Source organism: Marinomonas posidonica, assembly GCF_043643765.1.
In the GTDB taxonomy this organism is placed as follows: Bacteria; Pseudomonadota; Gammaproteobacteria; order Pseudomonadales; family Marinomonadaceae; genus Marinomonas; species Marinomonas posidonica_A.
The window spans coordinates 57,672-115,342 of record NZ_JBHZSP010000009.1 but is presented as its reverse complement, the minus strand read 5'-3'; the positions used below and the strand labels follow the sequence as shown (position 1 = coordinate 115,342).

Genomic DNA, 57,671 nt, shown 5'->3' with positions numbered 1-57,671 from the left:
ATGCTTATGGTTTGTCAAAGCGTCGAGTGACGTTGAGTACTTCGGGTGTGGTACCTAAAATCTACGAGTTGATTAAGCGCACTGATGTGTCGTTGGCGATTTCATTGCATGCGCCAAATAATCCATTGCGAGATGAATTGGTGCCAATCAACCGTAAATACCCCATTGCTGAGTTATTGGAAGCTTGTCAGCACTATTTGGCCAACTTGCCAGATAAACGCCATATCACGATTGAATATACCTTGATGTCGGGTGTGAATGACAATGAAGAGCAGGCTCATGAATTGGCGGAATTGCTCAAGGATTTGGAGTGTAAGATCAATCTAATTCCATTTAATCCATTCCCGCATTCTGGTTACGAGAAGCCATCAAATAATCGTACACGCCGTTTCCAGAAGATTTTAGCGGATGCGGGTTATACGGTGACAGTACGAACCACTCGTGGTGATGATATTGATGCGGCCTGTGGTCAATTGGTGGGTGATTTTCATGACAAGACGCGCCGCAGCCAGAAATACATTGAGCTTAGAGAAGTGAGTCAGTAATAAGATAGACGATTAAAATAGCGGGCAAAAAGGATCTGCCTTTGCTAGTGAGATGAGAATAAGACAAGGATGTCTGTATGTTAAAAGTTAAATTGCTTTGGGTGGTTAGTCTGTTATGGCTAAGTGCTTGCTCCCATCATACCCCTTCTTTTCCAGTGGTGCCTTTAACGGATTCAAAACGTTTGTCTTTAGCACAAGCCCATTTACTGTTAGGTCAGTGGTCCCTTGCGAAAGAGCAGTTAGAGAATATTTCAACTGATGCCCATGGGCGTGAATATTGGCGTTTATTAAGCTTGTATTGGTTGAGTGTTGAAAACATAGAAAGGGCGTTAAAAGTGTCAAAAATGGGCTTGTCATATTACCCTAATGACGGCTTTTTGCTTAATAATTATGGTGTGATATTGGGAACGAAAAAAGAGTGGGGAAAAGCATGCTCTCTTTTTCAGCAGGCAAATGATTTTTCTTTTCCAAAGCGCCAATCTGTGCAAATAAATCTTTCTCGATGTGCTTTACGTCAGGAAGATGTAAAATTGGCTGAAAAGCACTTAGATCAAGCAAAAGAAATAGCAGAATTGCCTGTTATAGGTTTGCTGACTGAGCTCAATCTTGTTTTAATACAGGGTAATAATGACAAAGCTCGCATAATTTTTAATAATATCCAAACTTTTGAAAATGTTGCTCTAGGATGGGCACATTTTGACGAGTTCAAATGTTTATCCAAGTATATACATCGACACGTGGATGACGCGGCAAAGTACTCGTATGCGAGTGATTTTACATGCCTCAATGGCTCAAGGTATTGACATGACAACTGATAAACAAATTGACACTCCTTTTGAACAAGAAAAGCCAGTAGACGCTCTCGAAACAGACATTGGCCAAACAGACAAAACTCCAGAAGAAGAGCCACAAATCACCGCTACTGAAAACGTTACGACAACAGCAGATTTAGATTCCAGTGTTGAAGCGGCACTTCAAGAAGAACCAGTAGAAGACGCGCCTGTCGAGGAAGAACAGGCTCAGCAAGCATTCACTATGAATATCGGCCAAGCCTTAAGAGAAAAACGTTTGGCGTTAGGGTTTGATGAGAAACAGGTCGCGGCTGAATTAAAGCTTACTCAAGATCAAGTTAAAGCAATGGAAGAGAACAATTTCAGTTTCTTCCGCTCGATTACCTTCACACGAGGTTTCCTCAAAAGTTACAGTCGTCTTTTGGAACTGGATGCAAAAGACGTATTAAGTGCGTTTGATGAACAGCAACAAGTCTCTAAGCCGAGTATCGAACCGGTTGATACGGTTGTTCACAAACAATCTCATCTAGGTGACCCCATTGTTATTTTTGTGTCTGTGGTTATTGTCGCGGTATTGGTATTTTTTGTATTTTGGTGGCCGTCACAAAGTTCAGATGATGCGGCGACAAGCGATGCGGCTGCTGCTCAGGTAGAAAGTCCTGATGTGATTCAATCAGCGTCACCTGAGCCAGAACCGGAAGTGGTTGCAACAGAATCAGCTGAACCTGCAGAAGAGACTGACGTACAAGAGTCCACGATTGTTGATGATGCTCCAACGCCTGCGCAAGAGTCTCAAAGTTTATCTGATGATCAAGTCGTAACAGGCTTGTCTCCTGAAACCGTCGCTTTATTAGAAGAAGCCGGTGTTAGCCCAGAAGATGTGGTGAAGGCGAGCCAAGAGCCAGTCAAAGAGGTTGAAGATACACCAGCACAACCTTTTTATCTGGATGATGTGCAGATTACCTTTAGTGAAGACTGCTGGACCGAGATTCGTGATAGTACGGGCAAAATTCTATTCTCTGGTGTGAAAGCGGCCGGTAGTGAGTTGAATCTATCGGGAGAGGCTCCATATCGAATTGTGTTTGGTTACTCAAGAGGGGTTTCCTCTTTGAAGTACAAAGGCCAAGAGTTTGATTTTTCATCTTATGTTCGTAAAGATTTGGCTCGTTTTGAGCTCAAGTAGAGACATTTATGCATTTTGAATCACCTATTAAACGCCGTCAATCACGCCAAATTATGGTGGGTGATGTGCCGGTTGGCGGTGGTGCGCCAATCAGTGTTCAGAGTATGACCAATACGGAAACCTGTGATGTTGATGCCACCGTTGCTCAAATAAGAGCGATTGCGGATGCTGGTGCCGATATTGTTCGAGTATCTATTCCTTCTATGGATGCCGCTGAAGCCTTTAAGCGAATTCGTGAAGAAGTGTCTATTCCATTGGTCGCTGACATTCATTTTGATTATAAAATCGCTTTGAAAGTCGCTGAATATGGGGTGGATTGTTTGCGTATTAACCCGGGAAACATTGGTAACAAAGACCGAGTACGAGCGGTTGTTGATTGCGCACGTGATAAAAATATTCCGATCCGAATTGGGGTTAATGCAGGCTCTCTTGAAAAAGACTTGCAGAAAAAATACGGTGAACCGACGCCTGATGCGTTGGTTGAATCAGCCTTTCGTCAAATTCAATATTTTGATGAATTGGATTTTCACGAATACAAATTGAGTTTAAAAGCATCTGATATTTTCATGACGGTAGAGGCTTACCGTAAAATAGCGTCCCAAATTGATAATCCATTGCATTTAGGGATTACAGAGGCGGGTGGCTTACGCTCAGGTACAGTGAAATCGTCCATTGGCTTAGGTTTGTTATTGATGGATGGTATTGGCGATACCCTGCGTGTGTCGTTGGCGGCAGACCCAGTTCAAGAGATTAAAGTTGGTTGGGATATGCTGCGCAGCTTAAAATTGCGTAGCCGCGGTATTAACTTTATTGCTTGTCCAAGCTGTTCACGTCAGAATTTTGATGTGATTAAAACCATGAATGAATTGGAAGAGCGTTTAGAAGATGTCACCATTCCAATGGATGTTGCTGTGATCGGCTGTATTGTTAATGGTCCAGGTGAAGCAAAAGAAGCTGACATAGGTTTGACGGGTGGTACGCCAAATAATTTGATTTACCAAGATGGTAAACCTGACAGTAAAACCAAAAATGTTTCCCTTGTGGATGATTTAGAGAAGAAGATTCGTGAGAAAGCCGTTCTAAAAGAACAGGAAATGGCTAATATCATTGTGAAAAATTAAGGATCCATAGTGGCTCGTAAAATTCAAGCGATCAGAGGAATGAACGACATTTTACCTGATCAATCATCCGTCTGGCTCTACTTAGAGAAAACAGTTGCCGATGTGGTTAAATCCTACGGCTATCAACAAATTCGTTTCCCTATTGTTGAAAACACGGAATTATTTAAACGTGGTGTTGGTGAAACAACCGATATTGTTGAAAAAGAAATGTACACCTTTGACGACCGTAACGGTGAGTCACTCACTTTGCGCCCTGAAGGCACGGCCAGTTGTGTACGTGCAGCGGATCAAGCGGGATTATTGTTTAATCAGGTGCAGCGTCTTTGGTATACCGGCCCTATGTTCCGTTATGAACGTCCACAAAAAGGGCGTTATCGTCAGTTTCATCAAATTGGCGTTGAGTCTTTTGGAATGGCCAGTGCGGACATCGATGCAGAATTGATCGCGTTATCTGCAAAGCTGTGGAAACAGCTAGGCCTAATCGAGCATGTTGAACTGCAACTTAATACTATTGGTCTGGCATCTGAACGCGAAGCGTTTAAAGCTAACTTAGTGGAATATCTGACTGAATATAAAGATCAGTTGGATGAGGACAGTCAACGTCGTTTGACGACGAATCCTTTGCGCATATTGGATTCAAAGGATGCAAAGACGCAAGAAATACTGAAAAATGCTCCAAGCTTGGACGACTTTATCGGTGAAGAATCACGTGCCCACTTTGATCGTTTACAGGCGATTTTAACAGCCAATAACGTTCCCTTTGTGATTAATAATAGTTTAGTTCGAGGCTTAGATTATTATGGGAAAACGGTCTTTGAGTGGGTAACGACACATTTGGGGGCCCAAGCAACGATCTGTGCAGGTGGGCGATACGATGGTTTGGTCGAACAGTTGGGTGGTAAAGCCACGCCTGCAGTCGGTTTTGCAATGGGTGTTGAACGCTTAATTTTGTTACTGGAAACGCTTGATTTGGTTCCAGAAGTAGCGAAATACCAAACAGACGTTTTCATGATCAGCTTAGGTGAAGAAGCTGAGTTGGCGTCTACTGTGTTGGCTGAACAAATCCGTGAAGCAAATCCTGATAAGGTTGTATTGCGTCATTGTGGCGGCGGTAACTTTAAAAACCAAATGAAGAAAGCCGATCGTTCTGGCGCAGCAATGACGGTGATTATCGGGCAAGATGAAGTTGATCAAGGTATCTGTCAGGTGAAGCAGATGCGAACGGGTGAGCAGGTGTCTTGCTCAATTGACGAATTGCCACGTTATATAGCGTCGCTATAACCTTTTTTAAATTAAGTCTTATCCTGCTTTTGCAGGCTTTGTATGAGGAAGTAAGAAGTGTCTGAATTAAAGACGGAAGAAGAACAAATCGAAGCGTTTAAGGCTTGGTGGAAGAAGAATGGTACCGCCTTGGTTGTCGTAGTCGCGGTTGCGGTAGGTGGTTATTTCGGCTTTCAAGCTTGGAAGAATAGCCAAGAAGCGCATTTAAGCGAAGCTTCTGCTTTATACCAAAACCTAGTGGAAGCGGCCGCTAATTTGGACGATGAAAATAATCAGAAGACAGTGAGTTTTATCGCCAAACAGTTGTCTGAAGATTACAGTGATACCGGTTATGCCATGTTTGGCCAATTGTTTTTAGCGCGTGTAGATGCGGAGCAAGGTAATTATGATGACGCGGTTAGTGCATTAGAGTTGGCGATAAAAGAAACAGAAGACGCATCTTTTGTGGCCATTGCGAATTTGAGAATTGCTCGCTTGTTATTGCAAAAAGGCGATTTTGACGCGGCCATGAGTCGTGCTCAATTAGTGACCGAGCCTGAGTACCTTGCGCAGCAACAAGAAGTGATTGGTGATATTTATTTGCAGCAAGGAATGCGTGATGACGCTCGTACTGCTTATGAAAAAGCCAGTGAAGCACTTGGAGCAGGTGTCAATCATCCTCTGCTTGATATTAAACTTCAGGACTTAGTAAAAGGTTAATAATGAAAAAGTCTCTTTTTCTGCTGTTATTATCTGCCGTTATTATTCAAGGGTGTTCCAATGCTCGCCCTAATTTACCCGATTTGCCGAGTCTTTCAAATGAAGTCGATCTTCATAAAGATTGGCGAACTAGTGTGGATGGTAACTTTGGTGAAACCAGTGAGCGTTTCAGTCTAGTTGCTGAGAATGATAAGCTTTATTTTGTTACGGATCAGGGAACAATTTATACCTTGAACCAAGCGGATGGCGATGAAATAAAGGAAATTGAGACAGGCTATGCTCCTAGTTCAGGTGTGACATTACAAGGTGACTCAATTTATTTTGGCACTTATGATGCGCAGCTAGTGGCGGTGTCGTTAACGAATAAGTCGGTTCTTTGGGAAAAGAGTTTGAGTTCGGAAGTGTTATCGGAAGCGGCGTATGCTGCAGGTAAGATCGCTATTCAAACGGCAGACGGCTGGTTGAGTGTGCTAGAGGCCGATTCGGGTAATACATTGTGGCGCGCCAAACAAGACTTGCCTGCTTTGACGGTGCGCGGTACGAGCTCACCTGTCATTGCAAATGGTAAAGTCGTCGCGGGCTTTGCTGATGGTCAAGTAAAAGCGTTTTCTCTTCAATCGGGTGAAGAGCTTTGGTCGTATGCTGCTGGTAAGCCAGAAGGACGTTATGAAATTGAACGCTTAAGTGACGTGGATGGCCGCTTAGTAGTGAGAGATAATGTGGTTTATGCCGTCGCTTATAATGGCACCCTTGTGGCGTTGGCATTAGAAACAGGTCGACCACTTTGGCAACGTAATATTGCTAGTTCCGTTGGTGTGGCGGTGAATGGCGATTTATTGGTTGCTGTTGATATGAAAAGTAATGTGATTGCATTAAACGCTAAGAATGGCTCTGAAGTTTGGACGAATTCAGATTTATTGGATAGAGACCTAATTTCACCGGAGTTTTTTGGTGATTATGTGGCATTAATGGATCGCGCAGGTTATGTGCATTTAATCGATTTGGGAACGGGTGCTGTAATGGCTCGAGAGTTGGCCAATGAAAAAAATGTGGCATCAGGAAGTCGCATGCTGGCTCATAAAAAGCAGCTGTTCATATTAACACCAGACTCGGATGTGACTTCTCTTACGTATTGAGGTTAAGTTCGAACAATTGTGATTTTGTAAGGGGCTGCCATCGCTAAATTGGGATGGCGGCCACTTTCTATTTATAAAGGTAAAAAAATGATACCAGTAATTGCATTGGTAGGTAGACCCAATGTTGGCAAATCCACTTTATTTAATCAGCTGACACGTTCACGTGATGCGTTGGTGGCAGATTATCCAGGCTTAACCCGTGACCGTAAATACGGTGATGGCAAAGTCGGTGGTCATGAGTTTATTGTGATTGATACTGGTGGTATCAGTGGTGATGAGCAGGGCATTGATGAAAAAATGGCACGCCAGTCTTTATTAGCAATCGAAGAAGCGGACTCTGTGTTATTTCTAGTGGATGGCCGTCATGGTTTGAATCCTGCTGATGAAATGATCGCGAATCACCTTCGCCGTTCTAATAAGCCTGTTACCTTGGTCGTAAATAAGACGGATGGCATCAATGAAGACATCGCCTTAGCGGATTTTTATTCGTTAGGATTCGGTGAGTTACAACCTATTGCAGCAGCCCATGGTAAAGGGGTTCATGTGTTAATTGATCATGTGATGTTGCCGTTTGCTGAGCAAGTTGAAGAAGCACGAAATCAAATTGACTTGGACTCTCGTGGTATTCGTATAGGTGTGGTTGGCCGTCCAAATGTCGGTAAATCCACTTTGGTGAACCGTATGTTGGGTGAAGACCGTGTAGTCGTTTATGACATGCCGGGCACAACACGTGACAGTGTTTATATTCCTTATTTACGTCATGACAAAGAATATACCCTGATTGATACCGCGGGTATTCGTCGACGTAAGCACGTGAAGGAAGCAGTGGAAAAATTCTCCATTGTGAAGACACTTCAAGCTATCCAAGATGCCAATGTGGTTATTGTGGTTATTGATTCACATGAAGATTTGGTTGAGCAAGACCTTCATATGATCGGCTATGTTTTAGACGCGGGTCGTGGTGTTGTCATTGCCATTAATAAGTGGGATGGCCTGCAAAAAGATGAGCGCGAACACATTAAAAGTGAAGTTGAGCGTCGATTAGGCTTTGTGCCATACGCAAAAGTGCATTACATTTCGGCTTTACATGGTACGGCTGTGGGTGACTTGTATGACACCATAGAAACGACTTATGAGTCTTGCTACGCGAAATGGTCTACCAATCGTCTGACACGCATATTAGAAGATGCGGTATCTGAACATCAGCCACCTATGGTGAACAGTCGTCGTATAAAACTACGTTATGCACACCAAGGGGGATCGAACCCTCCGCGTATCGTTGTGCATGGGAATCAGGTGAATTCCTTGCCTGGCAGTTATAAGCGTTATTTGGAAAATAAGTTTCGCTCGGTTTTAAAAATAACAGGTACTCCTATTATTTTTGAATTCAAATCGTCTGATAATCCATTTGCGCCTAAGAAAAAATAGGCTCAATGTGGTTTTAAAAGTCCTCTGCTTTGTTCGCATCGCAGGGGATTTTTTTATATATAGCGGTTCACTATTTACTGCTTTATTCCCTTTTTTGTATAAATGAAATCATTAAAGGATGAATCTAGAAATAACAGTGTCATTTAAGTGTGCTACGTCGAATTTTCACTTTTTTTTCATTAGTATCTCAGCATCTATTGTGGGGTACATGATGTTATTTTTACGTGGTTTTCTTTATCTACTTTTAGTGTCGGTGGTTGCTCAGCTCATTTCTTTGGAAGGTTATGAAATGCTATCGGCTGCTGAATACAGTGAGCATTCAGTCACAGAGCATTTGCAAGATGTGATGTCTTTCTTAAGTTTTGTGTTGTTTTTATATGTGTCTCGTCACTCCGAGCCGATGAAGATTGCGACCACTTTGTTAGCCGCGCTGATGGCGATGATGTTTGTTCGAGAATCCGATTCTCTGCTTGATCACTATGTTTTTGATGGGGCTTGGCAAACGGTTGTTTTATTCATTCTTGGGTGTGTTGTTGTGTTCCTATGGGGGCAATTTAAAGCCATTTACCCTTCTATGAAGGAATACGCCAAACACGCTAGTTTTGGTACGTTTTTAGCTGGATTTGTGACCATCTTAGGGTTTTCTCGCTTGATGGGGCGAGGCTCATTTTGGGAAGCCGTTATGGGCGATGCGTATATGCGGGTGGTAAAAAATATCGTGGAGGAAGGTATTGAGACCCTTGGTTATACCTTGATTTTTATCTCTGCTATGGAGCTGGCGTTAGCTTGCCGTCGTCAACGAAGAAAAGCGTTAGCCCATTAAGAAGTGAGTATTAAGAACTTAAAATCCCCTAGGGCTCTAATTGAGCCCTAGGGGATTTTTTTATTTTGTTCTACTGGAAGCGCGTTTTTTATTCGGCTGATTGCCTGTTTTTGGTCTCGCACCAGGCTTGTTTTTGTTCGCCTTGTTACGGGCTTTTTCAGCGGCGGCATTTTTACTGATTGTTGGTCGGTTGGACGTATGGGATGCGCCCGTTTTTTGCCCTGGTTTGGCGTTTTTGGGTCTTCGTGGAACACGTTTGTCTTGCTCGGCTGGCGGTACAAGTTTGTTGTCGCCATGACCAATTAAGTCGGCGCGACCCATTTTAATTAGAGTGTCACGAAGTCCTTGCCAGTTACTTGAGTCGTGGTAACGGAGAAAGCCTTTTTGAACGCGTCGTTGTTCATAATCTTTCGGGGTATAAACGTCTTCACTTTTATAGGTCACTTGTTTTAACGGGTTCTTACCAGAGTGGTACATGGCCGTCGCTAGTGACATTGGTGACGGGTAAAAGGTTTGTACCTGATCTGGTTTAAAGTCGTTCGTTTTGAGCCAAACCGCTAGATTCATCATGTCTTCATCTGAGCTGCCTGGGTGAGCGGCAATGAAATAGGGAATCAGGTGCTGTTTCTTGCCAGCTTCTTTGGAGTATTTATCAAACATACGTTTGAAACGGTCATAGGTTCCCATGCCTGGCTTCATCATTTTTGACAGGGTGCCGGCCTCTGAGTGTTCAGGAGCAATTTTTAGCAGTCCACCCACATGATGTGTCACCAATTCCCGAACGTATTCAGGGTCTTCCACGGCTAAGTCATAACGTAGTCCAGAGGCAATCGAGACGGTGTGAATACCTTCGATAGCACGTGTCTTACGGTATAACTGAGTCGTCGGACTATGGTCTGTGTTTAAATTTGAACAAATGGTAGGGTAAACACAAGACAGTTTACGGCATGAAGCCTGAACCTCATCATCATTACAGTTTAAGGTGTACATGTTTGATGTTGGTCCACCTAGGTCGGAGATATGACCTGTGAAGCCTGGTACTTTGGCTTTGATGTCTTCGATTTCATTTAGAATGGATTCATGAGAGCGCGACTGAATCACTCGACCTTCATGCTCCGTAATGGAGCAAAAAGTACAGCCACCAAAACAGCCTCGCATAATATTAATGGAGGTTTTGATCATGTCGTAAGCCGGAATTCGAGCTTTTTTGTATTTTGGATGTGGCACCCGAGCATAAGGTAAGTCAAATACACCGTCCATTTCATCTGTTTCCAAAGGGATTGGCGGTGGGTTTACCCAGATTTCTTTTTTGCCATGCTTTTGAATTAAAGCCCTTGCGTTATGCGGGTTGGATTCTAAGTGCAAAATACGGGATGTATGTGCATACAGAACCGGATCTTTCGATACTTTTTCAAAAGAAGGCAGGCGGATATAGGTTGTTTCGGGATCCAGCTTTTCACCTCGACGAAGTGGTGCCGGAATGACGCGAATGGGCATCACATCCTGGTCTTCTTCGGTTTGGCATTTGCCTTCAGGAATGTATTCATAAGGGCTGTAGATCTTATCAATCTGACCAGGCCAATCAACTCGTGTTGAATCAATCTCAGTAAAGCCACCTGGAGGCGCATCTCTAACAATCGTTGTGCCACGTATGTTTTTGAGTTGATTTAAGGTTTTGCCCATGGCCAACTCATGGGTAACGTCTAGCATGGCGCGTTCAGCGTTGCCGTACAATAAAATGTCGGCTGTGGAATCAATCAATACTGAACGGCGAACTTCATTGCTCCAATAATCATATTGCGCAATACGACGCAAACTGGCTTCGATGCCGCCGATCATAACAGGGACATCATTGAAGGCTTCTTTGCAGCGTTGCGAGTACACAATGACCGCACGGTCTGGACGCTTCCCGCCTTCACCATAAGGTGTATAAGCATCATCATTTCGTACTTTAAGATCTGCTGTGTAGCGGTTAATCATGGAATCCATGTTGCCCGCAGTAACACCAAAATACAGGTTAGGGCGACCAAGGCGCATGAAGTCTTCAGTATTTCGCCAGTTAGGTTGGTCTATGATGCCAACTCGGTAACCTTTTGATTCTAATAAGCGACCCAGCACCGCCATGCCAAAGCTTGGGTGATCAACATAGGCATCTCCTGTGACAATGATGACATCACAGCTGTCCCATCCCAAGGCATCCATTTCTTCTCGAGTCGTGGGGAGGAAAGGAGATACGCCGTAGCATTCAGCCCAATAAGCTGGATATGAAAATAAATGCTGGGCGGTTTTATGTCGTTTGATCATGGTTTGCTCTTGCTAGGTGAATCGCTGGGCATTATGAGATTTTCATAATTTTGCCTTATATAAGGTGCGGCATTATCCCAGAAAACCACTCAGGTAAACAGCCTTTGCTGATAAGGAAGTTGAGTTAATTTTGATCAATGTGCCAAACGCTTTCTTCAAATGAAGTATAGCTACCGTCACGATAGTCTGGGTTGGTTTCCATGAGGTTTTCAGACGCCAGTTTTTTAATGCCAGTGCCCCAAAGTTGAATGATTTCTTCCTCTGCAACTGAGAATGGCGGGCCATTTTTATCGCCTTGATACTGCAGCGTTATGAGTAATACAAAAGCCTTTTTTGACAGCCTCTGTAGGGTGTGTTGAACGTATTTTCCTCTTAAATTTTTAGGCATCGCGATCATGGCAGCGCGATCATAACAAGCATCAAAGTCTTGTTCGTTAAAATCAAAAAAGTCACCTTCGATGAGTCTAATTGGTAGCTCATTGACCGTATGTATCTTGAGGTTGCCTTGTTGAATGGTTTCGTAGGTTAAATCGTTATCACCAATAAACTCAATAATGGCAAGGGAGGATAATTCCACTCCTGTTACCTGATAGCCTTGTTCCGCTAACCAGATCATGTCGTTGGTTTTACCACAAAGAGGAACAAGTACCTTGCTTCGTTTGGCGAGAATGGGCCAATAATCCATTAATTTGGGGTTAACGCCTTCTTGGTGAAAGCCAATACGACCTGTTTGCCAGCGCTCTAACCAAAAATCATTGGTAATCATGTAGACCTCTCAAACAAAAATGGTTGGCTTTTATTATAGGCCATTTTGTCGGTATTTTAATGTGTGAACTTACTAGGAAGTTTGTAAGTTCATGAGATAGATTTTCCTTGTTGGCAGACAAATTCCAGAAACGCCTGATTGGCTTGGGATAAGTAGCCATCTTTTCGCCAAGCAATGTTTAAATCTAACCAAATGGGAGGATCAAATGATCGGGTAATCAGTTGATCATCGTCTTCGATTACCATGGACAGCATAGTCGAAATACCAAACCCCTGTTTGGTGATGGACTTGATGAGGGGAATCAAATTCGTTTCAAATCCGATATTCGGTTTGAGCCCAGCTTTCTCAGCGAGTTTGTCAACAATGCGGCGGTGAAAAAAGCCTTCTTTGAACATCACCAGTTCTTCGTTAAAAAACGCCGCTGGAGTGACCTTGTTAAGTTCACTAAAAGGGTGGTCTTTAGCGACGACGACTCGCATTTCTTCTTCTAATAAATGTTCTGCCTGTAGGCTGGCAGGTAAGGTTTCAGCCACAATGACACTGAGGTCCAGTTCGCCTTTTTCCAACATCTTCTGCAATTGCCAAGTGCCACCTTCGATGACTTTAAGGGTAATACTGGGGTAACGGTTACGAAACGCCATTAGAATGGGAGGGAAATAATACGAACCAAGCATGCTCGGAATGCCAACTCGGACTTCTCCTTGAGTGAGCCCTTTTAATTCTGACATTTCTAAGATGGCTTCATCGGTCGCTTGAACAATTCTTTTTGCGTGCTGATAGAGCTTGTTGCCTTCGTCTGTCAAACAGACATTACGATCTGCTCGATGAATGAGAGTTAAGCCTAACTCTTGCTCCAGTTTTTTAATGGCCATACTCACCGCCGGTTGAGCGACTCCCAATTGCTGAGCCGCTTTGGTAAAGCTGGCGGTTTCTGCAATGCAGACAAGGTAACGAAGCGGTTTTATTTCCATCAGTAACTCTTATGGTTTCGATCAATTAGATATATTTTATTGATAAAATGTCTGGGCGTATAGTGACCTTTCTGTTGAATTTAGGTTAGGGAGAGGTGAGTGTGATTGACGTGGGGAGCCGTTTATTTTGGCGAGGTACGCTGGCGTTGGTGATTGGCTCTTTTATGGTTTTTGCCAATGTGTATGTTACTCAGCCTTTGTTGCCAATGATCGCAAAAACCTTTTCGATCAGCCCCTTGCAGGCCAGCGCCAGTTTTACCATTACGACGCTGACTTTGGGGATCTCATTATTATTTTATGGGCCGATTTCAGATGCTTTGGGGCGAAAAGGCATCATGGTTTTTACCATGGTGGGAATTACCTTAACGACGGCGTGTTTGTCTCAGGTTCAGCAATATGAACAGCTGCTTGCATTACGAGCCTTACAAGGCTTCTTCTTGGCCGGATTACCGGCCATCGCAGTGGCGTATTTAGGAGACGAATACACACCGGATGCTTTAATGGTAGCGGTCGGGTTGTACATTAGTGGTAATACCTTAGGGGGAATTGGTGGTCGCCTAATAGGAGGATTTACGGGTGAATGGCTTGGTTATTCTGCTACGTTTTCGGTGATGGCGGTCATCAGTCTGGTTTGTTTATTGGCTTTTTATTTTCTTTTACCTTCTTCACAGCATTTTGAATCGAAACCACTGCGTGTGGGCCTTATTTGGCAGAATATCAAAAGTCATTTGCATAATCGTCGGTTGTTAACCTGTTACCTGATTGGCGGTTTTAGCTTTTTTATTTTTATCAATCAATACAGTTACGTTACCTTTGTGTTGGAAGCTGAGCCTTATCACTTATCGCCTAAATTTGTAGGTTTACTGTTTTTGACCTATTTATCCGGCACCTTAGGTTCTGCTATTTCGGGTAAGCTGGCGAAACGCTACGCTCAGGCCAATATTTTAGTGCTGGGGACCTGTATTTTTATGATCGGCTCTTTGGTGACGCTGGGAGGTTCTATATGGATGATTTTGATCGGTTTGTTGATTAATAGTTTTGGCTTTTTCTTATGCCATTCAACAGCCAGTAGTTTTGTCAGTCGTCATGCTAAACACGCAAAAGCCAGTGCGTCCTCTTTGTATCTTGTGTTCTATTATTTGGGAGCAAGTCTGGGAGGCTTTTATCTAGACCCTTTCTGGCAATACAGTGGATGGAGCGGCGTCATCGTAGGTTCCTGGATCATTTTAGCCTTTGTGGCATTGGCGGGTGTGAGCTTGGTTCGTTTTAAACCATCATCACTGAGTCATAAAATGAACTGATGGTCTTACAAGCTTAGCGTTGGGTTCAGGGAGTAAACTGAATCATTGCTATTTGAGATAGGGAATTGGTTTTTTAGGTATTCATAGAAGCGACGTTGATGAATTGTTAAGCTGTTTCTTATCTTAATAATAAAAATGATGAGGCCATAGGATGCAGGAAATTCAGCTCACAAATGAAAGCATAGAAGCCCCCATTCGTGTTTTTGAAAAAGCACTGAATGGTTCGCATAAATTAGGCATCATTCGACTTAATAAGCCTGCTTCTTTGAATGCGTTGAGTTTGCAAATGGTTGAATTGATGTCCCAGCAATTACAGGTCTGGAAAGATGACGAAGCCATTGCGGCTGTGTGGTTAGAAGGTGAAGGAGAGCGAGCATTTTGTGCTGGCGGGAATGTGGTGGAGGTTTATGAATCTGTTGTTGCAGAGAGACCAAATCCAGCCATCGTAGAAGACTATTTCAAGAAAGAATATGCATTGGATTTTGGCCTCCATACTTACCCCAAACCTGTTATTTGTTGGGGGCAAGGAATTGTAATGGGCGGTGGCATGGGCTTATTTATGGCGGCCGATGTTCGAGTAGTGACGGAGACGAGTCGCTTGGCTATGCCTGAGATCGCCATTGGCTTATTTCCTGATGTTGGAGCAAGTTATTTTCTTAACCAAATAGACGTTACTTGGGCTCGCTTTATCGCCCTGACCGGATGTCATTTGAGTTGCTTGGATGCAATGACATTAGAGATGGCCAACGTACTCGTCTCACAAGAGTCAAAAAATGCCGTATTGGAGAGTCTTGATAAGGTGCATTGGGATGTTCGAGATAAGGCGCGTTCGTTAGTAAGCCTTAAGCAGGTTATCTCACCTTTGTCTCAACAGCTAAGCCCCTTAAATCATGTCGATAATCATGTGAAAGAACATACCAGCGAAATAGCACCGTTAATGGTTGGCTCTATTGAGGAAATAGATCAAAAAATTAGACAGTGGCAACCTGAGACGGCTTGGTTGAAAAAAGCCAAGCAAAGCTTTCTTTCTGGTAGCGCGTTATCGGCTCATGTCATTCTTCGTCAGTTAGAAGCACACCGACAGTCAAGTTTGCATCAGGTATTCGAGTCTGAGTTAAAGCTCATCACCGCTTTGTGTCACAAAGGAGACTTTGCTGAAGGTGTGAGAGCCTTATTGGTAGATAAAGATAAGTCACCAACGTGGCGATTTAGTAGTGTAACCTCCGTGAACCTAGAGGATGTGGAGCAATTTTTACCTTTCAATCATTAGAGTGTCATAGGATTGTCTTAATTTAAGTATAGCGTTTATGGCTTGTCTTTTAAGTTAACCGTTAAAGCGGTAGGGCAGCTCCATATGCGCTATTTATTTATATCACGACGAAATCTACATGCGAAATACTATAAAACCTTATTGAAGCACCTTGATTTGGATGGCCAGTTTTACCAAATGGGAAAGCCAAGTTGGCAAGCATTATTGTTTTTAGTGCCGGCATTTCGGATGAATTTAAAGCCTATAATTAAAGAGCAGATAGAAAGAAAGCAAGCTTGTAACCGTATTTGGCAGAGCCCTTTACTAATGTATTTTTACACAAGAATGCAGCTGACTATAGAGCGCTTGAAATATGCAAAGTATCTGGCTTTATTGACGCATAAAAAACCAGAATATTTAGTGATTTGGAATGGAAAAAAATTGCCTAATGTTACGGTTGTCATGGCTGCTAAAGCTTTGGGTATTAAGGTGTTTTATTTTGAGAATGGGTTGTTACCAAACACCGTCAGCCTTGATCCAAAGGGAGTTAATTTTGCTTCTTCATTGAGTCGAGATCCAGAGTTTTATCGAAACTTTGACCCAGAAAATCGGTATGTTTTTACCGCTCCTGATATTGTTCCTAGAGCCAGCATAAAAAAACGCAACTGTTTTGAAGCGATTGAATTGCCAGAACGCTTTGTTTTTGTTCCATTTCAGGTGCCGCATGATACTCAAATCGTCTGTTATTCAAGATGGATTAAATCCATGGAAAGTTTATATGAACAGGTTATATCAGCGGTGAAAGCCTTAGGCGACCCAGAATTAAAGGTGGTTTTTAAGGAGCACCCTACATGGCATAAGCATTATGACGCTTTGTATGCAAAAGACCCGATCGCTGTATTTGCAAATGGAAATGCTACCCCTGAATTAATGTCTAAGTCGCAGGCGGTTATTACCATTAACTCAACGGTAGGTATGGAGTCTCTTTTGCTTGGTAAGCCTGTCATTACTTTGGGGGATGCTTGCTACAACATTGATGGTTTAGTGCAGTATGCTAACAATCAGCATGAATTAACTGAGTGTTTAGATAACGTATTACAAGGTTGGCAGATGAGTACAAGGTTATGTGATAAATTTTTTGCCTATTTAAAATACGTTTATTGTGTTCCGCGAGTAGCGAAAGATGATCCAGAGCATATTCATGCGGTTTCACAGCGCTTATTAGGGAAAGATTTATTCAGTCTAGATGTGATCAAATTCAACGCGGCACAACCACAACAGCGAGCTATTCCGACCACTCAAAATGACTTTGTTTGATGCATTTTTGAGTATAAAAAAAGCCCTGCAATGCAGGGCTTAAACGAGAGTGTGACAACAATAAGGTCACTAACCGCGATTAAACGGCATTCTGACTTAATAGGAAAACCTACCAAGATGCAGTTGGTGCCTGCCATCTACTCTGTTAATTAGATGGCAGGTATAAATTACACTGCGTCTCTATTTAACGACGCATTTTCAATAACTTCATTTAAGTGCAACCAAGTCTCGACGACGGTATCCGGGTTAAGAGAAACACTTTCGATCCCCTGAGCGACCAACCAGTCAGCGAAATCCGCATGATCCGATGGTCCTTGACCGCAAATACCCACGTACTTTCCTTGCTCTCGACAAGCGGAAATGGCCATCTTCAAGAGTTTTTTAACCGCTGGATTACGTTCGTCGAATTTGTCGGCAATCAAACCTGAGTCACGATCCAGTCCAAGTGTTAATTGGGTCAAATCATTAGAGCCGATAGAGAAGCCATCAAAGTATTCAAGGAATTCCTGAGCTAAGAGTGCGTTAGACGGTAGTTCACACATCATGATGACTTTGAGGCCGTTTTCACCACGAGCCAAGCCTTGTTCCGCAAGCAATTCTGTGACTTGCTGAGCTTCTTCTAACGTACGTACAAATGGAATCATAATCTGTACATTGGTCAGCCCCATGTCGTTACGAACTCGACGAATGGCTTCACATTCCATAGCAAAACAATCACGGAATGAGTCGTCAATGTAACGAGCAGCACCACGGAAACCTAGCATTGGATTTTCTTCATCTGGTTCGAACAATGGGCCTCCAACGAGATTGTGATACTCATTGGACTTAAAGTCAGAAAGACGAACAATGACGGGTTTCTGAGAAAAAGAGCACGCCAGAGTTGCTACGCCTTCTACCAGTTTGTCGACGTAAAACTCGACTGGACCTTGGTAACCAGCGATACGATGATCGATCTCTTCTTTTAAAGGAGCGTCCATGTCTGCGTAATTCAGTAAGGCTTTTGGGTGAATGCCAATCATACGGTTGATGATGAATTCGAGACGTGCCAAACCAATGCCGGCATTTGGTAGCATCGCGAAATCGAAAGCACGATTTGGATTGCCAACGTTCATCATGACTTTGACGGGCAAATCTGGCATGTTGCCTACTTCAGAGGTAATGACATCGAACTGCAACGCTCCCTGATAGACAAAGCCCATATCGCCTTGCGCACAAGAAACGGTTACTTGCTGGTCATTTTTCAATACTTCCGTCGCATCACCACAACCCACCACAGCTGGAATGCCCAATTCACGAGCAATAATGGCCGCGTGACAGGTTCGACCACCCCGATTGGTGACAATCGCAGAGGCGCGCTTCATGATGGGTTCCCAATCAGGGTCTGTAATGTCTGTGACGAGCACATCGCCTGGTTGAATACGATCCATCTCAGTAATGGATGACAGTACCTTTACCGCACCTGTGCCAATTTTATGTCCAATGGCACGCCCAGTAATCATTACGTTAGAGGTTTCTTTTAAACTGTATCGTTCCATGCTTTGAGCACTGGTTTGGCTGCGCACCGTTTCAGGTCGAGCTTGAACTATGTAGAGTTTTCCATCGAGGCCATCTTTGGCCCACTCTATGTCCATCGGGCGCTGGTAATGTTTTTCGATAATGCAGGCTTGTCGTGCCAAATCTTCTATTTCGTCATTGCTCAAAGCAAAGCGGTTTTGATCGTCGAGAGCAACAGGAACAACCTTAACAAACTCGTCGCTACCGGCTTCTGCGTACTCCATTTTTTGTGCTTTGCTGCCAAGGCTTTTACGCACAACGGCAGGGCGGTTGGATTCGAGGGTGGGTTTGTGAACATAGTATTCATCAGGGTTAACGGTACCTTGTACTACCATTTCACCTAAACCGTATGCGGCGGTAATGAAAACCACTTCATCGAAACCGGATTCAGTATCCAAGGTAAATAAGACTCCAGATGCGCCAATGTCACTGCGAACCATTTTTTGAATGCCTGCAGATAAAGCAACGCCTTGATGTTCAAAACCTTGGTGTACGCGGTATGAAATCGCACGATCATTAAATAAAGACGCGAAAACGCGTTTGATGGACGCTTTAATGTCCGCTAAACCTACTACGTTAAGGTAGGTTTCCTGTTGACCCGCAAAGGACGCATCAGGCAAATCTTCCGCGGTGGCTGAAGAACGAACGGCAAAGGAAGTACCTTCGGCATTGTCTTCACACAAAACCGCAAAAGCGTGTTCAATTTCTTGGTTGAACTCGTCAGAGAAAGACGCGTCTTCAATCCACTGGCGAATTTTGACGCCAGTCTCGGCAAGAGCATGCACATCATCTACATCCAAACTGTCTAAAGTCTGGTGGATTTTGTCTTCTAAGCCCGTCTCAACCAAAAAGCTTTGATAGGCATAAGCAGTGGTTGCGAAACCATTTGGTACTTGGATACCAAGGTCTGTCAGGTTAGAAATCATTTCTCCCAAGGAGGCATTTTTCCCGCCTACTTGACCGACATCTTCTAAACGAAGATCTTTAAACCACTTAATAAATTTGCTCACAAGAGACTCCGATGGTTGAGTGTTTTTATTATTGAATCAATAAAAATCATTTGCGGGCGCAATGTAAAGAGCTACCCGCCAAGTAAGAGTGTTTGTCGACAAAGTCATTCCAAGACTTGTCAAAGCCTTAACTCTGGGTCCATTGTATGTAGCTGGGATGCGTTGAATAAAATCGATTATTCGATGTAGTTTTATTTCAATCGAAAAAACGGATGTCGTTAGATAACAACAAAATGAGTAAAAATGACATGAAAGTGTATTTTGTTTCCGATGGAACGGCGATTACCGCCGAAGTGTTTGGTTCTGCTATGTTGTCTTTTTTTGATGTCGACATATTGACCAAAAGTGTGCCTTTTTTGAGCACTAAGGACCAAGCTAATGGTCTAAAACAACAAATTGATTTAGAGGTTGAGCAGGGGGCATCGGTATTGGTTTTTTATACCATTTCAGACCAAGCTATCAGTGACATAGTGCAGTCTTGTCAGTGCCATTGTTACAATGTGTTTGGTGATATGTTGTCGCCCATTGAGCAGGCCTTAGGGGTCAAAGCTCAACCTTCGGCACAAAAAGCCCATGGTATGAAAGCGGGTGTTTATGATGGTCGGATAGACGCGATTAACTATGCTTTGGCGAATGATGATGGGGCATCCATCAAAAATTTCGATCAAGCGGATATCATTTTGCTTGGTGTTTCTCGTTCGGGCAAAACGCCGACGAGTTTATATCTGGCCATGCAGTACGGAATTCGAGCGGCAAACTACCCGATAACGGAAGATGATTTTTCCTCTGCTGGCTTACCTAAAGTATTAAAACTTCACAAGAAAAAGCTGTTTGGGCTGACCATTGATCCGCAGAGATTGCATGAAATTCGTACTGGTCGTATGGCGCAAAGTAAATACGCTTCTTTCAGACAATGTCGCTATGAAATTGAGGAAGTAGAGTCTTTGTATCGTCAGGAGCGCATCCCCTTCTTAAACTCTACGACCCTGTCGGTGGAAGAAATTTCCACCAAAGTGATGGCCGAAATGAATTTAGAGCGTCATCGCCAATGAAATTAGAGTCGAAATAGATCGAATTATTCGATCTATTCATTGAATTTGCTGAATAATTAAACAGAAAAAAGTCATATTTTTTATTTATAGCCATTTTGACCTAACAAAAATAGAGTTATTGTTCGATAAAACAAGGCTTTCTTTTACGTTTTGTTGTCGAATTACAAAATAACCTTTCTACAGTGTGCAGATAATAGAGAGAACAAGGCTTTTATAGAGAGTATTCCCTGAGAATACTCTATAATGTGGGTAACTTATGTGGGCTTATAAAGGGCATGTTGTCAAAGCCAAAACCACATTCTCAATCGTAAGATGTTCATATTGGTGATTTATAACAGGATGTCTTACTAAAAAAACCAAGGATAAATATACATTGAGTAAAAAAATTAACGATCCACACTCGCAGCGCGAAGCATCAAAGTACGATAACCCGGTGCCTAGTCGTGAATACATCTTAGAATTTCTCGCCACACAAAATACCGCTTTAAGTCACCCACAACTGTGCGACTTATTTTCTCTTAAAGGGGAAGATGAGATAGAAGCATTGCGTCGTCGTTTAATTGCCATGTGTCGCGACAGTCAGCTGACCAGTAATGCCAATAATGAATATAAGCCACTGTTAGAAAGTGACTTCATCGAAGGGTACGTACAAGGTAATAAAGAAGGTCATGGCTTCTTATTGCGTGCCAGCGATGACGACATCTTTTTGTCCGCTCGTCAGATGATGAACGTAATGGAGGGTGATAAAGCCAAGGTTCGTTTGTCTGGTCGCAGTGTAAAAGGCCGTTTAGATGGTGTTGTCGTTGAAGTATTGGAACGAAAGCATACCCAGTTAGTCGGACGTTACTATGAAGAGAGCCAGACGGCTTTTGTGACGCCTGAAAATCCAAGAATCGCACAAGACATTCTGATTGGTAAAGATTCCGGACTGTCGCCTAAACATGGCCAATATGTGTTGGTCGAGATTGTTTCCTACGCCGAGCGTGGACAATCAGCAAAAGGCCTTGTGAAGAAAGTGCTGGGTGATTTCATGGCGCCGGGTGTTGAAATTGAAGTGGCTATGCATCGTTATGAAATTCCTAACGAGTGGCCAGTCGCCGTTGAGCAACAAGTAAAACACTTTACCTCTGAAGTGGCGGAAGAAGACAAAGCGCATCGAGTCGATTTACGCGAGACGCCTTTTGTTACCATCGACGGCGAAGACGCCCGTGACTTTGATGACGCGGTATATTGTGAAAAAACACCAGGTGGCTGGAAGCTGTTTGTCGCTATCGCAGATGTGTCTCATTATGTTAAAAAAGACACCGCATTAGACGAAGAGGCCATTGTACGAGGTAATTCAGTTTACTTCCCTGGCCGAGTGATTCCAATGCTACCGGAAGTGCTTTCCAACGGTTTGTGTTCATTGAACCCAGATGTCGATCGACTTGCCATGGTGGCTGAGATTTCTCTGACCACAAAAGGCAAGATGCGTGGCTTTAAGTTCTATGAAGGTTTGATTCGTTCCCATGCCCGTCTAACATACACTAAAGTGGCTAAAATGATTGCGGCAGAACCAGAAGATGAAGGTCTGGCTTTGCGTGATCGCTATCAAAGTATCGTCTCACATATTGATGATCTCAACGGTTTATATCAAGTGCTAAAACTGGCTCGTGAAGAACGAGGAGCGATGGAGTTTGATACCGTTGAAACCCGTATGGTGTTTGATGAGCATTCGAAGATTGAACACATAGTACCGGTCGAACGAAACGACGCCCATAAGCTAATTGAAGAGTGCATGTTATGTGCGAATGTGGCGGCGGCAGAGTTATTGATTAAAGCGGATTTACCGGCCTTGTTCCGTGTTCATGAAGGGCCAAAAGAAGATCGACTACTGACTTTGCGCAGCTATCTTGGATTGCTTGGTTTAGAGCTCACGGGTGGTCTTAAACCGACGCCAGCGGATTACGCTATGGTGGCCGAGCAGATCAAAGACCGAGCGGACGCTCGAAGCATTCAAACCATGATGCTGCGTTCTATGTCGCAAGCGGTTTATCAAGCCGATAACATGGGGCATTTTGGGTTGAATTATGAGGCGTATACCCATTTTACTTCGCCGATTCGACGTTATCCTGATTTGTTGGTCCATCGGGCGATTCGTTATTTGATTCGTGGTGAAGGTCGACCGAATGTGACTCAAGCACATCGTGTTGCTGGTAGTCCTTTATTAAAAGAGAAGAAAATTTACGGCTATGATCATGCTGATATGGATGGTTTAGGCGATTCTTGTTCTTTGACAGAGCGACGTGCTGACGAAGCCACTCGCGACGTTGAAGCTTGGCTTAAATGCCAATACGTTGAGCAACATCTAGGCGATGCTTTTGATGGTGTGGTTACGGCGGTGACGTCTTTTGGCTTGTTTGTCGAGTTACAGGGGTTGTTTGTCGATGGTTTGGTTCACATTTCTGGTTTAGGTCAGGATTACTTTGTTCATGATATTGAGCATCAAGCCATTATTGGTGAGCGCACAGGTCGGGTGTTCCGTCTTGGTGATCGTCTGAAAGTTCGAGTTGCTAGTGTTAATTTAGAGCAGCGTAAAATTGATCTGACATTAGATGAATCGGCTTCACGTCCTCGAAAGAAGGTCGAGCGTGATGACCTGACTGAATTGGAAATGCAATTGGCGCAGCTGCCTCCGATTGAATTAGGTGGTCGTTCTAAACCAAAGGCAAAAAATACTTCGGAAGAGGGGGCAGGAAGCAAGAAAGAAGGCGCAAAAGATAAAGACTCAGATAAACCGAAGAGTAAAAAGCGTCGTACTCCTTCGAAGGGAAAGCGCATTAGACAAAAGAAAACGGCTCAAGCTGCGGCTAAGACAAAAACGTCGTCAAACAGTGCGAAGAAGCCTAAAAAAGCGAAAAAGGTCAGCAAAGCGAAAAAAAACAATGCGAAACCACGATCTCGAGACTAACCAATAGTCGATTAAATGCCGATATAGAGAGAATGAAATAAAACATGTCCGATTTAGAATGGATATACGGTATTCATGCCGTAGAAAATGCCTTGTCACAACAAGCTGAACGTATTAAAGAAGTGCGTTTTCAAGAAGGCCGTGATGACAAGAAAACACAGCGGTTAATGACGTTATGCAAAACGAACAAGGTTCGTTACAGTTTGGTGCCACGTCGCGACTTAGATCAGCTTTTTAGCAAAACCAAAGAACGAGTCGTGCATCAAGGTGTTGTGGCTTATACCACTATGACAAAAGCAGGCAGCGAAGCCGATTTGCACGCTTATGTTGAAGGGTTAGATGAAACGCCATTGGTCATTATTCTGGATGGTGTGACTGACCCTCACAATCTTGGTGCTTGTTTGCGAAGTGCTGATGCCGCTGGCGCTCACGCTGTCATTATGCCAAAAGATAATTCCGCACCGCTCAATGCCACTGTCAGTAAAGTGGCCTGTGGTGCGGCTGAAAGCATGCCAGTGTATGCGGTGACGAACCTTGCTAGAACGATGAAAAAACTGCAAGACCAAGGTATTTGGATTTTCGGCACAGCAGGCGAAGCGACAGGTACCATTTATGAGCAGGACTTAACCATTCCGACGGCCATTGTGATGGGTGCAGAAGGGGAAGGTATGCGCCGCTTAACTCGTGAACAGTGTGATTATCTCGTTAAGCTGCCTATGGCTGGCGTAGTATCCAGTTTGAATGTATCGGTCGCTACAGGCGTTTGCTTGTACGAAGTGGTTCGACAGCGTGCTGTGAAAGCTCAGCGTTAAGGAGTAGGCCTTGTTACCGTCGTTTCAAATTCAAGCTCCTTCGTCGGCTTTTGACGTGGATCTACAGCATAAAATTGACACCAAAACTAAGCCGCCAGGTTCGTTAGGATTCCTTGAAAAACTTGCTTTTCAACTGGGGCGAATTCAAGGCAAGACAACACCGAACGTCAGTCGTGCCAAGATGATTGTATTTGCAGCGGACCATGGTGTGGTCGATCAAGGTATTAGCTTATTTCCACAGGAAGTGACGCCACAAATGGTGATGAACTTTTTGATGGGAGGCGCGGCGGTGAGTGTGTTCTGTCAGCAGCATAATGTGCCATTGCGGGTTGTTGATGTTGGTGTGAAAGTAGATTTGGACGATCATCCATTGTTAGCCAAGCGCAAAGTGGCCTATGCTTCTCAAGATTTTAGTCAAACGGCAGCCATGACGTCTGAGCAAGTTGCTAAGGCGCTGCAAGCTGGGGTAGAAGAAGTGGATCAGGCCATAGCAGAAGGCAGCCAGCTATTGATGTTTGGTGAAATGGGCATTGGTAATACCTGTGTTTCATCTTGCATGATGTCGGCGTTATTAGGTGAGGACGCCACTCTGACGGCGGGCCGAGGGACTGGCTTGGATGACCATGGAGTGTCTCACAAGGCAAACATTATCCAGCAGTCTTTATTACGTGCCGAACAAGAAACGGGTCAGCGTATGGCTGACTGGAGCCCACAAACCCTTGCTGAGCAAGTCGGTGGTTTTGAAATATTGGCAATGGCTGGGGCTATGCTGCAGGCTGCAAACCAGCAGACCGCTTTTGTCGTTGATGGTTTTATTTGTTCCGTGGCTTTGTTGTTTGCTCATAAAGTGTCGCCCTTGGTGAAGGAGTACGCTATTTTTGCTCATCAATCAAATGAACAAGCGCATCAACGTTTACTGGAGTTTCTTAACGCGGAGCCAATTTTGTCCTTAGATTTGCGTTTAGGGGAAGGTTCTGGTGCGATTTTGTCTTACCCTTTAATTCAAAGTGCCTGTGTTTTTATGGCACAAATGGCCAGTTTCGAAAGTGCCGGTGTAAGTGATCAAGCCTAATATCGATTGATGGTTTGGTGGGGTGGTTAAGGGTATGAGAATAGTATGAAAAACGTATTAGCCAGCGCTTATTGGCAAGGCTTTAAACGCAGTTTAGCAACATATACGCGCATTCCATTACGAGTCGATTGGCGTGATGATATTGAACACCTTCCGGCAGTGAGCTTTTTGCCATGGGTGGGTATCGTCATCGCTATTTTGAGTGCTTGGCCATTATGGTTTGATTGGTCAACCTCGTTACAGGCGCTGTTCATGTTACTGACGGCTGTGCTTTTAACGGGGGGCTTTCATGAAGATGGCTTGATGGACAGTTGTGATGGTTTGGTCGGCGGTTGGGATAAAGAGCAACGCCTAACCATTATGAAAGACTCACGTTTAGGCAGTTATGCCGCTCTGACCATTTGGTTTTCCTTAACCTTGAAATGGTTGTTGTTGAGCGAGCTATTAAATACCGCCTCAAATTCTTTTTTAGGCTTAATCTATTTGATCACTTCTTGGTGTGCTGTTCATGTCTTGGCGCGCGTTTTTCCTCTTGTTTTGATGCATTGTCTGGATTACGTCACATTAGGTGAGAGTAAAGCCAAAAGCATGATTGCCCGATTTGGTATGAAAGAATGGGGGGTGGCTTTGGTGCCCTGTGCGATTTTGGCCATTTTGTCTTTGAGTCTATTGGAAATTGCACTCGTTGCTGTGTTGGCTGCGTTGTTTTTATTGGCCATACGTCAGTATTTACAGCATAAGATTCAAGGCTTTAATGGTGATACCTTGGGCGCTAGCGAGCAACTGGGCGAAATCTTTATGATTGCGGCTTTATTGGTGTTTGCATCATGAAACTGCTTCTAGTTCGACACCCCAAACCGGATGTGAAAGCGGGTTTATGTTATGGGGATATGGATGTGCCGTTGGTGAAGGGTTGGCAAACGCATGCTCAGGCGTTAAAAGCGTCGCTGAATTTAGAGTATGACAATGACAAGACTCGTTGTTATCACAGCCCTTTAAGCAGGGCGGCCTTATTGGCGAACCACATCAGTGATGGTCAGTCTCAATCTGTTGATGCTTTACGAGAGATGGATTTTGGTCATTGGGAAGGTTTATGTTGGTCTGATATACCGCGGCAAGAGATGGAAATTTGGGCTAGCGACATTGTCAATGAAAACCCATTTCAAGGTGAAACTTTGCAAGCTGTGGCAGATAGAGTATGGCAATGGTGGCTAAGTGTGAAAGATGAGCCAATGGATGCTTGTGTGCTAGTGGCGCATTCAGGAGTCATTAAAGTGCTTGTCAGTCTGTTGTGTGAATGGCCTTTATCAAAATGTTTTCGTATCGATGTTGATTTCACCAGTGTGAGTGAATTCTCCATACAAGGTGAATGGGTGTCATTAAAGCGTTTGGGGGCAGGGGATTGGTTTCTCAATACGTCTGAACAATCAAGTGAATGATAAAAAACGGCTCATAATAAAATGACTTAGCAATCGTTGAGGTGGCTTAGTTTGACAGAGACAAATTAAACAATGTTGTTATATCTATTAGGTATGTTTGGGATAGCGGCTTTTGCTGTGACCGGGGTGATCTCATCGGGTAAAAAAGACATGGATTTGTTCAGTGTGGTGTTTTTGGGCATGGTGACCTCACTTGGAGGCGGTACCATTAGAGACACGGTATTGGGCGTTGAAGATGTTTACTGGGTCAGTGATACCTCTTATCTTTGGGTCGCTTTTTTATCATCTTTGACGGCTTTTTTTGCGGTGCGTTACATGGAGGATCGACAGAGCGTTTTCCACTATGCTGACTCTTTTGGTTTGGCTCTGTTTACCGTGGTGGCCACGGAAAAAGTATTGGACCTAGGTTTTGCGCCAACGATTGCCATCACTATGGGAGTGATCACCGGCATTGCAGGGGGCATTATTCGAGATGTGTTGAGTCATCGTCCGCCATTGGTATTAGGCAGAGAGTTTTATGCAACACCGGCTTTTCTGGGGGCGTTATTGTTGGTACTACTAGAAAAAAACATACCTTCACATGAATTTAACTCGATTTACGCCGTGGCATTAGTCTTTATACTGAGGGTCTTTGCAATCCATAAAGACTTATATTATCCAAGCTGGTTACTTTATAAAAAGCGTTAAGAGATAAAAGAGGACAAGGCTAATGGCAAATACAGCAACGCAAACCGAAGCCGAAAAACAGCAAGCACGTTTGTTAAAAAAGAAAGCGGTTGTGGATCAGCGTATTGCCGCTGCGACAGAAGAGCGTGGAGTGACCATTTTGTTAACGGGCAATGGCAAGGGGAAAAGTTCCAGTGCCTTCGGCACCATGGCGAGAGCATTAGGTCATGGCCAAAAATGTGGTGTGATTCAGTTTATTAAAGGTCGTAAGGCCACCGGTGAACAACTCTTTTTCGGTGAACATCCACGCGTTGAGTTTCATGTAATGGGACATGGTTTTACATGGGAAACCCGTGACCCTGAGCTGGAGCAAAAAGCGGCGAATCAGGCTTGGTCTATGGCTAAGGTTATGCTGGCTGATGAGAGTATTGATTTCGTTTTGTTGGATGAAATCACCTATATGTACAAATATGGCTATTTAGATGAGAAGGATTTAATCGATGCGTTAGCCTCTCGTCCAGCACATCAGAATGTTATGATGACAGGGCGAACCGCGCCGCGAGCTCTACTGGATTCTGTAGATACTCACAGTAAGATTGCCAATGAACGGCATGCGTTTGCTGGTGGTGTAAAAGCCCAACCAGGTATTGAGTGGTAGTGTTTCTTTAGCGCATACAATATGCTTACATGTAATTAAAAGGTCAGCGATAAGCTGGCCTTTTTTGTGCCTGTCTTTTCCAAGTTTTCGAAAAAAACATTATTAATAATGAGATTTATTCTCAAAATAACTGGATTTATTTTGCTTTGTTTACGATAATGATTCTCATTAGATCTTAATGATTGACCTGCTTGGTCGCGGAGGAAACGATGCAAAACTGGGAACGTTTAACAAGACAAGCCAATAAAGCTTATTCAAACCATGATTACTCAGACTCCATCGAGCTTAATCAACAAGCACTTCAGCAGGTTGAGCAATCTTTTGATGATGATTTTCATCAAGACGCTGAATCTGTTGTGGCGGCCGCGGCAGTGAGCTTTCTCAATATCGCTGAGTCTTATACGGCTCTGGGCGACTTCCTATCTGCCAACACGCAATACGAAAGCGCGGTGAATTTTTTACAGGCTGTCATTGTGCGTCCTGATATGGATGAGGACCAACGTGGATTGATTATGAGAACAGCAACTCACATTCGTTTTGAATGGGAGTTGTTCTCACAGAGTCATAGCAAACATGTTATGGCTCAAAGTAAAGCGCTGATGCGTTCTATTACAAATGTTGTTACCAGTCAGGCCACTATGGTGCGCCATTAAATTCGCTTTAAATTGATAAGGATAAATATATGAAATCTGCTGTTAAATCGCTTGTTGCTGGTCTCTGTTTGGCTCTGATGAGTTCAATAGTGCTAGCACACCCAGGTCACGACCATGCTCATTGGTCTAGTGAGTTGATTCATATGTTAACTTGGCTAGCCATTGCCAGTGTGATCGTAGGCGGCTTAATTTATAAGCAAGTACTACGTCGTAAAGGTTCTAAGCAGGAGGATAAAAACCATGATGCATAATATGGTGAAAGTGTTAGACAAGGTGATTGGTTTTAAAACCGCTCAAGCTCACTGCGATATTCCGTGTAAGATTTACGATCCCTCAACCGCTTTATTGGCAGCGTTAAGTTGTGTTCGCTTGATGGATCTGATTAAAGAAATCGAAGACAAAGAAACATTAACGGTTGCAGATTATGCTCAAATCGCCCGTTTAGTAGGTGAAAAAGAGTCGGCGAGCACAGAGGTAAAAGAAGCGGTTCGTATTATTTGGGGAGACTATTTTAAAGCACCTCAATTCGAACAAGTGCCTAACGCGCATGATTTGACCCACAGTATTATGTTGCAAGCCTCAAAATGTAAGCAAGGTATTAAGCGTGAAGAAGGTGAAAAGCTGGTGTCATTAGTGAATGAATTTGCTGAAGCCTTTTGGTTAACGAAAGGGGTCGCAACCTACAGAGCACCTTGTCCTTATCCACCTATGTTGGACACTGTCTACCCTGATCTGAAGGGGTGATTAGTTTTATGAATATCAGGAAAGGACAACGTCTTTTCCTGATATTTTGTCTCAGCCGTATTATCTATTGATGAAGGAGGGATGATGTTGCGCTTTATTAAAGTTCAAGGGGAAAGCATGGCCCCCAATCTTCACGATGGCGATTTTGTCTTTATTAGTCGTTGGTATCGTAAGCTCAAAATTGGCCAGCTCGTTGTGGTTGACCATGCTTTATATGGCTATATTGTCAAAAAAATATTACATATCGCACCGGATGGGCAGTTATGGCTTGGTGGTGAAAATAATAAAAGTCTTCAGTCTGAGCGGATTGGTTGGGTATCACCAAGACGTGTCATCGGAAAGGTAATTGGTCGTATTTGCGCTTCTCAAAGGAAACCCCAATAAAGTGTCTATAAAAGTAGACACTTTCCTCAACCCCCTAGAATTTGTGTACTCTGCTTATCTTGGTCTCGTTGATTTTTTTCTCTACAATCCCGCCCATTACGAATTAAGCACAATACTCAAAGGAAAAGTATGTCTACCGCAGAGTTACCAAACGTTCAAAAACATACCCGCTTAGAAGACATTCAAGCCATGGTAATCGGTACATTAATCATCGCATTAGGGGTGAATTTGTTTACTCAAGCTGGGCTATTAACCGGTGGTTCTGCTGGTTTAGCATTTTTGATCCAGTACTCAACTGCACTTACTTTTGGCCAAGCATTTTTCTTAATTAATCTTCCATTCTACTTATTGGCTATTTGGCATTTTGGCTGGGGTTTTACATTGAAAACTTTTTTTGCTGTTTTTTGTGTCTCAGCTTTTTCGGATATCACCCCTATGTTGGTGTCGTTTGAGGCTGTTGATGCCGTTTATGCTAGCATGACCGGTGGCTTTTTAATGGGTGTCGGCTTCCTCATGTTGTTTCGTCATAATGCTAGCCTTGGTGGTGTGAATATCCTTGCTCGTTACCTAGCTGAGAAGTATGGGATTTCTATGGGGAAGTTCCAAATGGTGATTGATTGTATTATCGTAATGATGTCAATCTTTGTGGTGGATTATCGCTTGATCATTATTTCGTTTATTGGTGCGATTGCCCTCAATATGATCATTGCAGTGAATCATAAGCCAGGACGATATATGGGCAATGTATAAAATAGTATAACTTATCTAAAAAGCGGCATTTGCCGCTTTTTTTTGTGTATTTATCCACTCAATCGCGGATTTTTATACTTAAAATTTCCTAAAATATGGCCTCTCGGGTATGATTACGCCAAATGTAAAACAGAGGAAATAAGCGTTTGGAGTTATTAAAGGTAGATAACCTTAATCCTTATCTAGATGATCTTGTTGAATTACTCATTGATGCTGTTGATTCAGGTGCGCCGATTGGCTTTTTACCGCCAATGAGTGAACCAGAAGCCAAAGCCTATTGGTTGTCCGTAAATGATGAACTGCTCGGAAATGCTCGCCAAGTTTTGTTAGTACGAGAGGATGATAAAGTGGTTGGCAGCGTGCAGATCGGCATGTCGCCTAAAGCCAATGCTTTACATCGATGTGACGTTGAAAAACTCATGGTACACACTCAAGCTCGTGAAAATGGTTTAGGCCGTACCTTGATGCAAGGTGTTGAGCGAGTCGCTGCTGCGATGCAAAGGCAACTCTTAATCCTTGAAGTACGAAGTGATGACATTGCTCATGATATGTATGTCAACATGGGATACATTCCATTTGGCGAAGTGCCTGGTTATACCCGCAGTGCGAATGGCATGCTGCACAACTCCACTTTCTTTTATAAAGAAATTGAAACCACCCATGAAGTATTTTCTTAATCAGCATAGGCCAACCATTGAGACTTGATTTTTATTTATCCCATGTGACTGAACTTGCTCGTAAAGCGGCTAAAATTGCGGCAGCGAAAGGGCGAGTAACCGTCAATGGTGACGTAGTTAAAAAAGCCAATTATACAGTGCAAGAATCGGATCAAATTTGCCTCGACTCTGAATTACTGGCATGGCCATCAGAAGGCTATTATTTACTGAACAAACCGGCAGGTTACGTTTGTGCTAATCAGGACCCTGAACATCCGATTGTATTGGATTTACTGCCAGCACACCTTGGCCAACAATTAAACATAGTTGGTCGACTGGATAAAGACACAACGGGCTTGTTGTTGCTGACAACCGATGGTCAATGGTTGCATCGTATCACTTCTCCTCGGCATGTTTGTGACAAGCGATATCGTGTTCATTTGGCGGCCCCTATTTTGGATGAGGCGATACAGCAACTTGAAAAAGGGGTGCTGTTAAACGGTGAAAGTCAGTTAACAAAGCCTGCTAAGGTGGAGCGTATCGCAAGTGATGCCATCTATCTCACTATTCAAGAAGGTAAGTACCATCAAGTGAAACGTATGTTGGCGGCTGTAGGGAATCGAGTAGCAGAGCTGCATCGTGATCAGATTGGCCCTTTACAACTGGATGAAGCGCTTGCCGCGGGAGAATATCGAGCCTTAACTAGCGATGAAGTGGCTTACTTTTAAAGACTTAACGATAAAGAGAAAAACACAATGACAGAATTATCGATGGATCAAAGAGTACAATTGTTGGTGTCACCAGACAGTGAGCGTTTAGGCTATTTTATTGAACAAGCTAAGGCCACTCAGCAGGTCTGGAGTTTAAGCAACGAAGAAGGCTTTGTCATGGTTGAAACAGACGATGGTGATTGTGTGATGGTATGGCCTGATGCTGAGTTTGCCAGCCAGTGGGCAATTGAAGACTGGGATGATTGTGAGCCAGTGGCGGTTTCTCTTGATACATTTAAAACCGAGTGGTTACCAAGTCTTGCCGCCGATAAGATCACAGTGGCTGTTTTTCCGAATATTGAAGACGAAGGGAAACTGTCGACTGCGGAAGAATTGACCACTCTTTTAGCCGAGTAGTGACGATTAATAATAAGCCATTCGTAGGCATAACGAATGTGCGTATTTGCTATGGGATATCAAAATTAAGGAACGACCCCTTATGAGTAAGCGCCAAAATCATCGTGAAGAAGTCTTTGTTAAAATACTGGATGCCGCTGAAGTTGAGTTCGGGTTGAAAGGGTATAACGGTGCTAGTTTGCAGCATATTGCGGAACGTGCAGGTCTACCAAAGCCCAATATTATTTATTACTTTCAGTCGAAAGCGAACCTATATAAACAGGTGTTAGATCAGACACTGACGGGCTGGAACGATTTGTTTGACCGTGCCACGGTAGAAGATGATCCGGCAGAAGTGTTAGACAGTTTTATCCGAGTGAAGTTAAAAAACAGTTTTGAGAAGCCTGTAGCATCACGTTTATTTGCTATGGAAGTTGTTAGTGGTGCAAGCCACATAGGGGATTATTTAAAAGAAGATCTACGTCCATGGTTTGTGTCGCGGGTTGAACTATTAGAGGCTTGGATGGCCGCTGGAAAAATGCGCCAAACTGATGCGGCTAGTCTGATCTTTATGATCTGGGCAACGACTCAACACTATGCTGACTTTGAGGCACAGGTGCTCGCATTAAGTGGTAAGGACGGTTACGACGAAGACGACTTAATGCGTATTGGTGATGCGATAAGCGGCATTGTCCTTGCTGGTTGTGGTCTTACTAAGGCCTAGTATTTGTGTTGATTTAGGCTAAGTTCAGGTTTTTTGCACATGACGTATTAACGCTCTGAGCTTGGCTGGCTTAGCCGGTTTGGCCATATAACTGATCTGTTGAGCTTTACAGGTCTCAATTAAATCAGGTTCTCTGGAAGCCGTTAACAATGCTGCGGGAATGCAGTAACCGGCTTTCTCTCGTAAGGCTTGAATCAGGTTAAGACCGTCCTTATCATCGTCTAAATGATAATCTACTAAAAGTAATTCTGCTTCCCCTTCTGCTAAAAACGCTTGGTCATAACTTTGAAAACTGCGACACTCACATTGCCAGTGTGCTAAAAGGCTCGCCATGGCGGCTAAGTTATTGGCATCATCGTCGATACACCAAACACGACAACTGGTGTGATCCTGAGTTTTTTCATCTGATTCAATTTTCGTTTTGGCAAACGGGGCAGCCTGGTTCGTCGCCATCGGAATATGAATGCTAAAACAGCTCCCTCTACCTGGAATAGAGCGCACTTGAGTGACGAGGCCTAGCTGTTTTTGCATACGGCGTACTAAACCTAATCCTAACCCCATACCCGGTTCTTGCGTATTTTCCCAACGATAGAAGTCATCAAATACCTTGTCTTGCTCTGCATCCGGAATACCTACACCTGTGTCCCATACTTGCAACAGGACTTGGTTTTTACGTGGGCGAACACTCAATAGAACTCGGCCTTTTGCTGTATATTTCACCGCATTAGAGACAAAATTTTGGATGATACGACGTAAATAAATAGGATCTGAATAGACATTAAATGAGCGTACATAAGTACTGAGTTGAATGTTCTTACTGGCCGCGATGACGTCAAATTCTGCGATGATGGGCCTAAGAATATTATCTAAGCTACAAGTTTCAAGGGTTGGCTGAATGGCACCTTGATCTAAACGTGCAATTTCTAACAGGGTCGAAATCAGCGCTTCAGTGGACTCTAATGAGTCGGACAGCTTTCGAATCACATGCCCTGTGTCATCTTCTAATTCCGTTGAGTTAAGGATGCCCATGTAGAGTTTTGCCGCGTTCAGTGGCTGCAAAATGTCGTGACTGGCTAAAGCAAGGAATTCAGTTTTTGACGCATTGGCTTGTTCGGCTTCGCCTTTGGCATCCATTAAGGCTTTTTCGGCTTTATTTCGGCGGTTTATTTCTTGAAGTAGCTCATGGTTGATACTTTGTACTTCTTCTGTGCGTGCCTCTACACGTTTCTCAAGGTCGATGTTGGCTTCTTTGAGAGCCTGTTGGCTTTCAATATACTCAGTAATGTCGGTAAAACTGGTGACAAATCCGCCATCTGGTAATGGGTTTCCGATCATTTCAATGACTCGACCATTGGCTCGGCGGCGCAAGAAGCGATGGGACGTCCCTTTTTTCAGATGATCGAGACGTTTGTTGACTAAGTCTTCGATTTCACCTACACCACATTCGCCTCGTTGGGCGTTGTAGCGGATTAGTTCCTCCACAGGTAAACCGACCTTGAGCATGCCTTCTGGGTAGGGATAAAGTTGTCGGTATGTCTTATTCCAAGCGACGATTCGTAAGTCTTTATCAACGACACTGATGGCTTGGTCAAGATTGTCCATAGAGACAAATAGTAGGTTCTGGCTAAATTGAATGGCTTGAGTGGTTTCGTCTAAGTAAGTCACCATTTCTTCTACCTTGATTTGTTTGTCGATCAAGATAGAGTTAATGATGGTACGGGCTGATGAGCCGCCTAATACGCCCCCTAAAATGCGCTCACAATAATCCACAAATAAGCGGTTAGGAGAATCGTTAGGTGTCATGTTCTGATTATAGTCGCGGCCAAAATTGTCCAGTACTTGTTGTGACTTTTGCTTACCCAAAAACGTCTCTAGCAAAACGAAAAAATCACTGTTGGTCGCTTTACTTTTGGGTTTAAAGAAACCTTTTTCAAGTTCCGTTGTTGGGCTGACAAAAGCAGTTGCTTGAATTCGGTCAATCAATCTCTCGGTTGACAGCAAAGACCCCACTATATAACCAAAAATGTTCGCTAATAAACTGATGAAAGCGCCATAACTAATCACTTCAGAGCGTGATTGTTCACTGTCTAAACCCCATTCGATGCTACCGGTTAATGGCAACATCATGAGTAAAATCCAACTGATAAAGCCAAAGGTTAAACCCGTATATACACCATAAGCATGACCACGTTTCCAGTAAAGTCCGCCGAATACAGCTGGCATTAACTGAAGCACTAACGAAAACGCTAAAACTCCGGTTCCGGATAGGGATTCATGGTTGGCCATTTTCTGATAGTAAAGGAATGACAGAGTTAGTATCCCCATCATGGCCAAACGGCGAATCACTAAAATACGTCGTCGATAAAGAGGCAACGCTTGTTGCTGTGCACTGGCGCGAGCCAGCATGATAGGCAAAATTACATCATTGCTAATCATGATGCTTAAAGCGAACGTCGCGATGATTGTCATGGCCGTTGTTGCAGAGATACCGCCGAGAAAAATTAACATTTGTAAGGGTAGATTATCTGACACCAAAGCAAATTGAATGACATAAGTATCTGGATTGACATTAGGCGAGAACAGACCTTGGCCAGCAAGAGAGAGGGGGGGGATGATGAGAGCGAAAATCGCTAGATATAAAGGGAACATCCATCGAGCCATGTTGGACTGTCGCTTGTCTTGATGATCAACAACCGTGACGTGGAATTGTCGTGGCAGACAAATTACTGCTGCCGCGGCCATAAAGGTTTGCATTAAAAAAGGAAATGATAGGAAGGCGTCAGGGTGCCAAACAGATACATCGATTTTCCCTTCTAACGCGGCAAAATTTAAGTCTTGTGTCATGGCCCAGACGACTAATCCAACGGCGATAATGGCAATTAACTTGAAAAGAGATTCTGCGCCAATGGCCAACATCATGCCTGACCGATACTCAGTGACTTCTACCTTTCGAGTACCGAACAGCATGGCGAAGACGCCCATCAGTATGGTCGCAATCAACACAATGAGCGTAGAAGAAGATTCATCTTGGTTAACGAATAGGGCAAAATTAGAGCCGATGGCTTTGAGTTGTAATGCAATATAAGGAATGACGGCGAGCATACAAATTAAGATCACCAATGGTGCCGTCATAGGACGTTTGCCATACCGAGAAGAGATGAAATCAGCAATCGACGTGATGTTTTGCTTGTGACTGACGGTGATCATTTTACGCAATAACGGAAAGGCGAATAAATACAATAAAATGGGACCTAATAGGATTGGCAGATAATTCCAACCAGAGCGAGTGGCTTCGCCAACTGAGCCATAGAATGTCCAAGCGGTGCAATAAATCGCCAATGAAAGACTGTAAACCAGAGGGTGTCTGGTTAACTTCTTCGCTTGAGGACCTTCCTTATCTCCCCACAGAGCGATAAAAAATAGGCCCATCACATATAAAATAGCTAATAGAATCCAAAAAAACGTCATGGCCTAAGCACCTGAATATAAAGCATTGTTTTATTCTTTGAAGAGAAAATGTAACACACTTATTTTGATAATCCTCTAAGACTTAGGTCGTGTTAGGGAAGGTGCGAATAAGCCTTCTTGCCTCAGCAGGTGGATAAAAGCCTGTTATTCTAGGCACTCAACAAAGAATACAGGCTTTTAGACCTTGCCCTCGGCAACCGCTCCTGCGTTGCCCTACTACACCACATCCTTGTGGTTATGCATTGCTCTTATTACCTACATCCTTGTAGGCATGCGGGTCTTTCAGAGAAAATATCCTACTGCGTTGCGACTCTTTGAAAGGTACCTACATTCCTTCAGAGTCGCGCCTTATTTGACGATTTCTCTGAAAGACTGAGTCTTAGTAGACTTATTCGTACCTTCACTAGCCGATCCTAAAAGGCTTAGGGCATGTTAAACTGCTTACGAATATTGAGGAGAAACAGCATGACGTTACCAGATCATACTCAGATTAAGGCTTTTCACGCCCATCTGTATTACCAAGATGAAAAAGGGTTAGTAATGGCGCAAACATTAGCCCAGCAGGCCTCTGATCTGTTTGATATTCGAGTGGGGCGTTTCCATCAAAAGCCAGTGGGGCCTCATCCATTGTGGAGCTGCCAGCTGTCTTTTGCGGCAGAGACTTTCGGCGACTTTATCCCGTGGTTAATGATGAATCGTCGAAGTTTGGATGTTTTTGTTCACCCTTTGACTGGCGATGATTACCGTGATCACACCCAAGGTGTCAGTTGGTTAGGGCAATCACACACATTGGATACGTCACAATTTCGAGCGAAAAAGGTTTAATTACATAGGGTGAGGGGACTTTTTTCTATTTTTTCTCAAAAAAGATGGCGCTAGCCCTTTAAAAATAGCTTATAAGACCAAGATCTACGAACTGGTGATTCTGTTATTAGAACGTTATCATAACTAACGCTCGGGTTCGTGTTGTGGCGGTGTATCGCAAAATTGTTTGCTTGTATCAAGCGCTCGTTCCCTTATTCAAGATAAAGCTGGAGAAGACAATGCAAATTTCTGAAAACACCGTTGTGAGCATGCACTACACATTAACTGACGACCAAGGTCAGCAACTCGATTCTTCGGTTGGTCAAGAGCCATTGGTGTTCTTAAGCGGTGCACAAAATATCATTGACGGCTTGGACAAAGCGCTTCAAGGCAAAGCATCTGGCGAAAAATTGACAGTATCTGTCGCTCCAGAAGATGGCTACGGTGAGATTCATCAAGAACTGATTCAAAAAGTACCAACTGAAAACTTCCAAGGTGTGGATGACATCCAAGTTGGCATGCAGTTCATGGCGCAAACCCCTGGTGGTCAGCAGCCAGTAACGGTTATTGGTGTCGAAGAAGATGGTGTGATGTTAGATGGCAATCATCCTCTAGCAGGTAAAACATTGAACTTTGATGTTGAGATTGTGGAAGTTCGCGAAGCTTCTGAAGAAGAAGTTGAGCATGGACATGTTCATGGTGAAGGTGGTCACCACCACTAAGCGTTAGTGCACCATAATTGATTGAAAAAGCGGCTTCTTCGGAAGTCGTTTTTTTTATGTGTATTTGTAAACAGATTTAAGCGTGTACTTTTTGTCATTCTTGATAAAGCGGAAGATGTGAGTTTGCTTGAAAAACGCGTTATAAACAAAGCTTATAAATGGAAATATGATATTAATAAATGGTATTGACTAATATTATTTTGATGCGTTTTACTGATATCTAAAACAATAATAAAAGAGGTCAGATCATGAAGAGCCTGCTAGAGCATTTATCCCAATATGCCTATTACCATCAAGATAGACGTAATGTTGCCACGCATTTTATTGGTATTCCAATGATTGTATTAGCCATTGCCATATTGCTTTCTCGCCCGAATTTTTCTGTTTTTGATGTGCCTCTTACGCCTGCAATTATGGCGGTGGTGCTAAGCAGTGTATTCTATTTGTCATTGCATTTTTTGATCGGACTTGCCATGTCCTGTCTTTTGATACTTTGTTTGTTAATCGCAGATTATCTTGCCGAACAAACGACAGTCGAGTGGTTAGTGAGTGGATTGGGTCTGTTTGTTGTTGGCTGGACTTTTCAATTTATTGGCCATTACTTTGAGGGTAAAAAGCCTGCTTTTTTGGCTGATGTTATCGGCTTGATCGTTGGGCCGTTGTTTGTCTTTGTTGAATTGCTTTTTGTATTGGGTGCCAAGGGCGAATGGAAAAAACAGATAGAGCAATTTTGCGATCTTAAAAACCTAGAAAATGATAAGACGGACGGTCTTTGATTACGGCCATGAAATGATTGATTAAAGAAGGCGGGAAGCGCTATAAATTATTTTTAGCGCCTTTTCCGTAAGGAGTAAGCCAATGAGCCTTCACAAGAGAACTCTCAAGAAAAGGGCTTACTCTAAGCTCTTTTTAGAAAATCTTAAGCGTGTTGTGCAGAAGAAGATACTAGGCTCGTTTTGATTTTAGCCACTACAGATTTGATGGCTTTGCCAGCGGCTGCGAATGTAGCAACAATGAATTCAGCGCGTTCAGCACGAGCAATTGCGATACGAACATCAGCGTCAGATAGGTAAGCCGCGTTTACGTTATTGATTAGTTCAGAGACAGACTTTGAATTGTTCATAATGTTTTCCTTCTTTATCAAATGACCCGCTTTTGGCTGGTCTATGGTGAATTTTTTCGATGTGTTTATGATAAGAAGTGCCAACAAAGAAGACAAACGATAAAAAATACCCTCAAAGATGAATTTTATTCACTAATTTTTCTCTTGCCAGACATCGTAATGAATAGCCGATTCAATAGAACGACGTGTTAACCAGCCAGCTTTTTCTAAATCCGGCGTGTCTTGAAAGGCATCTACGTAGCCAATACAAAGGTAAGCAATAATCTCAATGTTATCTGGTATTTTTAGAAGATCTCGAAGCACCTGATCATGCAAAATACTCACCCAACCCAGTCCAATATTTTCAGCCCTTGCGGCAAGCCATAAGTTTTGAATGGCACAAACTGAACTAAATAAATCCATTTCAGGTTTCGCTGTTCGGCCTAATACCACAGGCCCTGTTCGACCACGATCACAGGTCACACATATGCCTAAAGGCGCTTCTTCTATGCCTTCCAGTTTGAGCGTTTTGTATTTTTTCTGACGATCCCCTTGAAACAGCTCAGCCGCTTCGCTGTGGGCTTGTGAAAAGCCTTGTTTGATTTTGGCTTTAGTGTCTTTATCGGAGACTAAAATAAAATCCCAAGGTTGCATGAAGCCGACACTGGGAGCGTGATGAGCTGCGAGCAGCATGCGTTCTAATATCTGTTTTGGAATGGGAGTTGATTTAAATTCGCGACGAACGTCTCGTCGACTAAAGATGGTTTTATAGACGGCATCGCGCTCGTTTTCGGTAATGGTCATAACATCGACTCAGTAGACTAAAAGAGCCTATTATGATTTGGGCAAGAAGCTCTGCCAAGGCAATTATATTCAAGCGAGCGATGGAATTCTTCAACTACAGACGGCGGTGATTAACGGGTCGTTATCCTCTAATGGGTACCATTGAGTGGTTGAATTGGTTTCGGCACTGAATGAATCGGTAAAGTCTGCTCGAGCCGATTGTACGCAATCAATGACTTGTGGGACTCGTTTTGCCGTAGAGCGGCGTTCAAAAAAGTACAGATCCACCAAAATTAAATTTGGGTCAATTTTATTTTGTGCCGAATTGGCAACATCAGCTGCAATGAAACGAGTGGTTTGAGGAAAGACGTAACTCCATGGACGCCAAATGGCTTTTTCTTCAACCGCTTTAACGACCACAACACCAGTGGGCAATAAACCCGTTTGATGATCGTACCAATCGTATTCGCCTTGTACTTGAAAACCAAGCATACAGAGACCTGCAAACGCTGGCACTAACCATTTAGGTGCGGTCTGTTTAGAGAGTTTACGAATTAATAAAGCGATACCGGCGCCGCCAAGACCAGCAAAAACAGTTGCGACCAATTCCCAAATCATATGACTGTGTTCCTTTATTTAATTTTCTTATTATAAGGAAATCGAGCCTTGCGGAAAGCAAGGCTCGATATTGAGTAGGAAGGCGTCAGTTAGTGATCAACTGCGCTACCTGCCCCTTGTGGGTAACGAACATTTTCAACCAAATCTTGGATTTCTTTAGGTGGCTCTTCTGTCATTGAGGATACGGCAAAGGCAACGGCGAAGTTGATCAAAGCGCCAACGGCACCGAATGACAATGGAGAGATACCAAGCAACCAATTATCTGGTGTATTGGCTAGGGTTGCTGTGCCTGGAATGAAGAACCAACCTAGGAATAAGAAGATATAAACCAAAGTGGAAATCAAACCTGCCAGCATGCCTGAGACAGCCCCTTTACTGTTCACACGTTTCGAGAAAATCCCCATCATTAACGCTGGGAAGATGGACGCTGCCGCGATACCAAACGCCAGAGCAACGACCTGTGCGGCGAATCCTGGCGGGTTCATACCGAGGTAGGTGGCGACGATAATGGCGACAAACATGGATATCCGTGCGACCGTCAATTCCCCCTTGTCACTGATGTCGGGGTTAATCGAGCCTTTTATGACGTCATGACTGACGGCAGAAGAAATAGCCAGTAATAAGCCTGCGGCGGTGGAGAGTGCGGCCGCGAGACCACCTGCTGCGATCAAACCAATGACCCAACCTGGTAGATTGGCAATTTCAGGGTTAGCCAATACCAGAATGTCACGGTTAACCGTTAACTCGTTTCCTTCCCAACCACGTGCTGTCGCTTCCGCTTCATAGGTTGGTGTATCGTTATAGAATTGGATACGACCGTCACCATTTTTGTCTTCATACTTGATCAAACCAGTGGTTTCCCAAGTTTGAATCCAATCTGGACGCTCGGCATATTCAATTGGTTGCTCAGTTGGACCTGATGGGTAGATGGTTGTCATTAGGTTCAAACGAGCCATAGACGCTACGGCAGGAGCCGTTAGGTATAACAAGGCAATGAAGACCAATGCCCAACCAGCAGACCAACGTGCATCAGCCACTTTAGGGACAGTGAAGAAGCGAATAATAACGTGAGGCAGACCCGCAGTACCTATCATCAAGGATAGAGTAAAGAGAACCATATTCAGTTTATTGTCCACATCGGCCGTGTAATCTCTAAAGCCGAGTTCACGTACTACCTCATCCAGTTTCTGCAACAACGGCATACCGGATTCAGTATGAGTTGAGAACAAGCCTAACGCTGGAATGAAAGAGTCCGTTAGTTGCAAGGAGATAAAGACCGCTGGAATGGTATAAGCAATGATTAACACCACATATTGCGCAACCTGAGTATAGGTAATCCCTTTCATACCGCCTAATACAGCATAAAAGAATACCACAACAGCGGCGATCATTAAGCCTGTGTTTTTATCTACTTCTAGGAAGCGTGAGAAAGCCACACCAGCACCAGTCATTTGACCAATGACATAAGTAACAGACGCGGTAATCAAACATGCAACGGCAACCAGACGGGCAGTACGACTGTAGAATCGATCACCAATGAAGTCTGGTACGGTAAACTTACCAAATTTACGCAAATAAGGTGCGAGTAGCATCGCGAGAAGTACATACCCTCCCGTCCAGCCCATGAGGAAAGTTGAGTTAGCGTAACCACCGGCCGCAATGAGGCCTGCCATGGAGATAAAGGACGCCGCCGACATCCAATCTGCAGCGGTTGCCATACCATTGAGGACCGGGTGGACACCACCACCTGCCACGTAGAATTCTTTAGTTGATCCTGCACGAGCCCAAATCGCGATACCGAAGTAAAGCGCAAAGGACCCACCGACAAATAACAAGTTAATAGCAAATTGACTCATATTGAATTACTCCTGCAGGCCGAATTCTTCGTCTAGCTTATTCATTCTCCAGGCATAGAAGAAAGTCAAAGCAATGAAAACGAGGATGGAACCTTGCTGGGCAAACCAGAAACCTAAGTCTGTTCCTCCAATATGAATCCCAGAGAGCATGGGACGTAGTAGGATGGCACAACCGTAAGAGGCAAGGGCCCAAATCACCAGACTTCCGAGGATGAGCCGGAGGTTGGCTTGCCAATACTTTTCTGCATTAATGCTATGATCTGACACGGTAGATCTCCTTATAATTATTTTTATTACGCATCTCTAATCTAGCAGGGACGAATTGAATAAGAAGTCAGACTTTAGTCGCATAGGGAGTATAAATGAGACTTATAGTCGCAAGTATCAAGCAGTGAAAAGATTAAAAAAGGGAATAAAGTCATGAATTTAGAAGTGAGACAAAAGATTCTTTCAGTTTGTCAGGAAAAAATAAGACAAAAAGGCGAAAAGGTTCAGGTGTCATTTTATGCTTTTTTTGCCAATAAAAATGACCAGCCAGAAACTTTAATGTCCGTAGCACGTTGGTGGATTGAAGAGCACCAGCTTAATCACTTTGAGAAAGCGACTAAAATTTTTGCCATGATCAAGTCATATCAAGATAAAAAGCTTGGATCATCCGTAAAAGGCTTTAATCACCTTACATTGTCAGTAAAGGATATTAGTCGCTCACTCGATTTCTATGAGAATCAGTTGGGTTTTACCGCTGAGGTTCGTTGGGCAACGGGCGCTTATTTATCTTATGGTGATGCTTGGCTGTGCTTATCTTTGTGTTTGGATAAAAAAGAAGAGATGCGTGTTCACTATACTCATTATGCTTTTAATATTGATACTGCGTCCTTAAAGGCGATGTGTGATGATCCTTCATTGGATATTTGGCAAGCCAACCAAAGTGAAGGGGAGTCTTTGTACGTAAGAGACCCCGATGGTCATCAATTGGAGTTCCACCTTGGGTCTTTGTCATCCCGTCTGACCTCGTTAAAAGAAACCCCCTATCAGGGTTTGGAGTGGTTATCGTGATACTAGAAGCGCTAGCGATTCGAAAAATTGATGCTGAGACAACCTTACCCTTGCGCCAACAAGTATTATGGCCAAATAAAACCATAGAGGAATGCCGCGTCGAGGACGATGATTTTGGGGAACACTATGGTGTGGACAAACAAGGTTTGTTGGTTTGCGTGGCGTCTGTTTTTATTCAGCAAGATACGGCAAGGTTAAGAAAATTTGCTACTTTAGAAGCTTTTCAGAGGCAGGGCATAGGTCAGTTTGTGTTAAGTCGTATTATTGAAGACCTAAAAGCCAGTGGCGTTCGTATCTTCTGGTGTGATGCCAGAGAAAGTGCCAGCTCTTTATATCAGCGTTTTGGTATGACAGCATCGGGCGAGCGTTTTTACAAAGGGGACATTCCTTATCGTCGAATGTCTGTGTCGTTTAAATAAAGGAAAGCGTTATATGATCCAAGCCATCTTTGTGGCGAAAAAAGCCAAGCAAGCGCAAATTGAAATAGAGGCGGTAAAAGTGGATGCGGGCAAGGGCATCGTAGGGGATAGGTACTACGGAAAAAAAGGCAATGATGGCCCAAATATTACCTTTGTTGCACTGGAAGAAATTCATGCTTTTAATGAAAACTTTGAACAGCGCATCACGCTATCCGATACTCGTCGTAATGTGGTGACCTATGGCGTCAGTTTGAATGACTTGGTCGGTAAGCGATTTCGTATTGGTGATGCTGAGTTTTATGGTGTTGAGCTGTGTGAACCTTGTGCCTTGTTGGGGAAAAGGTTAGCAACGGAAGAGATGAGTGCAGCACAAGTGGTTAAGGCTTGGCTGCACAAAGGAGGATTACGAGCCGACGTGGTTCGTTCTGGCGTACTGCGTGTCGGTATGCCAATTGAACAACTGGATTAAGCTGGCTAGGTTGCCGCTTTAAGGTCTTTAGCCAAGACAAAATCTCTAAGTGAGTCAAATCTTGGGTTGAAGGGTTGCGACTGCCAAGCATAGTCTGTTTGTTGTGGATTTTGTAAAACCTTGGCTAAACTGTCTGCCTGTTGCAGGTAGGCTTTATAACTGTCATGAGGCGATTGCTGAGTCTTCGTTTCAGTTTTGTTTGTTGCGTCAAGCGTGTCCCACTGTATGAGATCATCCAAACTCATAGCGCGACCCTTTTGAGCTTGAAAACGCCATAAATCCTTTTTCTGGTCATAGGCATAAAAAGGCAAAAAGGTGAGACCATGTTGATTGATGAAATCAATGGCACGAAGAATAAAGTCGGCTTCCTGCTGGCTGATGAAATAGTTCAAGTTAAAGCGCACCCAGCCAGGTTTTAGAAGTTTTTCCCCCGCTTTCAGGGCTTGCTGAATTTGCTCAGATCTGCGGTCGTCAATATTCAATAAAGCATGCCCATAAGGTCCAGCACAGGAACAGCCACCGCGCATCTGAATACCAAAGAGATCATTCAATAACGCAGTGATAAAACCATGATGCAAATAGCCTAGTGATGTTTTAATGCGAAATGCGGTAATGGAAATACGCTCAGCAGTGTTATGACCTAGACGTTCAATCGAAGGATGGTTCTGCCAGTGTTGATCAATAAGCTCTACAAACTTGTGTTCTTGCTGTTGAATTACCGCATCGCCCACTAAGGATTTGAGTTTGAAAACCAGACCTGCGCGTATGGACTCTAAAATAGCTGGTGTTCCACCTTCTTCTCGGCGCTCACTTATTGGCAAAAAAGTATGGTCATTCGGTGTGACGAAAGACACTGTCCCCCCACCGACATGGCTGGGTTGAGCGTTCTCAATAATGGTTTTTTTGACAATCAAAATGCCAGGGGTTCCGGGACCACCAATGAATTTATGCGGGGAAAAGAAAAGAGCGTCTTTGTGGTGGTGTTCAGACTGCACAGGATTCATATCGATTTTCACATAAGGGGCGGCTGCGGCGAAATCCCAACAAGAGAGCGCGTTATAAACGTGTAGTAAGTTGGTGATGGCGTCTTGTTCTGAGAGGATACCGGTGACATTAGAAGCGGCACTGAAGCTGCCGATGAGACGCTTTCCTTGATGTTGCTGCAATTGGTCTTCTAAGTCTTGCAAACACACGCCCCCCTGTTTGCCTTCCTTAATGCGGATCAAAGGAATTCCCAGTTCGCGCCACGGCAGCTCATTGGAATGATGTTCATAAGGGCCAATAAAAATGCGCGTTTGGGCTTTTTCGGTGGCGTCTAACTGTCTCAAGCCAAGCTGAGAAATCAGCGTGTTAATAGCGCTGGTGGCGCCACTGCCGCAGAAAATGATCAAATCTTCAGGGCTAGCATTCACTGCTTGACGAATTTCCTCTCTTGCTTGTTCACGAAATGCGGTGGTTTGCATACCGGTGGCATTGGCTTCCGTGTGAGTGTTCGCATAAAAGGGCATGGCATGTTGAACCGCTTGTTCGATGAAATCCAAACAGCGACCTGAGGCTGTGTAATCCGCGTAGGTCAGTTTGCGTTCGCCAAAAGGTGTGGTGATGTTTTGTTGAGCCCCAATAATGCTTTGTCGTATTTTTTTTAACACAAGTTGTGACGATGAGTCGGAATAATCGGTTGTTGAGTGGCAAGCGTCAGTAGTATGTCGGCTATTGGAAGAGTCTGTCGTTAACATGTCGAGGTCCTTAGCCCTGATTGACAGACTCTTCTTCAGCTTATTCGAGTTTATCTCGCTGAGGTAAAGGCAACTCCGTGGTCCATTTAATTTGTTCCATAGCGAAGTTGGAAGTGACGTCTGTTAACGCAGTGGCACTGATTAAGCGTTTATAAAATTGATCATAAGCTGGAATGTCTTTTACCAAAACGCGCAGTAAATAATCGTATTCGCCTGCCATGCGATAAAATTCCACGACTTCTGGAAACTGTGAAACCACTTGTGCAAATTCGGTTGCCCAATTGGCATCGTGTTGATTGGTTTTGACCTGAACGAAAACCGACACGCCTAGTTCCAATTTTTCAGCGTCTAATAAGGCCACGTGACGTTTGATGTAGCCTGATTTTTCTAAGCGCTGAATGCGTCGCCAGCAAGGGGTTTTGGATAAGCCTACTTGCTGAGCCATTGCTTCTGTAGAGATACTATCATTGCTTTGAATTAAAGCAAGAAGTTGCAAGTCTGTGCTATCTAAGTTCATTTTGTACTCAATTTTGATATTTATTTGAAATTTAATTTCTTCACTTTAGTAATTTTCCAGTCTTAAGCAATGCTATTTCTCAATGGGCGGCATTTAAGGAATATCAATTCATTATGACGACGAAAAAAAGTATGAAAAATATCGTTTTTTAGTGGAATTGGCTTAATCCGAGTAACCTGTTCGCTCTCTTTGGTATTCTTCAAAAGATTGGTTGTAGTTCGCTAAGCAATCAGATTGTTGTTGGCCACGATACTCACGACAAGCTGATGCATGATTATATTGAAAAGCTTCATATGCACCTTTGGTTGTGCAAGATGCTTGTGTGACGACTAAGATAAAGCAGAAAGATGTGAAAATACTCTTTTTCATATTCTTTTCCTGTAAACCGAGTAGATAAATAACTTTATATCAGTTTACAGGTCATTCGTTTAGTTTAATAATTAACCAAAAAGTCAAGATTGAAACCCACTAACCATAAAAAGGACTCAACTCGGTGTCACTAAAACTTCGACTCATCTATGCCTTTGTAGCCGTTGTACTCATCAGTACTATCACCATGGGCCTGTTAAGCTTTTATCAAGCTCGTTCGGTCATGTTGGAACGCACTACTAATACAGAACTTCCAGCGCAAATTAAGCAGATTAAAAGTGAGGTTGAAAACCAAATTGAAAACCTTGCTGCCACTGCTCAAACCTTAGCCAATAATCCGTTAATCATTGATTGGGCGAAGAAAGGCTTTGATCCTCAAGAAGAAGATAAGTTAATTGAGTTGCTGGGAAATATCAAAAACCAACTTGGTTTAGATACGGCCTCTTGGGCCGATCGTCAAACTGCTAAGTACTGGAACCAAGATGGTTTTCTGAGAACACTCACGCCAGAGCGTGATAGTTGGTTCTTTGATTTTACTGATTCATCCAATGATCGAAATGTCAGTGTTTACCGCAGCCAATCTTCTGGTGAGGTGAAGTTGTTTGTGAACTACCAAAATACTAATGGCCGTGGTTTGGCTGGATTTGGTATGAATTTAGAGCGAATGACGGCCTATTTAAACAGCTTTACATTTAATGGCAGCGGCTTTGTTTATTTAGTGTCTGGTGATGGCACCTTGAAAGTTCACCGTAATGAAGACCTGTTGGAAAAAACCAAAGTAAGTGACTTATATGGCGCAGAAGTGGGTCGTACCTTGTTGCAGCGCGATGGGCTAAACATTGTGATGGCAGACGATGCGGTATTGGCCAGTGAATACATTCCTGCAATGGGGTGGACACTGGTTGCAGAAATTCCAAAAGAAGCCGTATTTGGTGGTGTAACTACCATGGGGCATGTTTTGCTGATTATGGGGCTTGTTTTGAGTGTCGTGACAGTGATCGCAGCCAGCTTGCTGGGCTCAAAATTGGTAAAACAACTACAAGTTGTGGCCAACAACCTGACCGAAATTGGTGAAGGGGACGGTGATCTAAAACACAGATTAAGTGATCAAGGACCAGCTGAATTAGCCAATATTGGCTCTGGCTTTAATAAGTTTGTTAGCGTCATTCACAATATGGTAAAGCAAGTTAGTCAGACCAGCACTCAGTTGAGTAATGCATCAGAGCAAATGCTCAGTTCGGCCAACACCATGCAATCTGATGCCAAGCAGCAAAGTGAACGAACCTCAATGGTGGCCTCGGCGATTCATGAAGTAGAAGCTTCTGTGCGTGAAGTATCAGGAAATGCTGCGCAAGCAGCTGAGAGTGCTAACCAAGTTGAGCATGAAGTGACATCTGGTCTAAAAGTGGTGTCATCGGCCAAAGCAACCGTAGAAAACCTTGCGTTAGAGAGTCAGAAAACCGCTCAGGTGATTGACGATTTGGCGAAAAACTCTGAGCAGATTGGCAGTATTTTGGAAGTCATTCGCAATATCTCAGAACAAACCAACTTATTGGCACTAAATGCAGCGATTGAGTCGGCCCGAGCAGGTGAGGCAGGTCGTGGTTTTGCCGTTGTGGCGGACGAAGTTCGTAGTTTGGCGAAGCGTACCGCTCAATCTACTGATGAAATTCAGCAAATGATTGATCAATTACAAGCTGAATCTCGTAAGGCCCTAGCGGCATCACAAGCGGGTCAGCAGATTGCTGGCGAAGGTGTAGCGTCGATGCAAGAAGCACAAACTTCGTTACACAGCATTGCTGAACAAGTGAAAACCATGAATGCCATTAATCAGCAAGTAGCCACTTCAACAGAGCAGCAATTACTCGCGATTGAAGATGTTGCAAGTCATGTGACGGGGATTCAGAATTCGGTTGAAACCAGTGTGACCACAGCAAATGATGTCTCAGATAACAGCAAGGCGTTACGTGAACTGTCGAGCAGTCTTGACGAGTTAGTGGCGCGCTTTAAAGTCTAACCCGAGCACCTTCTTTGATATCACTAAAACCCCGATGTTGTTATCAGCATCGGGTTTTTGTTTATCTGTTCCGCCGTTTTAGGACTAACCGGAAAGAGGTTACAACGAAACGGGGGCATCCGATTTTGGCTTGATTCTGCCTTTGATACGCTTGATCACGTTTTCCACATCTTCTTTGATCATCAAGAGGATAGGCATCAATACCAAGGTGATCAAGGTTGCAAACATGATACCGTATCCGAGGGAAACGGCGGCCGGAATCAAAGCCTGGGCCTGACGTGATGTTTCATACAAAATGGGAGCTAAACCTGCGAAAGTAGTAAACGAGGTTAATAACACGGCGCGTAAACGACTTTGGCATGCCATGATGATGGCGCGACGAATGTGAATGGTTTCTTGGCGTAAATCATTGTAGCGAGACACCAGCAGAAGACTGTCGTTTACCACTACACCGCTCAGTGCCAAAATGCCATTTAATGAGAAGATACTCAAAGCCAAACCGTTCATCCAATGACCAAGTAAGGAACCTATGATACCAAATGGAATGGCCATCATGATAATCACAGGTTGGCTGTATGACTTCAATGGAATGGCCAACAGAGCGTAAATGATCAACAGAGCTAACATGAACATTTGGAATAATGATGATTGTGTCTCTGCTTGTTCTTCCGCTTCTCCAGAGAAGGTAAAGTCCACTTCTGAAAATTGTTTTTTGATGTTCGGCATGGCCGATTGCTGCAATAATTCAACCACTTCAGTAGAAGACATGATGTCTTTGTCTACTTCCGCTGACAGGTAGTAAGAGCGTTTGCCATCAATACGAATGATCTCAGTTTGCACTTCTATTTGCCCTAGTTTTGCTACTGTGTCTAGGGGCACGCGTGAACCATTGTCGAGCGTAATCTTAGTGTTCATAATGGCTGCGGGGGATTCTTGCTGTGCTTCCGGATAGCCAATCCGCACTTCCATTTCGTCATTGTCTCTTTGATATGTCTGTACTTCTGTACCATCAAAGTTACTGGCAACTTGGCTCGCCAATTCAGATGTTGTTAAGCCCAGTAAGCGACCTTGCTCACTTAAGCTGAGTTCTAAGCGTGACTCAGGTGGCGTGTCGTACTTTTCAATGCCAGTCACAGCAGGAATTTGATTCAATGCTTCAACCAAGGTGCTCAGTGCTTCATCAAGTGAAGTGGCATTGGTGCTGGCAAGTTCGACATTTAAAGCATCCACTGCGCCGTCTTGGCCATTACGAATGCGCAAACTTTTTACGCCTTCTGGCGTGCCCGCTAAACGTTGCCATTCGGTCGAAAACTGAGTCAATGAATAGGGCGAACCATTCACCAATTCGACGCGGAAGCTGCCAGATTGATCACTGGAAGTATAGGTTTCAATATTTTTTAAATAGCGGTTTGGTAAATCCGTTTGATCGGCCAGTTTGGCATGCGCGGCTCGGGTAAGGTTTCTGTCCGCCTGATAGGCTTTTTGCTCTATCTCAATCAAGGCTTTTTCCGTTTGACCGTAGCTGGCATCGCTCAACATGGTTAAGGAAGCTCGTACTGTATCGCCCGGAATTCGCGGGAAAAAACTGGTGCGAATTTCCCCCGTAAGAGGCATGGAAATGACCAAAGCAAACATACTGATAAAGACCAAGCTCATGGCATATCGGTGGCTCAGACAAAACTCAATGGCTGGTTTATACATTCGATGACTGAAAAACTGCAGTCCATCATCAGCGCCTTTTTGCACCATCCCCCATAGTTTCGCGACTATGTTTTTAGCGGGGGATTTGTGGGTGTTTAGATGTGATAGGTGTGCAGGCAAAATGATTTTGGATTCAATAATAGACAGTACCAAACAAATGGCCACCACTTGAGCAAATTGAGAATAAATCTTCCCCAAACGACCATCAATGTTGGACAAAGCCCAGAAAGCCGCCACTGTGGTAAAGACACCAAATAAGGTAGGCACAGCGACTTCCATGGTGCCCTTTATGGTGTTGTTTAACGTATCACCATCCCGCGCCCGTACGGAATAGATGTTTTCACCGACGACCACCGCATCGTCCACCACAATGCCCAAGGCCAAAATAAAGCCAAAGGTAGTGATCATGTTCAAGGTTAAATCGATTTGACTGGTGCCCATGAGGAAAAGAGTGCCAAAGAAGATAAATGGCAAGCCTGCAGCTACCCAAAAAGCCACCGTAATGTTAAGGAAAATCGCCAATAAGACGAACACTAAAATTACCCCAGTTAGGGCGTTTTTCACCATCAACTCAAGGCGCTGATTAATGGATTCACTGCGATCGTTCCAAGTCGTTAATTCCACTTTGTAAGGCAGTTTTCCAAATGCCTGCCAATCTTCAACACGCTTTTTCGTTGCCTCCACTGTGTTAATAATGTCGTCCTTGCCAATGGTATTAACTCGTAGTGATAAGCTATTTTGTTGATTGAAACGCGATAACACAAAGTCGTCTTCATCGTACGCGTCTTGGACAGTGGCGATGTCGCTGAGTTTTAGTTCGGCACCACTTGTGTTGGTTTTAATCGGAATACGAGAAAATTCATGCTTGAAGTAAGCTTGTTCTGAGGTACTGACTTTGAGATATAAATCCTCATTGCTTAGTGTCGCTACTGATGCTGTGGCGGACTCAGCGTTAATCGCGGTGCTGATGTCGGCCAACGTCAGATCGTAAGCTTCGAGCTTATTTTTATCGACCTTAATTAGCATGCTTGGGTCTCGCCAACCAGAAATGGAAACAGAGTTAATTTCTTTATCTAACAACAGGTCGGTTTTTAAATCGTAGGCGGCTTTTTGCAAGGTTCGACGGTCCGTATCGCCAAATAACTGAATGATAATGGCCAATTCAGAACGGGTGTCTTTAGATATCACGGCAGGATCGGCGTCACTCGGGAAAGAAGAGATCTCATCAACTTTATCTTTGATGTTGTTAAAGACTACATCTAGGTCATAGCCGTCTTTGATTTCAACATTAACCGAACTGCTACTGCTAGTGGAAGTCGACATCACATTGTCGATGCCTTCTAAGCCTTCCAGTTGTTGTTCAATCAAAATGGTGACACTTTCTTCGGTTGCTTTGGCGGAACCACTGTCGTAGCTAACGTCGATGTCGATACCATTTGGCGGTAGGGTCGGAAAGCTTTTTTTACTTAACGAGCCTATGTTAATTACCCCCAACGTAATGATAAAAATCATTAGCAAGTTGGCGGCCACAGGATTTCCTGCAAACCAAGCTATGATGCCTCTTTGTTGATCGTTTGGACTCATCTTTCAGTTTGCTCCATGGCGTCAACTAGGGTGCCTTTTTGGTAACTGTTATAGGGTTTGGTTAGCACTGAGTAAGGTTTGTTTCGCATGGTTTCTGGGACCAAGATGTAAGTGTATTTGGCATCAACAAACAGCGGTGACGTCGGGAAGTAATCGAGACGATTGTCTTCATCAAGGAACCAAATATCGCCACGCTGACTTAACGCTGAGTTGGGTAGCTTCCATAAGTTCTGTAAGGTTTTGCCCTGTAGTTCAACAGTGACAAAGGCGCCCGGTAATAACGGTGCGTCTTGATCTAACGGGGATTCTACTGCCAGGGTTAGGCTGCGCATACGAGTTGAGGTGTCTATGTGTTGACCGACACTGATAACCTTACCTGACCAGCTTGCTTGACTGTCAATACTATGGACGGTGACGGGCCAATTACCCGCAAGTAGCGTGTCTGCGTCAGGTAATTTTGCCCAATCTGAGTTAGCCAGTTCCAAGGTGATTTCTACACGGTCAGTACTGTATAAGGTGGCAATGTCACTGCTGGAGCTCAAATAAGAGCCGGGTGAAATATTGCGTGCTGTAACTAATGCATTAAATGGGGCCACCACTTTGGTATTTTCTAAGTTATCTCTGGCTTCCATGAGGGCCGCTTTAGCTGAATTAACTTCGGCTTTGGCTTCGGCTAGCTGTGGAATACGCCATGTTAAATCGGAATCGGGTTGGTCGGTAAAGCCTGCCGCTTTCCATTCCGCTTTGGCTTGCTCTCCTTGTCTAACTTCTTCTTTTAACGCGAGTTCTGCACTGGCTAAGGCTTTCTCTGCACTGGCGACAGCACTGTTTAATTCGCGATTACGCAAAACGGTTAACACGTCACCTTGTTTAACGCGTTTACCTGCTTCCAGTTGTGGCGAGATTTTAATCACTTCTCCGCTTACTTGACTCGTGAGTGTAAGAGAGTAGCGCGGTGCGGTCACGGCAGAACCTTGAATAATAGGTGAGTATTCACCCGCTTGAACCTTAATGACTGACACTTTTACCGCCGTTTCACCATCGGCTTCTGCTTGAGCGCGGCGATTCGATGTCTCTGCGCGTGGACCTTGACCTGGCGTGCCTCTTGCTCGATCTGGCCCACCTCGGCCTGATTGGTCATGGCCTCTTTGTCCTACAAATTTGTCGGTATTTAATTTGCTGTCAATATAAAAGTAACTGGCAACCGCCAAAATAATTGATAATGCTAGTATGATCCAGCGTGAATAATGCTTCATTCTGGTTTTACTCCCAGTCCTAATGCCAGTCCTAAGGTAATTCGGTTTGCTAAATGTTCGTAGATCAGTTCGTCAAGTTGTGTTTCAAGATCAAACATGGTGGTTTGTGCGGAAATAAGATCACTCAGTTCTACTAAACCATTGCGATATTTGGTTTCATATTGGGTTAAATTGCTGCGTGAACTTTGCAGCGCATTGCGGATATGAGTTAAGCGTTGTTGTAATACTTTTTCTTGTCCTATTGCGTCTTCGACTTCGTTTACCGCAGTTAGTAATGTATCTCGGTAGTCTTGAAAAGCTTGTGCTGTTTGCAACTTAGCCACTTCTGCAGCGGCTTTTAGTTGACCACCTTGATAAAGCGGTTGAGTTAATTGTGCGGCTAAACTCCAAATAGGGGACGTAAATAAGGCCATTCTAGGCGATTCAGCCGCATCAGAAAGGGCGGCGCTCAAGCTAATAGAAGGCAACATGTCTTTGTAGGCGACTTGAGTGTTTAAATCAGCGGCTTCTATGGTCAAATAGGCGGATTTTAGATCAGGGCGGCGTTGCAAATTTTGTTCGGGTAAACCTGATAAGGAATAGCTGACTTCTGGATACTCCTGTTGGGGCGATAGAATCAATGATGTGTTACGCCCTAATAAGGTTTGCAATTCACGTTTTTGAATTTCCAAATTTTCTCGATATTGTGCCAAGGACGCTCGAGATTGCGACGTGGAGGTACGTGCTTCGTCTAGCGCTTCCAAATTGTCTAAGCCACTTTTAAAACGTTTCACGATCAGTTGCTCGTTGGCTTCTAACAAGTTTAAACGTTTGTTTTCGATTTCAATGGCATGTTGTTTGGCTGTCAGAGAGAGCCATGTCTTCATGACACTCGACACTAGCGTGTCTTGACTGGATTGATATAAGGCTTCATCGCTGGCGAGACTCTTCGCCGAAGCCGACTCAGCGTTAGCGAGTTTTTGCCATAAGTCCAATTCCCAACTGACACTGATTTTTGCAGAGTAACTGGTATCACTGTTTTTGTCTTCATTGACACCAACGCTAGCATCCACTGAGGGTAAGTTCGCACCGTGGGATTTTTTCAGTTCCCATAAACTTGCTTGCAGGGTTAGAGCGGTTTTTTGCAAACTTGGATTGGCAATTAATGCTTCTTGGATGAGCTGGTCCAGTTCGTCACTTTGAATTAAATCAGTTAGGTAACTGATTTCGCCCGCTTGATCCAAGGATTGCCATTGGTTAGCTTGGACCTTGGTATTCTCGAGCTCTTGTTGTGCTAGATCCGCGAAATTCACTCTTTCTGGTGAACTACTACAAGCGACTAAGGCGGTACTGATGCATAACAGAGCGGCACAACGGAACGGTTTGCTTGTCATTGAATCAATCCTGATTATTTTCTAATGCGAACTTTGTCGGCTCGTACTAGCGTAAGTTTGCTTTAAAAAGCTATTAAGTTGCACCAGATTATTGGTTTAAAGGTCTTTTCCATAAAGTAAATTTTCATTTATTTACATTTAGATATAGCATTTTGTCATTCTCATTTATATTGGCCCTTATTGTGAACATAAGGTTTCCGAATAAAAGGGTGAATGAAATGGGGCAGGTGATGATGAACAGATGAACTTAGACAAGTGCTACTTAACCATATGACAGATGATTTTTATAAGATGTTCTTATTGTTTTCAATAAGAACATCTAGGCCGCGAGCGGCTATAAGAATATATAATGAAACACAACTCTGCTTCTTTTAGTGGTATACGCATGTTAAATGATGAAGGGATACACATTTTTCTCATACAATGACTCGTTACTTGTGTCTTGATCTGAAGATCGCACACGTCCACTGTGTCTTTTCCCTAGTGTTGCCACATAGGATGTTAAAGGGTATCCAGAGAGAGCTGTCAGTTTTTTTATCTGTAATTGAGTATGCCTTACATTAAGAAGAGATTGTTCAGGCCTACTTTTAATGTAAGGGGCTCTTGACTGTTAAGAATGTTGCTCGTCTAGAATATCGCGAGTGCGATTGCGGAAATGGTGCAAAAATTCTGACATACGTTTGGGCAAACTGCCATAAGGGTATAAAAGATAGACAGGAATCCTAGGCAATTGCCATTGTGGTAACACGCGGATTAAATCCCCTGGGTGGTGTTTTTCTCGCATGGTGACCATATAGTCAGGCAGTACACCAACGCCACAGCCTTTGGCAATTTGCTCCATCTGCATGGCAATTTGATCGGTCCAAATTTGTGATTTGGGGATCTGAATGCGCTTAGCTCCATCTTCTAGATGATGTAATTCTAAATCACCAGCAGGTTGATAAAAGTGATGGAAATTCACCCATGGGATGTTTTCTAATTCTTCTACATCAATTAAGTTCGGGTTGTTTTTGACAAATTTTTTGGAAGCGAAAAGACCACAGGTTAAATAGCCAACCATTTCTTCTTTAAACCGAGACGGTTCAGGTGAACCTAACCAGACGCCGATATCAGCTTGTTCTAACTCGGAAAATTTAGAGGTGGTCTTAAGGGAAAAATTAACATTAGGGTGTTCATTGGCAAAATGAATGATTTCTTTAGGCAACCAAGAACGAGCCAGTCCAGAGTAAGCAGCAATGCTTAAATCACCTATCACCGAATCTTGAAGCGAGTCTATGGTTTTTTGCGCCTGTTTGGCGGCCTCGATAATCTTGCAGGCAAACGGGTGAAAAGCACGTCCTGTGTCGTTGGCGATCATTTGATTCGCTTGACGTAATAATAAAGTCTGCCCTAACTGGTTTTCAAGATTTGCAATCCGGCGACTGAGAGTGGATTTGGAAACGCTAAGTCGTTTTGCCGCTTGGGTTAAATTTTCTGTTTCAATCAGTGTAATAAAGCTTTGTAAGTCATTTAAATCGTACATGCAGCGTGCCTAATCGTCTTGAATGTGCAGAGTGGTATTGCATATATCGGAACACATTGTTCCGAGTCCTGCTGGTCATTTTGTGTGAGAATCTAAATAGTAACCAATCTTATTTATAAAGTTGAGACTTTTATGACATTTCGCCGCACTGTTTGTTCTCCTAAACGGATTTCCGTGCTCTCTTTGTGCCTCTCAGCGTTGACTTTTAGTCATCATGGTATGGCTCAAACCACCTTGTCGCCAGAAGCTTTGGTGGCACAAGGTTTGGCAGCCGGTAAAGGTTACCCTGGATTATCTAAGCTATGTGCTATTGATAGACCATTAAGAAACATTGGAGCGCGAAAGGTCGGTTCGGGGAACATAAAGCGTACGTCAACAGATGAACAAAGAGCAGAGCGTGCCAAACGTTCTTATATTGAACCACAGCAAGTCTTCGATAATCTTTATTTTGTCGGTAATCGTTCGGTCGCCAGCTGGGTGATCAAAACTTCTGAAGGACTGATTCTACTGGATGCCATGAACAGTAATCGTCAAGCGGAAGACATAATCGTGGCGGGGATCAAGCAACTTGGAATGGATCCGAATGACATACGTTACCTGATCATTGCTCATGCGCATGGTGACCATTATGGCGGTCAAGAGTATTTGGTGAAATCCTTCCAACCAAAAGTGGTGATGAGTGACGCAGATTGGAAAGAATTAGAACGACCTGATCCAGAAATCATTAACCCTAAATGGGGTAAAGCACCGACTCGAGATGTAACCATTAATGATGGTGATGTAATCGAGTTGGGTGATACTAAGGTACAGCTATACGTTACGCCAGGTCATACCTTAGGTACGATCTCACTAATCTTTCCGGTTATAGATGGGGATAAAACTCATATGGCAGCCTTGTGGGGCGGCACAGGGTTGAACTTTGGGCCGAATATCGAGCGTCTACAAATGTACACAGATTCTGCGGCTCGTTTCAAACAGCTGGCAGACAGCGAATCGGTTGATGTGTTTTTGTCTAATCACCCTACGATAGACAATAGTGTAGAGCGCATGCCAGCCTTGCAACAACGTCAAGTTGGTCAGCCACATCCATTTGTTGATGTTAATGCGACGGACGCCTTTGCGTTACTGCGCGATTGTACTTTGGCCCGTGTCGT

At 43.7% G+C, this 57,671-nt stretch carries 54 protein-coding genes (2 of these 54 cut by a window edge); 37 read left to right on the top strand and 17 right to left on the bottom strand.

Annotated features, from left to right (window positions below; all coding sequences use genetic code 11):
• The 9 genes from rlmN to ACHUFM_RS11675 all read left to right on the top strand — a co-directional run.
• On the top strand, positions 1-545 hold the end of the coding sequence (gene rlmN, locus ACHUFM_RS11715) for a dual-specificity RNA methyltransferase RlmN (RefSeq protein ID WP_113874084.1). Its footprint begins 571 nt before the window's first position; the window shows 545 of its 1,116 coding nt (coding positions 572-1,116); its start codon lies beyond the left edge, outside the window; it ends in the stop codon at positions 543-545.
• Positions 546-727: 182 nt separating this feature from the next.
• Complete coding sequence (locus ACHUFM_RS11710; protein ID WP_394182428.1) at positions 728-1,348, top strand: hypothetical protein; 621 nt, start codon at positions 728-730, stop codon at positions 1,346-1,348.
• Between the two features lies 1 nt (position 1,349).
• On the top strand, positions 1,350-2,519 hold the full coding sequence (locus ACHUFM_RS11705; RefSeq protein WP_394182427.1) for a RodZ domain-containing protein: 1,170 nt from the start codon (positions 1,350-1,352) through the stop codon (positions 2,517-2,519).
• A gap of 8 nt (positions 2,520-2,527) precedes the next feature.
• Positions 2,528-3,640, top strand: coding sequence for a flavodoxin-dependent (E)-4-hydroxy-3-methylbut-2-enyl-diphosphate synthase (ispG, locus tag ACHUFM_RS11700; RefSeq protein ID WP_394182426.1), 1,113 nt, complete (start codon positions 2,528-2,530; stop codon positions 3,638-3,640).
• 9 nt (positions 3,641-3,649) lie between these two features.
• A complete protein-coding gene (gene hisS, locus ACHUFM_RS11695; RefSeq protein WP_394182425.1) occupies positions 3,650-4,921 on the top strand; it encodes a histidine--tRNA ligase in 1,272 nt (423 codons plus the stop codon).
• Between the two features lie 57 nt (positions 4,922-4,978).
• Positions 4,979-5,620 carry a YfgM family protein gene (locus ACHUFM_RS11690; RefSeq protein ID WP_113874079.1) on the top strand — a complete coding sequence of 214 codons (642 nt, stop codon included), beginning with the start codon at positions 4,979-4,981 and terminating at the stop codon, positions 5,618-5,620.
• A 2-nt stretch (positions 5,621-5,622) separates the two neighbouring features.
• Positions 5,623-6,756: an outer membrane protein assembly factor BamB gene (bamB, locus tag ACHUFM_RS11685; RefSeq protein ID WP_394182424.1), complete on the top strand. Its 1,134-nt coding sequence runs from the start codon at positions 5,623-5,625 to the stop codon at positions 6,754-6,756.
• An 87-nt stretch (positions 6,757-6,843) separates the two neighbouring features.
• A complete protein-coding gene (gene der, locus ACHUFM_RS11680; RefSeq protein WP_394182423.1) occupies positions 6,844-8,184 on the top strand; it encodes a ribosome biogenesis GTPase Der in 1,341 nt (446 codons plus the stop codon).
• Positions 8,185-8,392: 208 nt separating this feature from the next.
• On the top strand, positions 8,393-9,007 hold the full coding sequence (locus ACHUFM_RS11675; RefSeq protein WP_394182422.1) for a hypothetical protein: 615 nt from the start codon (positions 8,393-8,395) through the stop codon (positions 9,005-9,007).
• A gap of 60 nt (positions 9,008-9,067) precedes the next feature.
• Here the strand turns inward: ACHUFM_RS11675 and ACHUFM_RS11670 are convergent, their stop codons facing one another.
• From ACHUFM_RS11670 to ACHUFM_RS11660, 3 genes are all read right to left on the bottom strand, one after another.
• The gene (locus ACHUFM_RS11670) at positions 9,068-11,311 is read right to left on the bottom strand and encodes a YgiQ family radical SAM protein (RefSeq protein WP_394182421.1); all 2,244 of its coding nucleotides are present in this window, start codon (positions 11,309-11,311) and stop codon (positions 9,068-9,070) included.
• A 124-nt stretch (positions 11,312-11,435) separates the two neighbouring features.
• Positions 11,436-12,077, bottom strand: coding sequence for a thiopurine S-methyltransferase (gene tmpT, locus ACHUFM_RS11665; protein ID WP_394182420.1), 642 nt, complete (start codon positions 12,075-12,077; stop codon positions 11,436-11,438).
• Between the two features lie 89 nt (positions 12,078-12,166).
• Positions 12,167-13,048: a LysR family transcriptional regulator gene (locus ACHUFM_RS11660; RefSeq protein ID WP_394182419.1), complete on the bottom strand. Its 882-nt coding sequence runs from the start codon at positions 13,046-13,048 to the stop codon at positions 12,167-12,169.
• Positions 13,049-13,149: 101 nt separating this feature from the next.
• On the opposite strand from ACHUFM_RS11660, the gene ACHUFM_RS11655 reads away from it, so the two are divergent.
• The 3 genes from ACHUFM_RS11655 to ACHUFM_RS11645 all read left to right on the top strand — a co-directional run bounded on the left by ACHUFM_RS11655 (position 13,150) and on the right by ACHUFM_RS11645 (position 16,915).
• Positions 13,150-14,349, top strand: a complete 1,200-nt coding sequence (locus tag ACHUFM_RS11655; protein ID WP_394182494.1) for an MFS transporter — start codon at positions 13,150-13,152, stop codon at positions 14,347-14,349.
• A 151-nt stretch (positions 14,350-14,500) separates the two neighbouring features.
• On the top strand, positions 14,501-15,619 hold the full coding sequence (locus ACHUFM_RS11650; protein WP_394182418.1) for an enoyl-CoA hydratase/isomerase family protein: 1,119 nt from the start codon (positions 14,501-14,503) through the stop codon (positions 15,617-15,619).
• Between the two features lie 84 nt (positions 15,620-15,703).
• Positions 15,704-16,915 carry a capsular polysaccharide export protein, LipB/KpsS family gene (locus ACHUFM_RS11645; RefSeq protein WP_394182417.1) on the top strand — a complete coding sequence of 404 codons (1,212 nt, stop codon included), beginning with the start codon at positions 15,704-15,706 and terminating at the stop codon, positions 16,913-16,915.
• A 167-nt stretch (positions 16,916-17,082) separates the two neighbouring features.
• Here the strand turns inward: ACHUFM_RS11645 and ppsA are convergent, their stop codons facing one another.
• Positions 17,083-19,479: a phosphoenolpyruvate synthase gene (gene ppsA / locus ACHUFM_RS11640; RefSeq protein WP_394182416.1), complete on the bottom strand. Its 2,397-nt coding sequence runs from the start codon at positions 19,477-19,479 to the stop codon at positions 17,083-17,085.
• 233 nt (positions 19,480-19,712) lie between these two features.
• Between ppsA and ppsR the strand changes: the two genes are divergently transcribed.
• The 17 genes from ppsR to ACHUFM_RS11555 all read left to right on the top strand — a co-directional run bounded on the left by ppsR (position 19,713) and on the right by ACHUFM_RS11555 (position 33,145).
• A complete protein-coding gene (gene ppsR, locus ACHUFM_RS11635; RefSeq protein ID WP_281269731.1) occupies positions 19,713-20,531 on the top strand; it encodes a posphoenolpyruvate synthetase regulatory kinase/phosphorylase PpsR in 819 nt (272 codons plus the stop codon).
• A gap of 373 nt (positions 20,532-20,904) precedes the next feature.
• The gene (rnr, locus tag ACHUFM_RS11630; RefSeq protein WP_394182415.1) at positions 20,905-23,481 is read left to right on the top strand and encodes a ribonuclease R; all 2,577 of its coding nucleotides are present in this window, start codon (positions 20,905-20,907) and stop codon (positions 23,479-23,481) included.
• Positions 23,482-23,525: 44 nt separating this feature from the next.
• Positions 23,526-24,293 carry a 23S rRNA (guanosine(2251)-2'-O)-methyltransferase RlmB gene (gene rlmB, locus ACHUFM_RS11625; protein WP_394182414.1) on the top strand — a complete coding sequence of 256 codons (768 nt, stop codon included), beginning with the start codon at positions 23,526-23,528 and terminating at the stop codon, positions 24,291-24,293.
• Positions 24,294-24,303: 10 nt separating this feature from the next.
• Positions 24,304-25,365 (top strand): nicotinate-nucleotide--dimethylbenzimidazole phosphoribosyltransferase, encoded by a 1,062-nt coding sequence (gene cobT, locus ACHUFM_RS11620; RefSeq protein ID WP_394182413.1) that lies wholly within the window; start codon positions 24,304-24,306, stop codon positions 25,363-25,365.
• A gap of 45 nt (positions 25,366-25,410) precedes the next feature.
• Positions 25,411-26,196: an adenosylcobinamide-GDP ribazoletransferase gene (locus ACHUFM_RS11615; RefSeq protein ID WP_394182412.1), complete on the top strand. Its 786-nt coding sequence runs from the start codon at positions 25,411-25,413 to the stop codon at positions 26,194-26,196.
• The gene (locus ACHUFM_RS11610) at positions 26,193-26,804 is read left to right on the top strand and encodes a histidine phosphatase family protein (protein WP_394182411.1); all 612 of its coding nucleotides are present in this window, start codon (positions 26,193-26,195) and stop codon (positions 26,802-26,804) included. Before ACHUFM_RS11615 ends, ACHUFM_RS11610 begins: the two co-directional genes overlap by 4 nt.
• 72 nt (positions 26,805-26,876) lie before the next feature.
• Complete coding sequence (locus ACHUFM_RS11605) at positions 26,877-27,491, top strand: trimeric intracellular cation channel family protein (protein WP_063332719.1); 615 nt, start codon at positions 26,877-26,879, stop codon at positions 27,489-27,491.
• Positions 27,492-27,513: 22 nt separating this feature from the next.
• The gene (cobO, locus tag ACHUFM_RS11600) at positions 27,514-28,128 is read left to right on the top strand and encodes a cob(I)yrinic acid a,c-diamide adenosyltransferase (RefSeq protein ID WP_394182410.1); all 615 of its coding nucleotides are present in this window, start codon (positions 27,514-27,516) and stop codon (positions 28,126-28,128) included.
• Between the two features lie 209 nt (positions 28,129-28,337).
• On the top strand, positions 28,338-28,781 hold the full coding sequence (locus tag ACHUFM_RS11595) for a tetratricopeptide repeat protein (protein ID WP_013796931.1): 444 nt from the start codon (positions 28,338-28,340) through the stop codon (positions 28,779-28,781).
• A gap of 29 nt (positions 28,782-28,810) precedes the next feature.
• Positions 28,811-29,032 (top strand): hypothetical protein, encoded by a 222-nt coding sequence (locus ACHUFM_RS11590; protein ID WP_394182409.1) that lies wholly within the window; start codon positions 28,811-28,813, stop codon positions 29,030-29,032.
• The gene (gene sodN / locus ACHUFM_RS11585; RefSeq protein WP_394182408.1) at positions 29,022-29,525 is read left to right on the top strand and encodes a superoxide dismutase, Ni; all 504 of its coding nucleotides are present in this window, start codon (positions 29,022-29,024) and stop codon (positions 29,523-29,525) included. The genes ACHUFM_RS11590 and sodN overlap by 11 nt, the downstream gene beginning before the upstream one ends.
• Before the next feature lie 81 nt (positions 29,526-29,606).
• Positions 29,607-29,909, top strand: a complete 303-nt coding sequence (gene sodX, locus ACHUFM_RS11580; protein WP_394182407.1) for a nickel-type superoxide dismutase maturation protease — start codon at positions 29,607-29,609, stop codon at positions 29,907-29,909.
• A gap of 129 nt (positions 29,910-30,038) precedes the next feature.
• Complete coding sequence (locus ACHUFM_RS11575; RefSeq protein WP_394182406.1) at positions 30,039-30,659, top strand: YitT family protein; 621 nt, start codon at positions 30,039-30,041, stop codon at positions 30,657-30,659.
• Positions 30,660-30,805: 146 nt separating this feature from the next.
• Positions 30,806-31,336, top strand: a complete 531-nt coding sequence (locus ACHUFM_RS11570; RefSeq protein ID WP_394182405.1) for a GNAT family N-acetyltransferase — start codon at positions 30,806-30,808, stop codon at positions 31,334-31,336.
• A 17-nt stretch (positions 31,337-31,353) separates the two neighbouring features.
• Entirely contained in the window at positions 31,354-32,043 is a 690-nt protein-coding gene (locus tag ACHUFM_RS11565; protein ID WP_394182404.1) for a pseudouridine synthase, read from the top strand.
• A 27-nt stretch (positions 32,044-32,070) separates the two neighbouring features.
• The gene (locus ACHUFM_RS11560) at positions 32,071-32,442 is read left to right on the top strand and encodes a DUF2750 domain-containing protein (RefSeq protein WP_394182403.1); all 372 of its coding nucleotides are present in this window, start codon (positions 32,071-32,073) and stop codon (positions 32,440-32,442) included.
• Between the two features lie 82 nt (positions 32,443-32,524).
• Entirely contained in the window at positions 32,525-33,145 is a 621-nt protein-coding gene (locus tag ACHUFM_RS11555; protein ID WP_394182402.1) for a TetR/AcrR family transcriptional regulator, read from the top strand.
• A gap of 24 nt (positions 33,146-33,169) precedes the next feature.
• Here ACHUFM_RS11555 and ACHUFM_RS11550 read toward each other — a convergent pair whose 3' ends face one another.
• Positions 33,170-36,613 carry a PAS domain-containing hybrid sensor histidine kinase/response regulator gene (locus ACHUFM_RS11550; protein ID WP_394182401.1) on the bottom strand — a complete coding sequence of 1,148 codons (3,444 nt, stop codon included), beginning with the start codon at positions 36,611-36,613 and terminating at the stop codon, positions 33,170-33,172.
• 465 nt (positions 36,614-37,078) lie between these two features.
• Here ACHUFM_RS11550 and ACHUFM_RS11545 point away from each other — a divergent pair, with 465 nt between their 5' ends.
• The 3 genes from ACHUFM_RS11545 to ACHUFM_RS11535 all read left to right on the top strand — a co-directional run bounded on the left by ACHUFM_RS11545 (position 37,079) and on the right by ACHUFM_RS11535 (position 38,915).
• Complete coding sequence (locus tag ACHUFM_RS11545) at positions 37,079-37,438, top strand: DOPA 4,5-dioxygenase family protein (RefSeq protein ID WP_394182400.1); 360 nt, start codon at positions 37,079-37,081, stop codon at positions 37,436-37,438.
• A 218-nt stretch (positions 37,439-37,656) separates the two neighbouring features.
• Positions 37,657-38,139 carry an FKBP-type peptidyl-prolyl cis-trans isomerase gene (locus ACHUFM_RS11540; RefSeq protein ID WP_394182399.1) on the top strand — a complete coding sequence of 161 codons (483 nt, stop codon included), beginning with the start codon at positions 37,657-37,659 and terminating at the stop codon, positions 38,137-38,139.
• A 248-nt stretch (positions 38,140-38,387) separates the two neighbouring features.
• Positions 38,388-38,915, top strand: coding sequence for an Mpo1 family 2-hydroxy fatty acid dioxygenase (locus tag ACHUFM_RS11535; protein WP_394182398.1), 528 nt, complete (start codon positions 38,388-38,390; stop codon positions 38,913-38,915).
• 143 nt (positions 38,916-39,058) lie between these two features.
• Here the strand turns inward: ACHUFM_RS11535 and ACHUFM_RS11530 are convergent, their stop codons facing one another.
• From ACHUFM_RS11530 to ACHUFM_RS11510, 5 genes are all read right to left on the bottom strand, one after another.
• Positions 39,059-39,262, bottom strand: a complete 204-nt coding sequence (locus tag ACHUFM_RS11530) for an RSP_7527 family protein (protein ID WP_394182397.1) — start codon at positions 39,260-39,262, stop codon at positions 39,059-39,061.
• Between the two features lie 132 nt (positions 39,263-39,394).
• The gene (gene bluB / locus ACHUFM_RS11525; protein ID WP_394182396.1) at positions 39,395-40,045 is read right to left on the bottom strand and encodes a 5,6-dimethylbenzimidazole synthase; all 651 of its coding nucleotides are present in this window, start codon (positions 40,043-40,045) and stop codon (positions 39,395-39,397) included.
• A 90-nt stretch (positions 40,046-40,135) separates the two neighbouring features.
• Positions 40,136-40,642: a hypothetical protein gene (locus ACHUFM_RS11520; RefSeq protein WP_394182395.1), complete on the bottom strand. Its 507-nt coding sequence runs from the start codon at positions 40,640-40,642 to the stop codon at positions 40,136-40,138.
• A gap of 89 nt (positions 40,643-40,731) precedes the next feature.
• A complete protein-coding gene (locus ACHUFM_RS11515) occupies positions 40,732-42,498 on the bottom strand; it encodes a sodium:solute symporter family protein (protein WP_394182394.1) in 1,767 nt (588 codons plus the stop codon).
• 6 nt (positions 42,499-42,504) lie between these two features.
• Positions 42,505-42,765, bottom strand: coding sequence for a DUF4212 domain-containing protein (locus ACHUFM_RS11510; protein ID WP_113874046.1), 261 nt, complete (start codon positions 42,763-42,765; stop codon positions 42,505-42,507).
• A gap of 153 nt (positions 42,766-42,918) precedes the next feature.
• Here ACHUFM_RS11510 and ACHUFM_RS11505 point away from each other — a divergent pair, with 153 nt between their 5' ends.
• From ACHUFM_RS11505 to ACHUFM_RS11495, 3 genes are read left to right on the top strand one after another with little or no spacing between them, the layout of a single operon-like run.
• Positions 42,919-43,554: a DUF6500 family protein gene (locus tag ACHUFM_RS11505; RefSeq protein ID WP_394182393.1), complete on the top strand. Its 636-nt coding sequence runs from the start codon at positions 42,919-42,921 to the stop codon at positions 43,552-43,554.
• Positions 43,551-43,973, top strand: a complete 423-nt coding sequence (locus ACHUFM_RS11500; protein WP_394182392.1) for a GNAT family N-acetyltransferase — start codon at positions 43,551-43,553, stop codon at positions 43,971-43,973. The genes ACHUFM_RS11505 and ACHUFM_RS11500 overlap by 4 nt, the downstream gene beginning before the upstream one ends.
• 13 nt (positions 43,974-43,986) lie before the next feature.
• Positions 43,987-44,442: an MOSC domain-containing protein gene (locus tag ACHUFM_RS11495; protein WP_394182391.1), complete on the top strand. Its 456-nt coding sequence runs from the start codon at positions 43,987-43,989 to the stop codon at positions 44,440-44,442.
• Positions 44,443-44,447: 5 nt separating this feature from the next.
• Here the strand turns inward: ACHUFM_RS11495 and ACHUFM_RS11490 are convergent, their stop codons facing one another.
• The 3 genes from ACHUFM_RS11490 to ACHUFM_RS11480 form a co-directional block, all read right to left on the bottom strand.
• Positions 44,448-46,178, bottom strand: a complete 1,731-nt coding sequence (locus ACHUFM_RS11490; RefSeq protein ID WP_394182390.1) for an aminotransferase class V-fold PLP-dependent enzyme — start codon at positions 46,176-46,178, stop codon at positions 44,448-44,450.
• 40 nt (positions 46,179-46,218) lie between these two features.
• Positions 46,219-46,695 carry an Lrp/AsnC family transcriptional regulator gene (locus tag ACHUFM_RS11485; protein ID WP_394182389.1) on the bottom strand — a complete coding sequence of 159 codons (477 nt, stop codon included), beginning with the start codon at positions 46,693-46,695 and terminating at the stop codon, positions 46,219-46,221.
• A gap of 162 nt (positions 46,696-46,857) precedes the next feature.
• Complete coding sequence (locus ACHUFM_RS11480) at positions 46,858-47,064, bottom strand: hypothetical protein (RefSeq protein WP_394182388.1); 207 nt, start codon at positions 47,062-47,064, stop codon at positions 46,858-46,860.
• A 124-nt stretch (positions 47,065-47,188) separates the two neighbouring features.
• Here ACHUFM_RS11480 and ACHUFM_RS11475 point away from each other — a divergent pair, with 124 nt between their 5' ends.
• The gene (locus ACHUFM_RS11475; RefSeq protein WP_394182387.1) at positions 47,189-49,081 is read left to right on the top strand and encodes a methyl-accepting chemotaxis protein; all 1,893 of its coding nucleotides are present in this window, start codon (positions 47,189-47,191) and stop codon (positions 49,079-49,081) included.
• A 99-nt stretch (positions 49,082-49,180) separates the two neighbouring features.
• Here ACHUFM_RS11475 and ACHUFM_RS11470 read toward each other — a convergent pair whose 3' ends face one another.
• From ACHUFM_RS11470 to ACHUFM_RS11455, 4 genes are all read right to left on the bottom strand, one after another.
• Entirely contained in the window at positions 49,181-52,366 is a 3,186-nt protein-coding gene (locus tag ACHUFM_RS11470; protein WP_394182386.1) for an efflux RND transporter permease subunit, read from the bottom strand.
• The gene (locus ACHUFM_RS11465; protein WP_394182385.1) at positions 52,363-53,622 is read right to left on the bottom strand and encodes an efflux RND transporter periplasmic adaptor subunit; all 1,260 of its coding nucleotides are present in this window, start codon (positions 53,620-53,622) and stop codon (positions 52,363-52,365) included. Before ACHUFM_RS11465 ends, ACHUFM_RS11470 begins: the two co-directional genes overlap by 4 nt.
• Entirely contained in the window at positions 53,619-54,995 is a 1,377-nt protein-coding gene (locus ACHUFM_RS11460; protein ID WP_394182384.1) for a TolC family protein, read from the bottom strand. Before ACHUFM_RS11460 ends, ACHUFM_RS11465 begins: the two co-directional genes overlap by 4 nt.
• Positions 54,996-55,605: 610 nt before the next feature.
• Positions 55,606-56,517 (bottom strand): LysR family transcriptional regulator, encoded by a 912-nt coding sequence (locus tag ACHUFM_RS11455; protein ID WP_394182383.1) that lies wholly within the window; start codon positions 56,515-56,517, stop codon positions 55,606-55,608.
• A 132-nt stretch (positions 56,518-56,649) separates the two neighbouring features.
• On the opposite strand from ACHUFM_RS11455, the gene ACHUFM_RS11450 reads away from it, so the two are divergent.
• On the top strand, positions 56,650-57,671 hold the 5' portion of the coding sequence (locus ACHUFM_RS11450) for an MBL fold metallo-hydrolase (protein ID WP_394182382.1). The gene runs 58 nt beyond the window's last position; only the first 1,022 of its 1,080 coding nucleotides appear in the window; it begins with the start codon at positions 56,650-56,652; the stop codon falls past the right edge of the window.

What these genes read in the sequence shown, in the direction of transcription:
- ACHUFM_RS11535 (WP_394182398.1), top strand. Translation starts at nt 38,388, where the DNA reads ATGAAGAGCCTGCTAGAGCATTTATCCCAATATGCCTATTACCATCAA.
- ACHUFM_RS11470 (WP_394182386.1), bottom strand. Translation starts at nt 52,366, where the DNA reads ATGAGTCCAAACGATCAACAAAGAGGCATCATAGCTTGGTTTGCAGGA.
- ACHUFM_RS11645 (WP_394182417.1), top strand. Translation starts at nt 15,704, where the DNA reads ATGCGCTATTTATTTATATCACGACGAAATCTACATGCGAAATACTAT.
- ACHUFM_RS11515 (WP_394182394.1), bottom strand. Translation starts at nt 42,498, where the DNA reads ATGAGTCAATTTGCTATTAACTTGTTATTTGTCGGTGGGTCCTTTGCG.
- ACHUFM_RS11590 (WP_394182409.1), top strand. Translation starts at nt 28,811, where the DNA reads ATGAAATCTGCTGTTAAATCGCTTGTTGCTGGTCTCTGTTTGGCTCTG.
- ACHUFM_RS11560 (WP_394182403.1), top strand. Translation starts at nt 32,071, where the DNA reads ATGACAGAATTATCGATGGATCAAAGAGTACAATTGTTGGTGTCACCA.
- ACHUFM_RS11505 (WP_394182393.1), top strand. Translation starts at nt 42,919, where the DNA reads ATGAATTTAGAAGTGAGACAAAAGATTCTTTCAGTTTGTCAGGAAAAA.
- ACHUFM_RS11545 (WP_394182400.1), top strand. Translation starts at nt 37,079, where the DNA reads ATGACGTTACCAGATCATACTCAGATTAAGGCTTTTCACGCCCATCTG.
- ACHUFM_RS11455 (WP_394182383.1), bottom strand. Translation starts at nt 56,517, where the DNA reads ATGTACGATTTAAATGACTTACAAAGCTTTATTACACTGATTGAAACA.
- ACHUFM_RS11605 (WP_063332719.1), top strand. Translation starts at nt 26,877, where the DNA reads ATGTTGTTATATCTATTAGGTATGTTTGGGATAGCGGCTTTTGCTGTG.
- ACHUFM_RS11480 (WP_394182388.1), bottom strand. Translation starts at nt 47,064, where the DNA reads ATGAAAAAGAGTATTTTCACATCTTTCTGCTTTATCTTAGTCGTCACA.
- tmpT (WP_394182420.1), bottom strand. Translation starts at nt 12,077, where the DNA reads ATGATTACCAATGATTTTTGGTTAGAGCGCTGGCAAACAGGTCGTATT.
- sodX (WP_394182407.1), top strand. Translation starts at nt 29,607, where the DNA reads ATGATGTTGCGCTTTATTAAAGTTCAAGGGGAAAGCATGGCCCCCAAT.
- cobO (WP_394182410.1), top strand. Translation starts at nt 27,514, where the DNA reads ATGGCAAATACAGCAACGCAAACCGAAGCCGAAAAACAGCAAGCACGT.
- ppsR (WP_281269731.1), top strand. Translation starts at nt 19,713, where the DNA reads ATGAGTAAAAATGACATGAAAGTGTATTTTGTTTCCGATGGAACGGCG.
- ACHUFM_RS11485 (WP_394182389.1), bottom strand. Translation starts at nt 46,695, where the DNA reads ATGAACTTAGATAGCACAGACTTGCAACTTCTTGCTTTAATTCAAAGC.
- ACHUFM_RS11650 (WP_394182418.1), top strand. Translation starts at nt 14,501, where the DNA reads ATGCAGGAAATTCAGCTCACAAATGAAAGCATAGAAGCCCCCATTCGT.
- sodN (WP_394182408.1), top strand. Translation starts at nt 29,022, where the DNA reads ATGATGCATAATATGGTGAAAGTGTTAGACAAGGTGATTGGTTTTAAA.
- ACHUFM_RS11520 (WP_394182395.1), bottom strand. Translation starts at nt 40,642, where the DNA reads ATGATTTGGGAATTGGTCGCAACTGTTTTTGCTGGTCTTGGCGGCGCC.
- ACHUFM_RS11540 (WP_394182399.1), top strand. Translation starts at nt 37,657, where the DNA reads ATGCAAATTTCTGAAAACACCGTTGTGAGCATGCACTACACATTAACT.
- ACHUFM_RS11465 (WP_394182385.1), bottom strand. Translation starts at nt 53,622, where the DNA reads ATGAAGCATTATTCACGCTGGATCATACTAGCATTATCAATTATTTTG.
- ACHUFM_RS11555 (WP_394182402.1), top strand. Translation starts at nt 32,525, where the DNA reads ATGAGTAAGCGCCAAAATCATCGTGAAGAAGTCTTTGTTAAAATACTG.
- ACHUFM_RS11460 (WP_394182384.1), bottom strand. Translation starts at nt 54,995, where the DNA reads ATGACAAGCAAACCGTTCCGTTGTGCCGCTCTGTTATGCATCAGTACC.
- ACHUFM_RS11530 (WP_394182397.1), bottom strand. Translation starts at nt 39,262, where the DNA reads ATGAACAATTCAAAGTCTGTCTCTGAACTAATCAATAACGTAAACGCG.
- ACHUFM_RS11575 (WP_394182406.1), top strand. Translation starts at nt 30,039, where the DNA reads ATGTCTACCGCAGAGTTACCAAACGTTCAAAAACATACCCGCTTAGAA.
- ACHUFM_RS11595 (WP_013796931.1), top strand. Translation starts at nt 28,338, where the DNA reads ATGCAAAACTGGGAACGTTTAACAAGACAAGCCAATAAAGCTTATTCA.
- ACHUFM_RS11490 (WP_394182390.1), bottom strand. Translation starts at nt 46,178, where the DNA reads ATGTTAACGACAGACTCTTCCAATAGCCGACATACTACTGACGCTTGC.
- ACHUFM_RS11660 (WP_394182419.1), bottom strand. Translation starts at nt 13,048, where the DNA reads ATGGAAATAAAACCGCTTCGTTACCTTGTCTGCATTGCAGAAACCGCC.
- ACHUFM_RS11610 (WP_394182411.1), top strand. Translation starts at nt 26,193, where the DNA reads ATGAAACTGCTTCTAGTTCGACACCCCAAACCGGATGTGAAAGCGGGT.
- ACHUFM_RS11670 (WP_394182421.1), bottom strand. Translation starts at nt 11,311, where the DNA reads ATGATCAAACGACATAAAACCGCCCAGCATTTATTTTCATATCCAGCT.
- bluB (WP_394182396.1), bottom strand. Translation starts at nt 40,045, where the DNA reads ATGACCATTACCGAAAACGAGCGCGATGCCGTCTATAAAACCATCTTT.
- rlmB (WP_394182414.1), top strand. Translation starts at nt 23,526, where the DNA reads ATGTCCGATTTAGAATGGATATACGGTATTCATGCCGTAGAAAATGCC.
- der (WP_394182423.1), top strand. Translation starts at nt 6,844, where the DNA reads ATGATACCAGTAATTGCATTGGTAGGTAGACCCAATGTTGGCAAATCC.
- ACHUFM_RS11615 (WP_394182412.1), top strand. Translation starts at nt 25,411, where the DNA reads ATGAAAAACGTATTAGCCAGCGCTTATTGGCAAGGCTTTAAACGCAGT.
- ACHUFM_RS11675 (WP_394182422.1), top strand. Translation starts at nt 8,393, where the DNA reads ATGATGTTATTTTTACGTGGTTTTCTTTATCTACTTTTAGTGTCGGTG.
- bamB (WP_394182424.1), top strand. Translation starts at nt 5,623, where the DNA reads ATGAAAAAGTCTCTTTTTCTGCTGTTATTATCTGCCGTTATTATTCAA.
- ACHUFM_RS11705 (WP_394182427.1), top strand. Translation starts at nt 1,350, where the DNA reads ATGACAACTGATAAACAAATTGACACTCCTTTTGAACAAGAAAAGCCA.
- ACHUFM_RS11495 (WP_394182391.1), top strand. Translation starts at nt 43,987, where the DNA reads ATGATCCAAGCCATCTTTGTGGCGAAAAAAGCCAAGCAAGCGCAAATT.
- ACHUFM_RS11550 (WP_394182401.1), bottom strand. Translation starts at nt 36,613, where the DNA reads ATGACGTTTTTTTGGATTCTATTAGCTATTTTATATGTGATGGGCCTA.
- ispG (WP_394182426.1), top strand. Translation starts at nt 2,528, where the DNA reads ATGCATTTTGAATCACCTATTAAACGCCGTCAATCACGCCAAATTATG.